Source organism: Micavibrio sp. TMED2, assembly GCA_002168225.1.
Taxonomy (GTDB): Bacteria; Pseudomonadota; Alphaproteobacteria; order TMED2; family TMED2; genus TMED2.
Genome location: NHBH01000001.1, coordinates 1319566 through 1377236, shown reverse-complemented (window position 1 = coordinate 1377236; position 57671 = coordinate 1319566). Strand labels below are relative to the sequence as shown.

The 57671-nt window shown below is 58.7% G+C and carries 60 protein-coding genes, 1 tRNA gene and 1 pseudogene (2 of these 62 only partly in view); 16 read left to right on the top strand and 46 right to left on the bottom strand.

What is annotated here, in order from left to right:
- Window positions 1–587: the 5' portion of a hypothetical protein gene (locus CBB62_06650; GenBank protein ID OUT41981.1), read on the bottom strand. The gene continues 1240 nt to the left of window position 1, outside the view; the window shows 587 of its 1827 coding nt (coding positions 1–587); it begins with the start codon at window positions 585–587; its stop codon lies beyond the left edge, outside the window.
- A 257-nt stretch (window positions 588–844) separates the two neighbouring features.
- On the opposite strand from CBB62_06650, the gene CBB62_06645 reads away from it, so the two are divergent.
- Entirely contained in the window at window positions 845–1621 is a 777-nt protein-coding gene (locus CBB62_06645) for a hypothetical protein (GenBank protein OUT42679.1), read from the top strand.
- 289 nt (window positions 1622–1910) lie between these two features.
- Here the strand turns inward: CBB62_06645 and CBB62_06640 are convergent, their stop codons facing one another.
- Window positions 1911–2330, bottom strand: coding sequence for a hypothetical protein (locus CBB62_06640; GenBank protein ID OUT41980.1), 420 nt, complete (start codon window positions 2328–2330; stop codon window positions 1911–1913).
- Window positions 2331–2470: 140 nt separating this feature from the next.
- Here CBB62_06640 and CBB62_06635 point away from each other — a divergent pair, with 140 nt between their 5' ends.
- Both CBB62_06635 and CBB62_06630 read left to right on the top strand, forming a co-directional pair.
- Window positions 2471–2740, top strand: a complete 270-nt coding sequence (locus tag CBB62_06635) for a hypothetical protein (protein ID OUT42678.1) — start codon at window positions 2471–2473, stop codon at window positions 2738–2740.
- 4 nt (window positions 2741–2744) lie between these two features.
- On the top strand, window positions 2745–3035 hold the full coding sequence (locus tag CBB62_06630) for a hypothetical protein (protein OUT41979.1): 291 nt from the start codon (window positions 2745–2747) through the stop codon (window positions 3033–3035).
- Window positions 3036–3039: 4 nt separating this feature from the next.
- Here CBB62_06630 and CBB62_06625 read toward each other — a convergent pair whose 3' ends face one another.
- The 33 genes from CBB62_06625 to CBB62_06465 all read right to left on the bottom strand — a co-directional run bounded on the left by CBB62_06625 (window position 3040) and on the right by CBB62_06465 (window position 35567).
- On the bottom strand, window positions 3040–3291 hold the full coding sequence (locus CBB62_06625; protein ID OUT41978.1) for a hypothetical protein: 252 nt from the start codon (window positions 3289–3291) through the stop codon (window positions 3040–3042).
- Between the two features lie 345 nt (window positions 3292–3636).
- Window positions 3637–4215 carry a hypothetical protein gene (locus CBB62_06620; GenBank protein ID OUT41977.1) on the bottom strand — a complete coding sequence of 193 codons (579 nt, stop codon included), beginning with the start codon at window positions 4213–4215 and terminating at the stop codon, window positions 3637–3639.
- Window positions 4212–4460, bottom strand: a complete 249-nt coding sequence (locus CBB62_06615; protein OUT41976.1) for a hypothetical protein — start codon at window positions 4458–4460, stop codon at window positions 4212–4214. Before CBB62_06615 ends, CBB62_06620 begins: the two co-directional genes overlap by 4 nt.
- A 3-nt stretch (window positions 4461–4463) precedes the next feature.
- Window positions 4464–5108, bottom strand: a complete 645-nt coding sequence (locus CBB62_06610) for a hypothetical protein (protein OUT41975.1) — start codon at window positions 5106–5108, stop codon at window positions 4464–4466.
- A gap of 7 nt (window positions 5109–5115) precedes the next feature.
- Window positions 5116–5928, bottom strand: a complete 813-nt coding sequence (locus CBB62_06605; protein OUT41974.1) for a hypothetical protein — start codon at window positions 5926–5928, stop codon at window positions 5116–5118.
- Window positions 5928–6698, bottom strand: a complete 771-nt coding sequence (locus CBB62_06600) for a hypothetical protein (protein ID OUT41973.1) — start codon at window positions 6696–6698, stop codon at window positions 5928–5930. The genes CBB62_06605 and CBB62_06600 overlap by 1 nt, the downstream gene beginning before the upstream one ends.
- Window positions 6695–7465 carry a hypothetical protein gene (locus CBB62_06595; protein OUT41972.1) on the bottom strand — a complete coding sequence of 257 codons (771 nt, stop codon included), beginning with the start codon at window positions 7463–7465 and terminating at the stop codon, window positions 6695–6697. Before CBB62_06595 ends, CBB62_06600 begins: the two co-directional genes overlap by 4 nt.
- Window positions 7466–7567: 102 nt before the next feature.
- Window positions 7568–9778 (bottom strand): hypothetical protein, encoded by a 2211-nt coding sequence (locus tag CBB62_06590; GenBank protein OUT41971.1) that lies wholly within the window; start codon window positions 9776–9778, stop codon window positions 7568–7570.
- Window positions 9778–13659, bottom strand: a complete 3882-nt coding sequence (locus CBB62_06585; protein ID OUT41970.1) for a hypothetical protein — start codon at window positions 13657–13659, stop codon at window positions 9778–9780. The genes CBB62_06590 and CBB62_06585 overlap by 1 nt, the downstream gene beginning before the upstream one ends.
- 68 nt (window positions 13660–13727) lie before the next feature.
- A complete protein-coding gene (locus CBB62_06580; protein OUT41969.1) occupies window positions 13728–14576 on the bottom strand; it encodes a hypothetical protein in 849 nt (282 codons plus the stop codon).
- Between the two features lie 278 nt (window positions 14577–14854).
- A complete protein-coding gene (locus tag CBB62_06575; protein OUT41968.1) occupies window positions 14855–15727 on the bottom strand; it encodes a hypothetical protein in 873 nt (290 codons plus the stop codon).
- A 35-nt stretch (window positions 15728–15762) separates the two neighbouring features.
- Window positions 15763–16419, bottom strand: coding sequence for a hypothetical protein (locus CBB62_06570; protein OUT41967.1), 657 nt, complete (start codon window positions 16417–16419; stop codon window positions 15763–15765).
- A gap of 190 nt (window positions 16420–16609) precedes the next feature.
- Window positions 16610–17311 carry a hypothetical protein gene (locus CBB62_06565; protein OUT41966.1) on the bottom strand — a complete coding sequence of 234 codons (702 nt, stop codon included), beginning with the start codon at window positions 17309–17311 and terminating at the stop codon, window positions 16610–16612.
- 152 nt (window positions 17312–17463) lie between these two features.
- Entirely contained in the window at window positions 17464–18624 is a 1161-nt protein-coding gene (locus CBB62_06560; GenBank protein ID OUT41965.1) for a hypothetical protein, read from the bottom strand.
- Between the two features lie 49 nt (window positions 18625–18673).
- Window positions 18674–18856, bottom strand: coding sequence for a hypothetical protein (locus CBB62_06555; GenBank protein ID OUT41964.1), 183 nt, complete (start codon window positions 18854–18856; stop codon window positions 18674–18676).
- Between the two features lie 46 nt (window positions 18857–18902).
- A complete protein-coding gene (locus CBB62_06550; protein OUT41963.1) occupies window positions 18903–19373 on the bottom strand; it encodes a hypothetical protein in 471 nt (156 codons plus the stop codon).
- Window positions 19370–19669 (bottom strand): hypothetical protein, encoded by a 300-nt coding sequence (locus CBB62_06545; GenBank protein ID OUT41962.1) that lies wholly within the window; start codon window positions 19667–19669, stop codon window positions 19370–19372. Before CBB62_06545 ends, CBB62_06550 begins: the two co-directional genes overlap by 4 nt.
- A gap of 2 nt (window positions 19670–19671) precedes the next feature.
- The gene (locus tag CBB62_06540; protein ID OUT41961.1) at window positions 19672–20142 is read right to left on the bottom strand and encodes a hypothetical protein; all 471 of its coding nucleotides are present in this window, start codon (window positions 20140–20142) and stop codon (window positions 19672–19674) included.
- Between the two features lie 13 nt (window positions 20143–20155).
- Window positions 20156–21157: a hypothetical protein gene (locus CBB62_06535; protein OUT41960.1), complete on the bottom strand. Its 1002-nt coding sequence runs from the start codon at window positions 21155–21157 to the stop codon at window positions 20156–20158.
- Between the two features lie 56 nt (window positions 21158–21213).
- Complete coding sequence (locus CBB62_06530) at window positions 21214–21801, bottom strand: hypothetical protein (GenBank protein ID OUT41959.1); 588 nt, start codon at window positions 21799–21801, stop codon at window positions 21214–21216.
- Window positions 21802–21873: 72 nt separating this feature from the next.
- Entirely contained in the window at window positions 21874–23385 is a 1512-nt protein-coding gene (locus tag CBB62_06525; GenBank protein ID OUT41958.1) for a hypothetical protein, read from the bottom strand.
- A gap of 8 nt (window positions 23386–23393) precedes the next feature.
- Window positions 23394–25007: a phage portal protein gene (locus CBB62_06520; GenBank protein ID OUT41957.1), complete on the bottom strand. Its 1614-nt coding sequence runs from the start codon at window positions 25005–25007 to the stop codon at window positions 23394–23396.
- Between the two features lie 3 nt (window positions 25008–25010).
- The gene (locus CBB62_06515; GenBank protein ID OUT41956.1) at window positions 25011–25226 is read right to left on the bottom strand and encodes a hypothetical protein; all 216 of its coding nucleotides are present in this window, start codon (window positions 25224–25226) and stop codon (window positions 25011–25013) included.
- A 25-nt stretch (window positions 25227–25251) separates the two neighbouring features.
- Window positions 25252–27222, bottom strand: coding sequence for a hypothetical protein (locus CBB62_06510; GenBank protein ID OUT41955.1), 1971 nt, complete (start codon window positions 27220–27222; stop codon window positions 25252–25254).
- Window positions 27158–27964, bottom strand: coding sequence for a hypothetical protein (locus CBB62_06505; GenBank protein OUT41954.1), 807 nt, complete (start codon window positions 27962–27964; stop codon window positions 27158–27160). Before CBB62_06505 ends, CBB62_06510 begins: the two co-directional genes overlap by 65 nt.
- A 303-nt stretch (window positions 27965–28267) precedes the next feature.
- Window positions 28268–28891: a hypothetical protein gene (locus CBB62_06500; GenBank protein ID OUT41953.1), complete on the bottom strand. Its 624-nt coding sequence runs from the start codon at window positions 28889–28891 to the stop codon at window positions 28268–28270.
- 260 nt (window positions 28892–29151) lie between these two features.
- Window positions 29152–30780, bottom strand: coding sequence for a hypothetical protein (locus CBB62_06495; GenBank protein OUT41952.1), 1629 nt, complete (start codon window positions 30778–30780; stop codon window positions 29152–29154).
- 268 nt (window positions 30781–31048) lie between these two features.
- Window positions 31049–31879: a hypothetical protein gene (locus CBB62_06490; GenBank protein OUT41951.1), complete on the bottom strand. Its 831-nt coding sequence runs from the start codon at window positions 31877–31879 to the stop codon at window positions 31049–31051.
- A complete protein-coding gene (locus CBB62_06485; GenBank protein OUT41950.1) occupies window positions 31876–33069 on the bottom strand; it encodes a hypothetical protein in 1194 nt (397 codons plus the stop codon). The genes CBB62_06490 and CBB62_06485 overlap by 4 nt, the downstream gene beginning before the upstream one ends.
- Window positions 33066–34436, bottom strand: a complete 1371-nt coding sequence (locus CBB62_06480; protein OUT41949.1) for a hypothetical protein — start codon at window positions 34434–34436, stop codon at window positions 33066–33068. The genes CBB62_06485 and CBB62_06480 overlap by 4 nt, the downstream gene beginning before the upstream one ends.
- Window positions 34433–34768 carry a hypothetical protein gene (locus CBB62_06475; protein ID OUT41948.1) on the bottom strand — a complete coding sequence of 112 codons (336 nt, stop codon included), beginning with the start codon at window positions 34766–34768 and terminating at the stop codon, window positions 34433–34435. Before CBB62_06475 ends, CBB62_06480 begins: the two co-directional genes overlap by 4 nt.
- Before the next feature lie 23 nt (window positions 34769–34791).
- Window positions 34792–35133: a hypothetical protein gene (locus tag CBB62_06470; GenBank protein ID OUT41947.1), complete on the bottom strand. Its 342-nt coding sequence runs from the start codon at window positions 35131–35133 to the stop codon at window positions 34792–34794.
- Entirely contained in the window at window positions 35130–35567 is a 438-nt protein-coding gene (locus CBB62_06465; GenBank protein ID OUT41946.1) for a hypothetical protein, read from the bottom strand. Before CBB62_06465 ends, CBB62_06470 begins: the two co-directional genes overlap by 4 nt.
- A gap of 441 nt (window positions 35568–36008) precedes the next feature.
- Here CBB62_06465 and CBB62_06460 point away from each other — a divergent pair, with 441 nt between their 5' ends.
- From CBB62_06460 to CBB62_06415, 10 genes and pseudogenes are all read left to right on the top strand, one after another.
- On the top strand, window positions 36009–36902 hold the full coding sequence (locus CBB62_06460; GenBank protein OUT41945.1) for a hypothetical protein: 894 nt from the start codon (window positions 36009–36011) through the stop codon (window positions 36900–36902).
- A gap of 73 nt (window positions 36903–36975) precedes the next feature.
- Window positions 36976–37245: a hypothetical protein gene (locus CBB62_06455; GenBank protein ID OUT41944.1), complete on the top strand. Its 270-nt coding sequence runs from the start codon at window positions 36976–36978 to the stop codon at window positions 37243–37245.
- A gap of 36 nt (window positions 37246–37281) precedes the next feature.
- Window positions 37282–37704 (top strand): hypothetical protein, encoded by a 423-nt coding sequence (locus CBB62_06450; GenBank protein ID OUT41943.1) that lies wholly within the window; start codon window positions 37282–37284, stop codon window positions 37702–37704.
- Window positions 37701–38402: a hypothetical protein gene (locus tag CBB62_06445; GenBank protein OUT41942.1), complete on the top strand. Its 702-nt coding sequence runs from the start codon at window positions 37701–37703 to the stop codon at window positions 38400–38402. The genes CBB62_06450 and CBB62_06445 overlap by 4 nt, the downstream gene beginning before the upstream one ends.
- The gene (locus tag CBB62_06440) at window positions 38399–38695 is read left to right on the top strand and encodes a hypothetical protein (protein OUT41941.1); all 297 of its coding nucleotides are present in this window, start codon (window positions 38399–38401) and stop codon (window positions 38693–38695) included. Before CBB62_06445 ends, CBB62_06440 begins: the two co-directional genes overlap by 4 nt.
- A gap of 4 nt (window positions 38696–38699) precedes the next feature.
- A complete protein-coding gene (locus CBB62_06435) occupies window positions 38700–39131 on the top strand; it encodes a hypothetical protein (protein OUT41940.1) in 432 nt (143 codons plus the stop codon).
- 26 nt (window positions 39132–39157) lie between these two features.
- Entirely contained in the window at window positions 39158–39472 is a 315-nt protein-coding gene (locus CBB62_06430; GenBank protein OUT41939.1) for a hypothetical protein, read from the top strand.
- Complete coding sequence (locus CBB62_06425; protein ID OUT41938.1) at window positions 39465–39836, top strand: hypothetical protein; 372 nt, start codon at window positions 39465–39467, stop codon at window positions 39834–39836. The genes CBB62_06430 and CBB62_06425 overlap by 8 nt, the downstream gene beginning before the upstream one ends.
- Entirely contained in the window at window positions 39829–40080 is a 252-nt protein-coding gene (locus tag CBB62_06420) for a hypothetical protein (GenBank protein ID OUT41937.1), read from the top strand. Before CBB62_06425 ends, CBB62_06420 begins: the two co-directional genes overlap by 8 nt.
- 144 nt (window positions 40081–40224) lie before the next feature.
- A pseudogene (locus CBB62_06415) lies at window positions 40225–41863 on the top strand (recombinase family protein).
- Here the strand turns inward: CBB62_06415 and CBB62_06410 are convergent.
- The 8 genes from CBB62_06410 to CBB62_06375 all read right to left on the bottom strand — a co-directional run bounded on the left by CBB62_06410 (window position 41820) and on the right by CBB62_06375 (window position 49324).
- Window positions 41820–41896: transfer RNA gene (locus tag CBB62_06410), tRNA-Met, on the bottom strand. The pseudogene CBB62_06415 and the gene CBB62_06410 sit on opposite strands and share 44 nt — an antisense overlap.
- Window positions 41897–42022: 126 nt before the next feature.
- A complete protein-coding gene (locus CBB62_06405; GenBank protein OUT41936.1) occupies window positions 42023–43318 on the bottom strand; it encodes a hypothetical protein in 1296 nt (431 codons plus the stop codon).
- A gap of 220 nt (window positions 43319–43538) precedes the next feature.
- The gene (locus CBB62_06400) at window positions 43539–44201 is read right to left on the bottom strand and encodes a hypothetical protein (protein ID OUT41935.1); all 663 of its coding nucleotides are present in this window, start codon (window positions 44199–44201) and stop codon (window positions 43539–43541) included.
- A 302-nt stretch (window positions 44202–44503) separates the two neighbouring features.
- On the bottom strand, window positions 44504–45640 hold the full coding sequence (locus tag CBB62_06395) for a tRNA 2-thiouridine(34) synthase MnmA (GenBank protein OUT41934.1): 1137 nt from the start codon (window positions 45638–45640) through the stop codon (window positions 44504–44506).
- A 129-nt stretch (window positions 45641–45769) separates the two neighbouring features.
- Window positions 45770–46342, bottom strand: coding sequence for a hypothetical protein (locus CBB62_06390; GenBank protein ID OUT41933.1), 573 nt, complete (start codon window positions 46340–46342; stop codon window positions 45770–45772).
- A gap of 303 nt (window positions 46343–46645) precedes the next feature.
- Window positions 46646–46957 (bottom strand): 2Fe-2S ferredoxin, encoded by a 312-nt coding sequence (locus CBB62_06385; GenBank protein ID OUT41932.1) that lies wholly within the window; start codon window positions 46955–46957, stop codon window positions 46646–46648.
- 484 nt (window positions 46958–47441) lie between these two features.
- A complete protein-coding gene (locus CBB62_06380) occupies window positions 47442–48560 on the bottom strand; it encodes a cysteine desulfurase (protein OUT41931.1) in 1119 nt (372 codons plus the stop codon).
- Window positions 48561–48574: 14 nt separating this feature from the next.
- Complete coding sequence (locus CBB62_06375) at window positions 48575–49324, bottom strand: serine O-acetyltransferase (GenBank protein ID OUT41930.1); 750 nt, start codon at window positions 49322–49324, stop codon at window positions 48575–48577.
- Between the two features lie 290 nt (window positions 49325–49614).
- Between CBB62_06375 and CBB62_06370 the strand changes: the two genes are divergently transcribed.
- A complete protein-coding gene (locus CBB62_06370) occupies window positions 49615–50328 on the top strand; it encodes an alpha/beta hydrolase (protein ID OUT41929.1) in 714 nt (237 codons plus the stop codon).
- Window positions 50329–50331: 3 nt separating this feature from the next.
- On the opposite strand, the gene CBB62_06365 is transcribed toward CBB62_06370, so the two are convergent.
- A complete protein-coding gene (locus CBB62_06365) occupies window positions 50332–51438 on the bottom strand; it encodes an anhydro-N-acetylmuramic acid kinase (protein ID OUT41928.1) in 1107 nt (368 codons plus the stop codon).
- 121 nt (window positions 51439–51559) lie between these two features.
- On the opposite strand from CBB62_06365, the gene CBB62_06360 reads away from it, so the two are divergent.
- Together CBB62_06360 and CBB62_06355 are read left to right on the top strand one after the other, a co-directional pair.
- On the top strand, window positions 51560–52813 hold the full coding sequence (locus tag CBB62_06360; GenBank protein OUT41927.1) for a tyrosine--tRNA ligase: 1254 nt from the start codon (window positions 51560–51562) through the stop codon (window positions 52811–52813).
- Between the two features lie 2 nt (window positions 52814–52815).
- Window positions 52816–54633 (top strand): hypothetical protein, encoded by a 1818-nt coding sequence (locus CBB62_06355; GenBank protein OUT41926.1) that lies wholly within the window; start codon window positions 52816–52818, stop codon window positions 54631–54633.
- Window positions 54634–54644: 11 nt separating this feature from the next.
- Here the strand turns inward: CBB62_06355 and CBB62_06350 are convergent, their stop codons facing one another.
- Together CBB62_06350 and CBB62_06345 are read right to left on the bottom strand one after the other, a co-directional pair.
- The gene (locus tag CBB62_06350) at window positions 54645–55271 is read right to left on the bottom strand and encodes a hypothetical protein (GenBank protein OUT41925.1); all 627 of its coding nucleotides are present in this window, start codon (window positions 55269–55271) and stop codon (window positions 54645–54647) included.
- 145 nt (window positions 55272–55416) lie between these two features.
- Window positions 55417–57671, bottom strand: partial view of a hypothetical protein gene (locus CBB62_06345; protein OUT41924.1) — the 3' portion only. 988 nt of this gene lie beyond the right edge of the window; only the last 2255 of its 3243 coding nucleotides appear in the window; its start codon lies off the right edge, out of view; its stop codon occupies window positions 55417–55419.

Sequence of the window (57671 nt, the reverse complement as noted above, 5' to 3'; positions counted from 1 at the left end):
AGGGTATTCACCCGCTCAACCAGTGACGCGGTCTGATCAGCCTGATTCAATTCGGTGAATTTTGCCTGAACCGCGCCCATGTCATCGGTTGAGAGTTGGTACTCGACCACCGCGTTATCAAAGGCACCATTTACGAACCGGCCCTGGGTAATGGATACGGTACCGGCTGTGTTCATATCGATATAGGAGCGACCGGGGCGGCTGATGTCCCGCCGGGCGGTTCGTGAGCGATACCGCGCGACAATCTCATCCCGCCCCTCATGCACAACCTCGCGGATGCCATATTCCGAGCGTGCCCAGTCGAGCAGCAGCCGGGCCGCATCAACGCTCAGCAGGCCGGGTATCTCGATGATGCGATCCTGCAGGCTGAAAATTTCCGCACGCAGATCGACATTCAGTTCCCGATACAGGTCGAGGCGGTCGCTCTCCAGCTGTTTCAGATAGGAAAGGGACAGCGAAAACCAGAACAACAGCGCCGCCATCAGCACAATGACAATGCCACCCATGCTGAGGGCGAGCTTGGCGTTAATGCTGCGAAACAGGGTTCTGGCGGAAAAAGAAACAGGCACAGGACTGCGCTCAGTCATGCTCTGACGTCCAGAGTGTCAGCATAGTTCCTGCGACAACAGATCAAATGAACAACCATGGGAGAGGCGACCGAAGAGGAGAGACAAAAGATCAGCTATCAGGTTGTAACACCATATCTTTTGTTTGGCAGCCTCTCTGTGCCGTATTTAGGCATTAAAACGATATACATCATGACCAACTATACCGTAATTAAAGCTCCCGCCTTTTACTGCCACCGGATCGAGACCTGACCACCATGCCGCATTCGCCGGACACAATGCAGCAGCCACCGGAGCCCCCACTGGAGCCATCGCTGGAACACCCTCTGGAGCCCCCGCTAGAGCATGGTCACAGCCTCGGCGAAATCCGGCAACGTCTGGCACGAGCCAGAAACGGACAGGGCATGCTGCGCGATGCGGTCTATGGCGCGATGGACGGGGCGGTCACCACCTTTGCCATCGTTGCCGGGGTTCAGGGCGCCGGGCTGTCGATCCATGTGGTTCTGGCCCTCGGCTTTGCCAATCTGCTGGCCGATGGCTTCTCCATGGCCGCCGGGAACTACACCGGCACCAAGAGCGAGCGCGACGAGATCGCGCGCCTCAAAGCCATTGAGAACAAGCACATCAAAGTCGCACCCGATGGCGAACGTTCGGAGTTGCGCGAAATCCTCCGCGCCAAGGGGCTGAACGGTACGGTTCTGGATGCCGCCACCGATGCCATCGCCAAACAGCCGGAACACTGGGTCGATATGATGCTGATCGATGAATACGGCGTCTCCCCCAACCCGCCAGACCCTATCCGCGCAGCTGCCTGCACCTATGCCGCATTTCTGGTGGCCGGGCTGCTGCCGTTGCTGCCATTTGCCCTCGGTATGCCCGCCCCATTCCTGTCAGCCAGCATCATGACCCTGTTTGCCTTCTTCATGATCGGCGCGATCAAGAGCCGCTGGTCACTGTCGTCATGGCTCGCATCCGGCATGGAAACCCTGCTGATCGGCAGCGTTGCCGCTGGCATCGCCTATGGCGTCGGCCATTTCTTCAATATCGGCTCGTGAAACAGGACAGAGCACATGGCTCGTAAGCACATAATTTCATTGAAAAAAGATGGTAGCGGAGGGCCGTTTCATCCGTCCCCCCATACATATCACCTGCGGTTGGTTGCCTGACTACTCCGCCGCCGCGCCATAAACCTCGACCTGACCACGCAGCCATTCCAGCTTCGCCGCCCTGTCCAGCGCTTCCTTGCGCACCCCGGCCATGTAGGTCACGACATCGCGACACAGTGCCAGATGCTCGATGCGACAGATATTGACCCCGTCCGGTATCACCACGGGCGGCGGCAGATCATTGACCGTGAACGCCGCCGCTGGCAGTGCCTGCCGCTGATACTCGACCACCACCGGCGGCGGCGTCATGCTCGAGCAACCGGCCAAAATAAGCACCAAAAGGATCATCGGCTTCATTGACTTCCCTCACTATGTCATCAATCGTCTGGTTGATAATCCGCCGCTGTTCGGCCAGCGCCATCAGATCCGTTTCAATCCGTTTCAGCCGGGCAATTTCCGATTGCAGCCCGGCGATTTCACGCGCCTTGGCATCGGCCACAACCGCCGCGCGATAGCCATTGACCGCCGCCGCCTCGACCCGACCGATATAGGACCGGAAGGCCAGCACCCCGGCGACCAGCCCCCCGATACCGGCAGCCAGAACAATCCATTGCCAGCCGCTCGCGACCGCACTGATCGCCGCTTTTATCCATGTCATGACGCACCCCTTTTTTATACGCCAATTGCGTATATTTTCTATTGACGACGCTACGCTATCAGCGTATAAATAAGCCCATGGAAAACAAACCAACCACCACCATCGAAACAGACGGCTTCATCGCCAAGGCTGATGCCCTGATGACCGCCGCCGAGCGCAACGACATTGTCAGCACCATTGCTTATGATCCGATGATGGGCGACGCGATGCGCGGCTGCGGCGGCTTCCGCAAGGCCCGTTTCGCCGGGAAGGGCAAGGGCAAATCAGGCGGCTTCCGGGTCATCTGGTTCCCCGGCACCGACACCAGCCCCAACTACGTCATTGACGTATTTTCTAAAAGTGATAAGGTCAATCTGACCAAGGCACAACAGGCCGCACTGGCCAAAATTGCCAAGCAGTTGAAAGGTTAAAACCATGGATGACAAACGCTTCGATGACCTCATGGCATCCGCGATGGAAGCCGTGGAACATAAACAGGGCACGCGCAAGCTGCGCACCCACACCGGCACTATCAACGAAGTCAAGGCAATCCGGCTTTCGCTGGAACTGTCACAGGAAGAATTTGCCACAACCTATGGCATCCCCCTGCGCAGCCTGCAGAACTGGGAAGCAACCAACGGGCGCACCCCGCCCGCTGCCGTCATGTCCTATTTCAAGGCGATCAAGAACGCACCTGATGCCGTCCGGGAAGCGGTCGCGGCCTGACCGATCAGATACCCCCATCATCATCCGCACGCCGCCCGCTACGCCAATCCTGATACATCCCAATACCGCGATCGATGCCACGCCCGGCTGCCGGGGCAAGCGGCACCCCGATCAGCACCAGCGCCGCCCATCCGATCCAGCCGTTGATATGGTCCAGCACCTGCGCCAGTAGCTGCGGCTGCCCGATGCCAACGGCCCGCGCAAACCAGCCATAGGCCGCGATTGATCCGAACAGCAGGACCAGTGACAGCACCATGGCGATCCTGACCGGCAACAATCCGCCGGGTTTTTTATGATCATCAGGCATCAATCACCTCACCACGTCGCACCCAACCGTGCCAGCCGCAGCCACCGGCTCCGTTACAGTTGATTGATGGCGTTAGGGTTGGAGCATCTACGCACCCGTCAAATTTCCATGTCGCACCATTCGGCAGCCTTTGGCCATTGATCGGAACCTGACATTCCCGGCTTTCGCGCGGGCAGTGAAATCGAAACCATTTTGGCAACCCTTCCGGCCCTTGGCCATCAAAGCAAAATTCTTGCGATTTCAGGTCCGGCCCTCGATCGTCATTGCATTCACCGGCATAACGGTATCGCTGACTTACCATCGTGCCCGCCATATCCAGCCATTCAGAAACGGCTTGTTGCCCGGCTCGACTTCCGCCAGCCAGCGAAAAAACATTTCCGAGGAAGCCCGCAGCGCACACCGCACCGCATAAGCCGCCGCCGGGCTGGACCGGTCCCGAACCGCAAGCAACGTTTGCCTGCCGATCTGCCCATCATCCGCGACATTGGACCGCTGACCATCATCTGTTTCGACTACGGCCAGGGCACGCTGCAACAGCTTGTTTGCTTGCCGTGGACCCATCACCACAGCCAGATCAAACGCCTTGTGCGCGATCTGCGGCGGCATCCGGCCATACTGGTTGGGCAGCCAGAACCGATGATAATAGATGCCGATCGCACCATCACGGTCGAGCGCCCGAATATCATCCGCATCAATATCGCCGTCCCGATCCACATCACCGAGCGCATGGCCAGCATCCCGGAGATAGCGAAGACTGATCCCGAATTTGGTCACCCCACCCGCATCATTCGGGTGATCGCTATAGCCACCTTCATGGATCAGCACCTGCCGGATGCCGCCACCGAAATTCACATCATCCCGCCAATCGGTCATGGCGTTGGCCCCCCTTTGCTGATCCACGCGGTCGCCGCCGCAATCGCTGATGACACCAGCGTCGCGACGCCGGTTGCCACCCGGCCCCGGACCTTCGCGGCCTGCAACGCCCCGGCGCTGTAATTTTCCAGATTGCGCACCCGTTCATCGAAGCTGTCCTGCTTGCGCTCGATCCGCAGCAATGTTTGGTTCTGTGCCTCAACCATCCCGACCAAGCGACCCAGTTCACGTTCGTCATTCGTCATCGATCAGACACCCCAAAAAGAAAGGGCCGCTGCCGCGACCCCGAACCACCAGACACCTATGAAAACCTCACCCCATTCACCGCCGCTGCGCAGGTGCCCAAGGATCGGGCGACCGTCCCACGCCGCCCATGTTTCGTGCCAATCCATGCCCCACACCCGGTTGACTTGCCAGCCGAGCCAATAGACCGGCCCCCATGCCAGACCGGATAGCGCGATAATCACCCCGGCCCATGGCGACCAGAACAGGATCGGCAGCGACACCAGCGATTGCTTGGCCAGCCCGACCGTTGACATGCCGGTAATCTGGTAAAGGGTCTTGCGCGCAACCGACCAATCATCGCGCCAGACGCCGAATACCTTGGGCATCCAGCGTGTCACCAACTCGATATGATCCATAAGCTGGTGATAAACGTCGCGGTGCATTCGTTGATGTGCCCCCCAGCCGAGTATGGCAGCGGCAAAGCTGGTCAGGATCACCGCAACCGCATAGGGCCACGGCAGGCCACAGGCCAAGCCGGTCAGGCCGAACACCACCGCAATCATCACCCGGTTGAACGTGGTGCTGATGCCAAGGTCCATCCCGCGCAAGCGCATAAAAAAACCGCCCAGAATGGCGGCAAGCAAACAGATCAGAATGTCAGTAATCATGATGCGCCTATTCAGAAAATTGGAATTGATAGATTGTATCTGGCGTACTTGTGCTGGTTATGTACATAGTCAAGCCATCGTCAGATACCTCAACATCTGTTATTGATCCCGTAATATCGCCGATATAAATCCCTTTCCATGAGGCTTTAGCGGTTGAATAATCAAACGGTGAAGAAAATTCTTTCACATACACAATTCTGTTTGTGCCATCCGTAACAAACGCCCGCAAACCATCTGGCGAGAAACTAAGGCCATTAAGATTTGTCGATGCGCCGAACAGCGCACCAGTAGCGCCATCTAGAGAAGCCGTATCAAGGTCAAACGGGGTTGATAATGTATGGAATGAAATTGTGTCAGATACACTATCAGCGAGTATTAGCTTTGATCCATCTGGACTTATATCAATCCCATCGGCAGCATCGGCAAGAGACTTACTTGCGTAAGAGCCAGTATCTATCTGCCCCGGTGTCCCGATATTGAATTGATAAATGTTGCCGCCACCCGCCACGTACATGATGCTTTCATCATCCGAAAAACACAGCGCGCCGGGATTAGAGGCCTGAGCATTGACGCTTAAAGACCTTGATATCGTTCCGCTGTCGATTTGCCCGGCTGTAGCCATATCAATCTGGTAGACCGCATCACCACCAGAGCCGGAAAAATAAGCCCTGGTCTGGGCCGGGTTCACCCAAAGCCCGGTCAATGAAGACTCACTACCAGAAACATCTAAGGATCGAGCGGCGTAAGAAAGGTAATCAAGATTGAATTCAACTTGATCACTACTACCGCCCAGTTTGAAAAATTCTGCTTGTGTCGGCATTACCCGCGCCCCCCGATAAATCCTGTGGTTGCACCCTTGTAGATCAGCTTCATGCGCACCTGATCCACGATGTCAGTCAGGTTTTCCTCGACACCGTTCAGGCGGTGCCCATTGCGATTGACCGTTGGCGGATTGCTCGCCCAATCCGCACCATCAGGCGGATCAATGATGATCTCATCACCGGCTGCAGGACTGGCTGGCAGTGACACCGTGGCGCTGTCCGGCAGCTCATAGGCACCGGCACCGGCAATCGTGTCGCCATTGCTCAGCGTCGTGATCGTTGGCTTCTGGCTGCCGTAGGTAATGGCATCAACCGTTGCGCCGCCAGTGACGCTGGCACCACCTGTAATGGTCGCGCCGTTGCCCACGTCGATCCCACCGCTGAAGGTTTGTTCCTGCGTGAACGTCCACGCCGCCAGCACCGTGACCGTCTGTCCGCTATCACTGCGCGGATAATTGGCCGGGTCAAACGCTTCCGCTGCGGCCACCGCATCCAAGGCATCCTGCAGCGCCGCTTCCGCCGCATCCGCACTGTCTTGCGCATCGCTTGCCGCCTCATTGGTGGCGGTCAGGCTGTCCGCCGCCGCCGTTGCCGAGGACAGCGCCGATCCGGCGGATGACAGGGCATTGCCGGCAACAACCAGCACCTGACCTAGCAACTCAATCAGGTTATCAACGTAACCAAACCCGGTTGGACCAGTCAGGCTGTTCGGCCCGTCCGCTTCATCAGAATAGGTTTTGCCGTTGGGCATCGGTCCAACTTGGGTCATAACACTTCCTCGATCGTGAATGGAAAATCATGCTTGTTGAAAAATGACTGGCTGACCCCGGTTACATCCCGGAGCCGGGCCAGCATGGTCAGCCGCTGCCGGTTGACCACATCATCGGGATTGATCTGGACCAGCACCGGATCAACGGTGCCAAGCTGCCGCTGCATGTCGAGCGCCTGACCGAATGCTTCATCACGCGGCAGGTTGCGGATCACACCCTGGAACGTGCGCGGGTTGCGGCGTTTCTCACCATAAATTGCACCGCCCGCGGCTTCGGTTTCCAGCGCACGGTTGCGAAACCCCAGATTGTTGCCATAGTCAAAATTCTTCGATGACCGCCATTGTTGCGCCACCTCGATATGACCGATGCGCACCCGTCCATCAGGGTTGCCCGTATCGCTGATTTCCAGCCGGAATGATCTGGCAAGGGTCAGGCCCGACAGGGTGGCAATCGTGGTTGGCACAAACGCCGCCCGCGTTTCTGGTCCGGGCTTGCCACCCCACCATTCCGGTGTGCCCCATGGGGCAGTGCCATAGGGCTTGACGATGCCCCATGCTTCCGTGTCATCGGTCGCATTTACCGGCACCGTGCCAGCCGCATCGGAATAAAACGTGGCCTTCCAGACCGCATCATTGGTCAGGTTGTGGTTGATCAGGGCGATCACCGAAACCGGCAACGTGGCATCAAACACAAACAACCCCTGCGTTGATGCTTCCGTGGCGTCTTCGGACTGCGCTGGATAACCAAGCCCCACATCCGGCCACATCACCGCCGACGATAAGGGCCAGCCATCAAGCCATGATCCGCCCGAAACCGCCGTGATCTTCGATGTCACGGACGGCGTGGCGAAGGATATATTTGCCATTATTCAACCCCATAACCGCAGTTCAACCACCCGGCCACCGCTTGCCCCACCTTCACCAAGGCGGGTGATGCCGATGACCACCATCGGCTTGCCGGTATCAAAACCGAAATCCGGGTGCGTGACCGTCACCACATCGCCACGGCGCAGGGCATCAACCCCGGCATCCGTGTTCGGCACCTGTGCCGTGGCAAACACCCGTTCGACCTTCAGCCGGGCAAACAACAGATCGCGCAGCGCTTCCGCACCCGCTTCCGTGGTCAGACCGGTTTCAATTTCCAGATCGGTTGCCAGCGGATAATCAGCGGCAACCGTGTCATCATCGACCGGATCAGATGCGGCATAGTCGAGCGCGAGCGCAGCCCGCACTTCCCAGCCACCCACCGGGTCATAATTGAGCGGATCGGTTGACGGTGTTTCCACGTCATCGATCGGCGGCAGTGACGCATCACCGCCCAGATCACCGCCGGTCATGACCCGGTAATTCCGCCGGTACTTGACCGTCAGGGACTTGACCGGATTGGCTGCCGCCTGATCACCCGGCACTTGCAGCCGGAAATCCATCAGATCGATCACCCCGCTTGCTGCCGGGTTGTCAACCGACACCCGCGCCATGGTGGCAACCGCATCATCATTATCCGGCACCGGCAGTTGCACGACCCGGAACGACCCCAACCGCGTTTCCTCAAAATAGGCACCGGCATCGGCAAGGATGCTGGCGAGGATGGCGGCATAGGTCACATCATTGGTCGCCGAATAATACCCGGTGACATGGGCAAAATTCGCGTCAAGCGCCGCAACGCTCTCCGCATCGACCAGTTCACCGGCAGCGGTTATCAGATCCGCTGCAATGGCACCCGGCGTCCGATCGGCATCACTGGCACCAACCGAAATATCAACCGTGATCGTGCCTTCCGGCCTGCCGGAAAGCCGGGCATAGGTTGCATCACCGTCCGACCAGACCCGGTATTCACCGGCTGATGCCGCGTTCGCCGTATTCACGAAATCCGCCTTGCTGGCATAGGCCGTGCCCGCCACGCGCGGGATGCCATTGACCCGCAGCCCATGCACATTGGCCGGACCCTGACAAATCAGCACAACCCCGTGCACCGCATTGACCAGCACCGGTTCGGCATTCCACACCCGCCCGAACAGCACCGGCACCGGCTGACCCTTCAGGCTTTCGTCGCCCTCGAGGCCAATGGTTGAACCGCCATTGGCCAGACCGCCTTCATTGTCACCGAGCAACCGCGCGGCGATGATCGAGCGCCCCAGCTTGGCTTCCCGCGCAAGGATCGGCACATCAATCCGGGTGTCATACCCGCTTGGGCGACCACAGATGCCGGTGACGAAGGGCCGGAACTGCCAATATTCGCCATCAGCCGGACCCCGCAACAGCGCGAAATCACGACCGGCAACCTTGCCCGACATAACCGGATCGGTTGCTGCCGATCGGGGCAGCGACAGCACACCCCGGCTGACCCGCGCGGCACCGCCGATCAGATGCCCGGCACCACCTTCTAGGCTCGACCGGTATGCTGGCAACGATAGCTGTGCGTCATGGTACTGACCCGGACCATAGGGATCGGCCAGCGCGGCACTGCCGAACCGGAACACGGCATCCTTGCCGGTCAGTTCCGCCAGATACGTCCACGCCGCCGGTGGCCGCGCTACGGCCACCACCTGCTGGTTACCATAAAACCGCATTTCAGAGATCGCCGCAGGCCATGCCGTGACCGGTTCATTCAGCACGGTTGCCGAGGACACCACGCCCAGACCGGCAGTATCGCCGCCAGCCCAAGCGCCGGTGTAATTCATCGGAAACCCATCGGTGCTGCCCGACCCGACCAGCCAGTCATCCACATACACCGCCAGCGTGCCATTGGCCGGATGAATGGCGACCACAATCCGGTGCTGGCGACCATCAAACGGCAGGTACGCAACCGGGATGTCCACCACCGCCGTTGCCGGTGTCAGGCTCGACCCGGCCCCGGCACGGAACCGCATGATCGTGCCGCTGTCACGCACACCAAAATAGGTACCGGCACCGGATGCCCCGGCGTCAAACAGGATCGCATCGATCGGGCTGGCAGGCAGCACCACATCAATGGCAATCACCGCCGGTTGTCCGGCATAGGACAGGAAGTTTTCCGGTGACAGGTTCCCGGCTTCATAGGTTCCTGTCACCGTCAAACCGGCTTCGGCTGCAATCCGCATCACGCAATTCCCAGCTTTTGTTCAATACGGGACAGGGTGTTCGCCACCATGGCCAGCAGTTGGTTGGTTTCCGCCGCACCCATCGCCACGACCTGTGGCAGGTTGCTGATGCTGCGCAGCGCATCGGTCTGCTTCGACACCGCTGCGGCGGTCATCCGGGCTTCTGATTGCTGCGCACCGGTTTCCACCGTCACCCGTTCGCCCGGCGAGGCGTTGAATACCGCCACCCGCTGCCGATCTGTGCCGACCACCCCGGACCCGCCAAGGGTGATGGAACCGCCGGTGGCAAACCCGCCGGTGATCCCGATGACCTTGGCCATTTCATCCGGCGTCAACTGGTCCTTGATCGACTGGAACATGCCATCATTGTTGAACCCGTTTGGCATCAGACTGGCCAAGCGTGGAATGGCTGCCAGCAGCGCCGCATTGGTCGCGGCATTGGCATCAAGCCCGAGGTTGAACCCGTCAGGCACAACAAAGCCGTTGCTGTTCGCCGCACCCTGCGCCAGTTGATCCCGGATCAGCTCCAGCGTGACCGTCTGCTTCTGCAGTTCGGAAAGCTGGCTTTCTGCCCGGCTCAATTCGGTTGATGCCAGCGCCTTGGTCTGGTCGAGAATGCCGCTCACCTGATCGAAACCGGACACCCCGGCATCGGACAGGCCGAAGATTTCCAGATTGATCGCGTCAAACGCCGCAACGGCGGCTGACAGTTCCGACGCATCGACCAGTTCACCACCCCGGATGCGCGCCGCGATGCTGTTCAGATTGCCCTGCGCCAGTGAGAATTGTTCACTTGGCGACAGCGGCGATCCGGCACCGAGCAACCGCCCGGTCTGTATCTGATCGACACTGGCAATCAGACCGCGCGCCGTGCTGGCGAGCGTATCAGCAGCGGTGATCTGGTCATTGATCGTGACCAGTTGCGCTTCAAGGCTGATGACCCGCTGCGCTTCCGCATCCGCGATCTGATCCGCCAGAACCCGCTGTTCGGCAAGCTGCTGCAACACATCAAGCCCGACCGTCGATTGCCCGGCGTCAATCAGATCGGCACGCTCCGCATCAAACGCATCACGCAACGCGATCAGTTCGGCCCGGTTCGGGTCCAGCAGTTCAAGAATGCGCTGGTTGTATCCACCCCGTATCTGATCCGTGAATGCCTGATTGGCACGCTCACCCTGCGCCGCCACTTCATCAAGCGACAGGCCAAGCCGTTCTGCCGTATCGCTGGCTGCCTCGATCGATGCTTGCAGCGCATCATAGGCTTGCCGGATCGGCCCGACCGTTTCCGCGTCGAGACCGAACAGATCAGTGAAATTGGCCGCAAAGTTCAGATCGGACAGCGCGGTTTCCGCTGTGAAATCGATATTGTCCAGCGCGGTCTGGACTGCTTCCGGGAACTTGTCCCGAACTTCATCAGCCATCAGCAGCGCCGTGTCATTGATCAGCGCCGCAATCCCGGCTTCCGACCGGTCATAAAATTTTCTGGTATCGTTGCCATAACCAAATTCAGGGTTGGTTTCACCCTGACCGAATTCGGCATAGATGCCATCACGATTGCCGATGCCAACCCGGAGTGACCCGGTCAGATCACCACCGCTGATTGCCTCAAACGCCGCCGCATATTGTGCGAGGCTTTGCGCAATACCTTCGGCGGCATCGCGGTTTTCCTGACTGAATTTCTTACCTTCCTGACCGCCAACCGAAATCCCGAAATCATCCAGTTCAAGGATGGCGTTGCCTTCCTTGTTGCTTGGTTTTTTCTTGAGCAGCCCAGCGATAAGAGGCACCGCCACCGCCGCCAGCACGGGCAGAACAAACGGCGCTGCCGCCGCCAATGGCGCAGCGGACGCGATACCGGCAGCACTGAGACCACCCGGCACCGCAGCCACCCCGACAGATGCCGCCGTTGCAGCGGATGCGGTACCAGCGGCACCGAGGCCAACTGCCGTTGAACCGAACAGCGAAGGCGCAGTGGTTGACAGCAGCGTTGTGGATAGGTCGCCGATGAATGAATTGGCAATGCTGCTGCCGATATTCTGCACCAGCCCGCTTGCCGCATCGATCAGCCCGCCGCTGCCGGACGCAGCACCGCCGCCAGCATTGCCGCCAGTCAGATTGCCCGAACCAATATTGGCAAAGGTGCCGCCGAACAGATTGACCGCCGCCAGTTCACCGGCCATGCGGAAAAAGATGTCCTTCACCGCATCGGCCAGATCGCCAAAGCTGTCAATGCCGTCACGGAAGATGCTGGTGAAGGTATCGGCGAAGGCCGTCTGAATACCCTTGGCGGCATTCAGGAATGGTTCCTGCGCCGCCCGCGCGGCTTCTTCTGCTGCCCGCTGGCTTTCCTTCGCGGCTTCCTCTGCCGCCTTGGCACGTTCCTTTTCCGCCTCAATCAGATCATCAAGCCGCTGCTTTTCCTGATCACGCAGGGCCAGGGTGTCGCGGATATTCTGCTGTTCCGCTTCGGACAGCCCGTTCCACTTTTCCCGGATTTCATTGCTGCGTTCCTGCGATGCCTGTTCGGCCTCATAGGCTTCAACCCCAAGCAGCCGCGCATCATAGAGCGCCTTCAACTGTTCGGTTTCTATCTCGAGCGCCTTGACCCGTTCCGCACCATCCTTGGCCAGCTTCTCCGCAGCCTTGCGCTGCGCTTCCGCTTCCTTCTCTGCTGCCTTCCGGGCCTTTTCCTCAGCCTTCACCCGTTCTTCTGCCGCAATACCAGCCTTGCGATCAGCTTCCGCCTGTGCCGCCGCATCATCCGCTGCATCGGCGGCAAGCCCGGCGGTCACTTCCATGGCCGCATTCTTGCGATCAATCAGCGCCAGTTCGGCCCGCAGGTTTTGCAGGTTTTCCTGAAGCTGCTTTTGCGCCCGGCGACTGCGTGGATCATCCGCCGCCGAAGCGCCATCAAGCCGCTTTTCCAGATCGGAAATTTGCAGGATCAGACCGCCGCGCTGCGCCTCGATAGACTGGAACAGCGCATCGTTGCTATCACCGACAACGGTAGCAAGGCCAGCCATGGCCGCCGTTGCCGCCTGAATAGGCCCGGCATTACCGATATTTTCCAGCAGGAAGCCCCAGCGTTCACCAAGCGTATCAACCGCGCCAGCTAGGCCACCGGCCTGCGCAGTACCAGCGCCGCCAACTTGGGCTTCGATCGTCGCGAGAATTTCAGACTGGGCTTCAAACTGCTTGCCAGACTCCACCAGCCCCTTGATCAATTCCGTTTGCGACGCGCTAAAACTGACACCGACATCCCGCAAGGCGGCCAATCCGCGTTCAGGGTCTTCGAGCGCTTTTGCAAGCTGAAGGCTGGCACTGGAAATCGACCCCATACCGATAGAGGCCAAATCCTGCGCAGCAACCAGCGTGCGGTCGAAGGCATCACCAGCCACATTCTTGAAGGTAAGCAACTGCGCCGCTGCCTTACGAACATCGCCGGTTGAAGCCAGCGTGCTTTCGCCAAGCGACTTGGCCAGAGTTTCAATCTGATCCGCCGTTTTGCCCGAGGCGTTGCCCGTGGTGGCCAAAAGCTGGTTGATCTGGAATGACGATTGCTCAAACTGGCTGGCAGCATCGACAGCTTTTTGCAGAACGACTACCGTGGCACCGATCCCGGCAGCGGCTGCCACCCCGGTAGCGCCCAGCTTTGACATGGCACCGCCAACTGTGCCAAGGCGACCGGCCAGACCGCGCATACTGTTGTCAAGATCGCCAGAGACCTTATTAACAGCCTGCAGCCCACCACTAGCGCCGCCACTGGCCTGCCTGATCTGGTCAAATGAACGCTTGCCAGATTGACCAATCTTATCCAGATCGCGGGATGCTTCCTGACCGCCATTAACCTTGGTCAGGATGTCAAAACGGCGCTGCGTCATGGCGATGCCCCAATAAAAAAGGGCCGCCCGAAAGCGACCCTTGGTTGAAATCTGATTGTCTGGCTGGATCAGGCTTCCAGCCGCTCCACGTAACGATAAGACGCCAGAATGCGCACATTCAGGTAATAGATGGTATTCGACTTAACCACATCAAAACCCAGCTTGCGCATCACCCGACCGAACCGGATATGTGAGACCGGCGCGATATTCTCATCTGCGCACCATTCCTTATAGGCAAGGTACATGTCTGCCGTTGGCACCCGGTTACCCAAATCCTCGGTCAGGGCTTCCGTGCCGAATTGATTGATGTGCCGATCTTCATCCCGGACCATCTGCGCCGCCACGGCCAGCGGACTATCGCCGAGGGATGGCAACCCCATCTGCTGCCAGACCTGCAGCGCGGCTGGCTGACCACGCAGGCGGAACGCCTGATTGACCGTTTCCAGCTTCGCCCGATAGGCCGACAACCCGAGTGGTGAAGGATCGAAAAACTCTGCCACGTCTTCAAACTCCGGTTTTGTTGCCGCTGGCAGATTGGCCGCCGCTGACATCTCACGGAACCGCCGTTCGCATTCGATGAAATACCGCCGAACCAGCCGCCCCTTTTCGGTGCGCTCAACCATGGCCAGTTCCTTGGCCATGTCGAGGGTCAGCGCATACTCTTTACGGTTGTGCCCACCCCTTTCTTTGCTCCCCAAAATGGGGGAGCAAAGAAAGTCAGTACCTTCGACAAATTCATATTGCTCGATGCGACTTTTGATCCAAGTTGTGAAATCACGCCGCACATCCAAAAACCCATGCAGCTCACGTGCATCGACCGTTGGTTGCAATTCGCCGTTGATTTCCTGTTCGGTCACGGTGACCAGATGATCTGTATTCATGCTTCTTGCCTCGTTTTGATTGAGATCGGACACCATCACTGGTGCCCGGGGTTCAAAACAGTCGCAAGAAGTCGACCCCGCCTGTCTTTAGGCTTTCGCCTTGGACATACACAGACGGACCCCGGACATAAAATGTGTGCTGATCCATCCGATTATCGGCCCGGATTGCCGCTTCTTGCATGGGTGTTTTGAAGACCCATGCAAAAGCTATCTATACTATCCGGGCACTGCAAGGCTTAATCGCGGGCGATCCTGCTTTTCTTGAAGACAGGAATATCATGCCCGCGATTACAAATATTCAGGCATTTTGCATATCAGTCATCGAAAGCCATCATAATCTCATCCAGCAATTCTTTCTCTGCTGGATCAATCACACCGTCAGCCTCCATAACCGCCCGCGCGCCATTCACCAACCGCCGCTGCACATCGCGCGGCGCTTCCTCAAACTCAAACAGGTTATCCCACGGATCGGCGTCCGGTGGCGTCTGACGGCAAATGAAACTGCGAATTGCCGCCACATCGTGCTCATTACTGGACAGCCCATTGTGTTGCGCTTCCTCAACAATGTAATCGACGATGGCGTCAACCTCTGCGCTATCCATGTCACCATCAGCCCAGCACATAGCGACAAGAACCCGCCAGCCATGCACGCAACACCGCCGCTGTTCGACGCCAGCGGCCCCATGTGCGCCTTGCGGCGGGGGCTTTGCCTTATCTGCGGCAACCCCCAGTACCACACCGAAATAATCTTTCGGATCATGAACCACACCATCAGGATCGATAACCGACTTGATCCGTTCAACTTTGAAAGTCCGTCGTGCATTCCGCTCAAAACAAAACGCCTGCAGGTTCATCGGCTTGTTCGGATGCCGCTTGATAGCCTCAATGCGAATGCGTCGCTGGGATGCCTGGCCCTTCGCATCCACATACTCGATCATGACGATAATGCCATGCAAATCCTGATCGGTTGTTTCCCAATCAGATGCCGCACTTTCCAGAGGCTTCGCCTTTGGTTTCTCAGGCTCCCGATCCCGAGGCGAATAGAATTTGACCTCAACCAATTTGCCAAAATCTATTGGCGGTGCGTCGTGATCTTCGATATCGGCTTCTGGAATGAATTGCTCGCGCCCTTCTATGACCGGCGGCGGCGGCGGATTTCCGAACAACGATTTTAGTTTCTCAAACATGGGCATTGGCTTCCTTATAGAAAAGAAGCACCGTACTAGACCAATCCCCTTTTAGCAGCCCGTTTGTCCCAAGCCTGACCGATGAATTCCGGTATTTTCTCGATGCCCTTGGCGATTGCCCGTTCCTGATTGATCCGCTTGCTGATCCGCGCACGCGGGAACAGGACGTACAGGATCGGCGGTCGATCTGACTTGTCCCGGCCATCAATCAGGAAGCCACCATCACCCGAAGGAATGAACACCAGCGGGATGCCGCTTTCGCTTGGCGTGGCTGGACGCCGCCCGCTGCTGTCCATCGGTGCATGTTCCGTTGGCTTCGCCAGAAGCTTGCCGCGTGTCGCCTCGATCGTGGCACCTTCTGAAAAGATGGTAATCAGATCGATCGCCTGTGACCGTCGCCCGGATGCAGCCTTGTACCGTGCAACCGAGAACAGCCGCATTTCCGGTGTCAGGCTGCTGCCCTTGCGCGGCGTTGGCTTTACAATAAGCGTATCACCCAACGCTGCACCGGACTTACCGCGACGAAATTTGCCGCGAGTGATCTGCCGCCGCATATCCCGGCGGGTGGCATAGGTGCCCTTTCGCAACCCGCTGGTGATCGACTGCTTCACAACCCGCACTTGCGATCTGACTTCCTTTTCCAGATCGCCACGAATGGCCGCCTCGATCCGCAGTTGATTGAACCGTGCCATGGCCGTCACTCCGCTTTTTTCAGTTGTGCTTCCCAGTCTGCCATGGTGGCAAAGGCATCCAGCATTTTGGCTGACTGGTCATTGATCCCGCCGGGATCGGGCAGGTACCCTGACCCGCCCATGCCCGGCCCGCGATAGGCGTCATAGACAAGATAGAAATCACGCCATCCGGGCCAGACCCGATCCAGCCCTATGCGGGGGTTTTCGCGGTGGATTTCTTCCGTGACCGGGCAGCGCCAGCCTTCGCCGCCGTCTGCCGGGTACCTGCCGCCTTGGAAGTCTTTTGATCGCCAGACGATCCAAGCGGCGGTGCGGAGTTTTTTTCATCTTGCCCCGACAGGCTGGACAGATCATTGATCCGGTTGAAGATCGCAATCAGGTCAGGTTTCGGCAGATAGCCGATCTGGTCCACATCACCGCCGCCATTGACCACGCGCAGCGCCAGCGGCTTGTCATCAGACCCGGTTATCCCGGACCATTTGAGCAGGCCGCGCGCCACGGTCTGAATAACCAGTTCATCAAACCAGTGCTGTTCCGCCGCGAACAAGCGGCGATAACCGGCATCGTCGAGCATGAAGGCATCATGCAGCCGCTCAAAATCCAGCGCCAGATCATCGCCCCAATGCTGCTGCGCCGTGGCGGCGGCATCATCCAGAACCGCCCGCGCTTCATCAATCCCGTTGCCGACAACATTGGCGAGATTGTCCGTCATGTACTCGATCCGCCCGGCAAGCGTTGGCACGCTGCCGACCGCGATCATCACCGCGCGATTGACCGCCGCGCGATCGCGCAGGGACAGCGGCTTGATCTGATAGCTTGGCGGCGCATCCTCACCGGCATAATGATCTGGCGTGAAATCGATACGATCCGCCGTTGAAATTGGCAGCTTCATGGCATGGTTCCTTGGACTGACTGTTGAAATTGTTGTGATGATTGGCATGGTTCGCGTGATTGATAGGACGGGCGGCGGCGGAACCATGCCGTGGTGAAACCGCCGCCCGGCGCTTGGTGGTCCCTCAAGGATGGGGGAAGGCTAAAAACCCCTTAGTAGACCACCAGCGCTATGCCGTTATCCTGACCGATCGCTTCAAAGCTTATCTGGTCTGTACGCCGCCCGCTGCGATCACCCGGCGTGACGTTCTGATAGCGCATTTTCGGCACCATCATCGCCACCCGGTTGCCCGCAACCGCACCGGCGCGCGCAAGGAAAATCCGTTCGGTGCCACCCCGGAAATCGGCGAAGGCATCACGGGTCGCGACCAGTGAGGCATTCGGATCGATCGACCCGGTGATAAGGCGCTGCGTGTGCACATATGGATCAAACCCTTCCAGCTGGTTCGGGTTGGGATCGAAGGCACCCTGAATGCCTGTATCCACCGAGAATTCATTGATCGCGACGGCTGACCGGTCCAGCAGCGCTTCACCGTTTTTCCAGATCGGCGCGCGAACACTGTCAAACACCGCATCCGATGGCACCGCCAGATCACCCTTGTCATGGAACATGCCGTTTAGGGTGAAGGTAGCAACCGCCGTCTGACCTGCCGTCCACGCAAAACTGACATTGCCGCGCACGCCGGTTAAATCCCAATGCACGCCGTCATGATATTGCCGGAGCGATGCCGCCGGGATCGCCGTCGATGACGGCAGATAGGCCACCGCTGGCAAAATCTGGTAATCCACACCGTCATCAAAAACATTCTGAAAACTCTGCGCCAGCGTCGCAACCTTGCCGGACGTGTAATCAATGATGTGACCAATGCCGCTACTATCGCCGCTGAATTCCACCGGCATACCGAGATAGGCATCAGCGGTTGCAGATGCGGATGCGCCGAGGACTGCCGCAATCTGCGATCCACCAGCGGCGGCACAGGCTTCCGGCGATACCGGAACAGCAGCAGCCACCACAACTTCACGATAACCGCAGATGCGCAGCAGCGTGCCCAGTTCCGGGGCAACACCGGCGCTGCCGGACCCCTTCAGCTTGGCAGTGAAGGTGGTCTGCATGGTCATGCCACCAACTTCGGTGCCGAGACCGTCAAGCGATGCCTGCGCCGAATTGTCAGGGATCGTGATGGCGTTGGGGGTTGGCGGATTGAGACCCTCGACCGCAATGGCATCAGCGGTTGCGGCCATGGTTTCAAACGTGCCGGGGGTGCTTTCGATCTTCGTCAAAAGCAGATTGTTGCGGGTACCCAGATTGGACATGGGGTGACACTCCGTTTCGTGATGTATGGGGATCGGTAAGGATGGCGGCTTAATCACCCTTGTCGGGTGACGGGGCTTTGCCAGCGGGCTTGCCACCAGCCTTGGCGGGCTTCTCTGCCTTGATTTCAGCGGCTGACTTGCCCAGCCGTTCAACGGTGCCCTTGGTCAGTTCGATCCGGGCAGCAGGTTTCGCACCGGCGCGCATGGCCCGGTGTGACGGAATTTTTGTCATGATGGTTTTCCTTGATGGTCTGGGAATTAGACGGGTTCTGAATGGATCAGGTGAATGCCGCTTTGCTGACATCACGCGGGTTCTGGTCGATGCGGACAACGAACCGCAGCGAAAATTCAGCGCCGAAGCGGGCACCGGCTTCATCAAACAGGTCAGGGCCATCCATGCCATCTGCCGTGATGTCATCGGCAATCCCGCCAAGGGTATGATCGGCAACCAGCGCATTGGTGACCGCCTGATAATATTGATCGATCGCGACAGTGACCGCCGCATCGCTGTCACCGGTCACGGCCAGTTCAACCGCGAATTCGATGTCAATCAGTTCCTGATAGGTGTCTTCGGCATCACCCACCCGGTCATGGCCACCATCCATCATGATGATGGCCGGGGCTTCCGTTTCATTGAGCGGATGCCGCCGGTTGCGCCATATCTTACCGGTCAGGTTTTCGTCTGTATCGGCCAGCGCCTGCAGCGCCGCAAACGCCGCCGCAAGCGCCGTCTCGCGGCGTGATGTCATGGCTGCAACTCCAACTGCCAGATCAGTTGATCGGCATCAACATGGGTGACGATACCGATGCGATAGGTGGTGCCCTCGATCGTGATACTGTCACCGCCCTTGGCATCCGGCAGGTGCGCCACCGGCATCAACGCAATCCGCTTGGTCAACTGCAGGTTGGCGATGCGCCCAGCCGGTTGATTAAAGATCACCCAGACATCAACCGGATCACCACCGGCAGCCCGCTGATAGCTGGCTTCCTTGCCGAAGTCATCCGGGTGAAACTGGTTGACGATGTCGTCAAGATCATAGGCCATGATCAGGCCGCCGGGACGGTATCGGTGCCGTCGCCAGCAGCAGGATTACCGCCGCCATCAGATCCGTTTGGATCGTCATCACCGACCGGATCAGTGCCCGGATCAGCGGCCTTACCCTTGGGCTTCACCTTGGCCGGTGCCTTGGCTTTCGCCTTGGTCGCGGGTTTTTCTTCCTCGACCACCGCAACCGCTATCCGTGGCAGCATGGTGCAGGTTTCAAATTCCGCGCCTTTGATCAACACAATCTGATCGGTGGTGACGAAGGTGCCCTTGGCCTTACCTTCCTGCACCAAGCGGGAGGCAAAGCGCCGCTGCAGATCGTCGCTAAGGCCACGGATAATGTGACCAGCCGGGATCACAGTGCCCGCGCTTGCCGTCACCCGGTATTTTTTGAATGTTTGTTTCATGCCATCTGTTCCTTTGCGCATACAGAAAAGGCCGCCGGGATAAGACCCGGCGGCCTGTGTCACCATTCAGGCGAGTTGATTAGTTCTGCAGCTTGACGCGGCAAGCGCTGCGCGGCTCGCCATATCCAGTGCCCCGGCGCAGTGAGACCCCGAACCAAGCTTCATAATTTTTCTTCCAATGTTCACTGTCTTCGCCGAGGACAGCGACATCAAATTCATCGGTTTCCTGACCGATCAGGGCCTTGAAGGAACCATCGGTCCGGTAAACATCAATCTGAGTACCGGTGTATTCTGGCAGCCATGCGAAGTTCAGATCGAACTTGTCACCAAAAGCATTGATCGCCACCGGGGTTAGGTTGGTGGCGCCGCTTGGGTGCACCACAACACCGAGCGCCCCCGCAACCGCTTCCATATACTCGAGGCCACAGACCACCTTGAAGCTGCGGGCACCACTGTTGCGGAACTTGTTGCCATCATTGTTTTTGAAGCCCAGGATGGTTTTGATGCCGCGAAGGATCGCCTTGCCCATGATCTGCGATGATGGCGATGCCGCCGTGCCGCGCTGATCGGACGGAACATCACCGGCATCATCGCTGATGTCAAAAGTAACCAAGTTTGACATCTGGCCGGATTGGCCGAACACATGATCCGTGGCGAAGAAGTAATTGCGGTTATACGCGAGCGAACCTTCTGCATTGATGATCTTGTCAATGAACAGTTCACGACGATGACCGTTTGTGCCTTCCTCGATTTCTGAAATTCGCTGGTCAACCTGCGCACGGCCACCCTTTTGACCGGCATAACGCAGCACATCACCGGGCACCACAAGGCTGTCCTCATAAAGCGGGTTTTCAATCACCAGCGTGTCTTCGGAAAGTTCACGCATCTGGCGTGGACCTTTCCATAGTTTCAGACCGCCATTGATGCCGGTGAACACATGTTCTTCCTTCAACTGGTCGCTGGTCATCATGGTTGCGAGATCGTCCAGTTCGGTATCGGGCGCACGCTCGAGGCGATCATACAACTCGCCGCTGATGCCTTCTTCGGTCAGGGCGAACTTGGAATTACCAAAATTTGACATTGTTCTATCTCCGATGTCGGATTGTGTGTGAATGGATCAGGAAACGGCGGCAGCGATCAGGCCAGCCGCGCATTCAGCAGCGCATTGATTGCGGCAATGCTCGCCTGAATTTCCTTGAAGTTTTTGTTGATCACCGCTGACTGGTCAGCGTTGCTGGTATCCCCGGCATCCGCCAGTTCACCATCCGCCGTGCCGGTCAGGGTGCCGGTCAGGTCTGTCAGCGCCGGGGCACCGGCAACCGTCCGGGAAATGTCAAACCAGACCACGGCATAACCCGCAGCTGGCACTTCCTCGATCTGGCCGATATAGCTGTTGCCGGTGGCGGTCAGGGTTGCGGTCTGATCATCCGAGGCATAAACAGCCTTGTGCCGATCGGCGGCGGTCACACCGGCAATCGGCAGGGTAACAAGGCCGTAACGACGCATCTTCACGCGCTTGGCCGCTGCGCTTCCACCGGTGTTGTCGGATGGCGCAGCAGAGATGCCAACAAACCGTTCACCGGCAACCAATGGGTTGGCCAGCTTGTTTGCGGCGGAAGCCGAAACGAACGTGTTGCGGAAAATCTGGACATCGGCTTCAACAGCTTCATCGCTGTATTTATCGACATCTTGGAAATCCAGGTGAAGGTCTTTATCAGCAGGCATTGCTTGATCTCCTAACAATAAAAAAACCGGCACTATGGCCGGGCATGAATGGTTGAACTTGGTTGGCGGTGATTAGTTGCCCGACCGGGCTTTCAGACGGATGAACCCCCAATAAGCCGCAGCGCTGCCAAAACGCTTTCGGATTTCCGCACTGGCAGAAAACTGCTTTTCGGCTTCCTCTTTACTGCTTGGGCCAGTATTGCCGGGATCGCTCGGAACAGCACCGCCCGGCAATGGTGACGGCATCGCCGCCCGGCGCTTCGCCAGCGGGCTGCTGCTGCGTGCCGACCGGGATGCGCTCATAGCCTTCGCCGCCTCGAGTGCACCGGCACCGGACGTGATATGATCCGCAGCAATGTCGAAATCATCCGGGCTTTCGATCAGCCCCATGATGTCACTACACCGGGTCCGCTCTGCGGCGACAGCAGCGGCAATGGCCTCACCGCCGTCAACCGTATCTTCATCATCTTCGGCGGCCATGGTGTCATCACCGGCAATGGTGTCCGCATCATCTTCGGCGGTCATGGTATCGTCACCGGTGATGGTGTCCGCGCCATCTTCGGCGGCCATGGTGTCGTCACCGGCAATGGTGTCCGCACCGTCTTCGGCAGTGATCTGATCACCACCGCTGTTGCTGCTGAATTGCTTGCTCATTGTTGCCGTACTCCGTTCGGTTTTGGCTTGGGTTAATCGCGGCGGCACATGGCCACCACTGGTTGCTTGTTCGCCGATCCATGCCAGCGCATCAGCTTCCGACATGATTGCATCGACAAGGCCAAGTGACTTGGCACGCTCGCCAACGAATACATTGGCTTCCGTATCCATGACGGCCTGTTCACTGATGCCGCGATTGGCCGCCACACGGCCCACGAATACGGCATACAGATCATCAATCTGCTGCATGACCGATGCGGTGCTTTCATCGTCCAGCGACTTGAATTGCGCGAGATCGGACTTGCGCGCACCGCGCTGCAGATAGGTGACCTTCAAGCCGTCATTTTCAGCGGCGGCGGTGAAGTCATAATGGGTGACAATCACCCCGATCGATCCGACCAGACTGTCAACCCCGGCGATGATCTGCCGCGCCGATGCCGCCAGCGCATAGGCGGCGGAACAGGCGAGGTTGGAAACCACGGCATAGACCGGCTTGATCTGGTCAACCTTGGCAATCCGATCAGCAAGGCCAAAGCATGACCCGCATTCACCGCCCGGCGAATTGATCCGCAGGGCAATCGCCTTGACCGCAGGGTCATCAACAGCCTGATCGATCTGGCCTGAAATCCATTGATAGGATGTCATCCCCGACCATGGCGCACAGCCATTGGTTTCGTGCACCAGCGTGCCATCAATATCGATGACGGCAACACCACCCTCGATCACCGGCGCTTGCTGGTATCCACGTTTTTCCGGGCTGGACGCCGTATCAACGAAGGCCGCTTCCGGCAGCGGATCGACATCGATCCCGAAGCGCGGGCCAAGGATGCCCATGATGGTTTCCATTTTTGACTGGTCAATCATCATCGGACGGTTCAGCACCCGCGCTGCCAGCAACGGCAGGCGGGTGTTGTTCATGTCAGTCATCATGCTGTTCCTTATTCCGCGTCAACCTGATTAGGCCGGATGGCGTCATCCTGTGCTGCGTTCGGATCGATCGCGGGTGCGCCCACCAGCCCGGCTTCATCACGCATTTCCTGTTCGCGTGACAACTGCCGGTGGTTGGCATTGAAATCGCCGCCGGTCAGCTTCGCCGTTTCATCCTTGCGGGTGGACAGACCGGCTTCAATCCGCTTGGTTGCGGCGGAAACCGCCTTCTGTTCATCCATCTGCGGCATCGGCGGGCCAACCCATTTGGCTTGGCACCACGCTTCCCGCATCATGGGCACCTGATCGAAACCGGACAGGGTCATCAAATCGCGATCCTGCGCTTCCTGCAGCATCAGTTCATAGGCCCATTGGCAAAATTCTGAATAGAATTCACGCCGCCGAATGAACAGCCGCCAGACCTCGCCAAGCGCGCCGCGCGAAGCCGAGTATGACGACTGAAAATGCCGCGTCAGAACCTCTTTTGACAGATCCGTTCCGGCGGCAATTTCCGCCACGATCGCATCCCAGAACTGGGCAAATGCGGTGTTCGGGCGATTGACCGCAATCGATCCGATTTCTTCACCGGCCTGCATGTCCGAAAACACCATGCCCGGCCCGAAATCAACATCCGTGACCTGAAAGCCGTCGCCATCCTGCCGATCACCGGCAGCATCGGTTGGCAACCCGCCATCACCGTCCAGGGTTTTCTTGAACACGGCCAGACAGGCGGCCAGCACCGATGCGGTCAGTTCTGCTTCTGTCATGTCTGACAACTGCTTCAACTGCGAAATCACCGGTGCCAGCAGCGGCACGCCCCGGTTCTGACCGGCACGGGCCAGCAACGGGTCCATGACGTGATAGACATACCGGCTGCCATCATCGGCAAATGCCGGGATGCGACGCCACGTCAATCCCTTGGTCTGGGTCCGGCCATATCCTTCCGGGTATCCGCTGCAAACATGATAGGCGACGATCCGCCCGAATTCGTCACGCTCAACACCACCGGCAATCAGCGCATCATCCGGCCTGCGGTCAGGGTTGCTGACCCGTTGCGCCTCGATCACCTGCAGCCGCGTGGTAAACGTGGTGCGTTGCAGGTTATCGCCGTCATCGACCGCGACAACCAGACAATCACCCGACACCAGCATGGCCGCGAAAATGATCTGTTGCAGTGCATTGAACGACCACTGCCGGTTGAAGTCTGCCGACTTGCACCAGATGCGCCACAGCATTTCCATCTGCTTTGACATCTGGGCTTCCGTGGCCGGGTCAAGCTGCAGGGACTCGCCATCCGGCTGCGCATCCAGACGCAACCCGCCGCCAACGGTGTGCCCAACATGGGTGGTGATGATCGACTTGGGTAGCGCACCCGTGGTCACATGCTCGAGCGACAGGGCACGGGCATCGGAAATATCCGTCAGCAGGCTTTCATTGGCCGATGCCTTGTTGCCCCGCCGCTTCCGATGCACCCGCTTTGCTTCCGGTGACAGGGTGCCACCGGTAGCGGCCATGACCCGGAAACGGTTTTCAACCCGCTTGGCGACCAGACCCGGTGCCACCGGCAGCAGCATTTTATCCAGCGTAGTCATGGAAAAGCCGGGCTTTGATGTAACTTTTTTCATCGATCAACCCCCGAAATAACTGCCGCGACCACTGGAAAAATGACCGCGACCGCCACGCGCTTCCTTGCGCAGCTTGGCTTCCAGTCTGATTTCCCGCTGTTCCAGATCAGCGAGATTGGCGCGGGTAACGGTTTTGCCATCAATCGAAAACGACTGATTGCGCATCACGGCGGAAATCGCTTTCTGGACTTCCGCCAACTGTTCTGCGGTGGTGGTCATGCTGCATCCCTTCGGTCACGCGCCATCAAACGCGGCGTGACCCGCGCTTGATAACCCGCTTGTTTGTTGTCGTTTCAGTTGCCGGGGCCGCTGCCGGGGCGGCTGATGGGCCGCTGGTATGAAGCGGCGATTGCAGCCGGTCGAGCAGATCAAGCTGCGGTTGATTGGCGCTGCCAAAACGGTCGATCGACATTTTGCGCCAGTCATCCAGCCGCCATGTCCCCATGCCCAGCTTATAGGCGGCGACATGGGCATAGACTGCACAATCCAGCCCCTCACAGGCTTGGTTCGGTTTTGGTTCCCACCGCATCACCGTGCGACCGCCACGCTGCGGCTTATGCACCAGCACTTCGGCGGTCATCTGCTTGCAGGTGTCAATGTCAATGTCGTTCGGCAGGAACACATACCCCGGCGGATATTCACCCGTGTCAGGATCAGGGCCGTCGAGATTGAGCGCCGAATACCATGCACCTTTGCCAATCCATGTGCCGACACTGAACCATGTGATGCGGCGCGTCTTGGCACCGTTCACACCCTTGGAAATTGCCTGCTTCGGCGCGGACAGCAACGGCGCATTATGGCCATCACTGCCGCCCTTGATCGCCATGACATCCGACTTCCCGGCGGCAAAGCGATAAACTTGCTGCGTGCGATACCGGCTATCGACCGCCATCATCTTGATGCGCAGGGTGTGTCCTTGGGCATCGGTAAATTCACGGCGGCGGACTTCCTCCAGCGCGATGAACGGTGCCATTTCATTGGTGTCGCCTAGCAGCACCAGATGCGCAATCAGGTATCTGGTTTCGAGCACGCCCCAGCCATAAATATAAACCTCGATCCGGTCCTTCTGGACATCCGCACCGGCGGTCAGGAACAGCACACCATCGGGGATGGTGCCCTGCGCATAATCACTTTTCAGCGCCCGTTCATGCAGCCGTTCGGCGTCAGGTGCATCCCCTTGGATCGGGAAGGCCAGACCCAGCCACAAATTCCAGAACGTCTTTTTCGCCTCGATCGACCCTTCCGCATCAAGCCATGCTTCAACCAGCTTGTCCCATGTGGTCAGGTTGGACACCAGCGCATCGATATGAAACGACCGGTGATATTCCATCCGTTCGGGATGGGTTGCCACCGGTTCACCATGGGCGACCATGGCACGCTTCTGGTACTCGCGAATTTCTTCATGGCACGACACGCATTCAATGCGTGGATCATATGGCCATTTTTCGTTGTACCGCAGGTTGGCAAATTCCAGCCGCTGCAGCGTGCCGCAATGCGGGCATGGCACATGCCAATACTCCTGACTGCCTGCCAGAAAATCGGCATCCATCAGGCATTCATCTTCGAGCGTCGGGGTTCCCAGACGCAGCGACTTGTAATTGCCCGTCGCGTGATAGGCGATGTGGCGGGCCTCGACCATCTTGATCGGCGAACCCTGACCGGCAAGATCAGCTTCATATTCGCCAACCTCGTCACAGATCGACCGGCGCACCGTGCGCATCCGCAGTTCAGATGGGCTGCCAGCGCCAGCCAGCGCGCACCAGCCGCCGGGGAATTTTTTGCGCTTGACCGTGCTGCCTTCGCGCGACCGGCTTTTGACATCCGCGACCTTGCCCGACAGCGCTGGGCTTAGGCGGATTGCCGGGTCCAGCTTTTCTTCAATGAAGTTTGTCCGGGCCATCGTCGATGGCTGGACAACCAGCATTTGCGTCGGCTCGCAATCAATCGTGAACCCGATCCAGACCAGCGCCAGGGTTGATACACCGGTCTGCGCCGACTTGCGCACAGACACGATATTGCACGGATCACTATCGCGCAGGGCTTCCGCGATCGGGCGCAGATACGGCGTTTCATCAAAGCTGTATAGCTGGCCTTCAAACGGGCCATCGGGAACATAGAAATTGGCTTCCGCCCAATCGACTATGCTGGCATCAACCGGCGGGGCGAACATCGCCGCCAGCACCGTCGCCATCACTGGCAGCGCTTTCGCGTACATCCGCAACCCCTAAATCTCTGGCAAGATCGCCCATGGTTTTGGCAACCTGTTTTCGATAGTCATTGACCGCCGCTTCCCACACCTTCCGGTGCGCGGGCTTGTCACCGGTTTTCAGCGCGGCGGTTTCTTCCGCCTTGCGCGGCATCATCACCAACCCTTGGATCAGTGTTTCCGCCAACCGGGTCATGGCGTCTTCCAGTTCTTCAACCGGGATCAGCTCACGGGCCTGTTGCCTGAATTCTTCTTCTGCCTTCGCCAGCGCCAGCTTTTCCCGGCGCAGTTTCAGTTGCCGGACTTCCGCCACATCCAGTTCGGCTTGGCTTGGCTGGCGCGGCGCGGCTGGTTCGACCGCGTCAAGCGCGGCCAGATCATCACCGGCATCGGCATCACCGTCATCAAACAGATCATCGTCGCCGCGATCGGCGGCGGCAGCCTGCAGCTTGATTGTCTCGCCAACATCCCGGCTGTCATTCCACGCTGCTTTCAGCGCGGGCCACAGATATTCAATCCGGCGTTCACTGATCCGGTTGACTACATGCGGCGGCAGCCGCCCGTTGTTGCGGGCCTTGGACAGCGCACGCGGCGTTACGCCCAGAAGCTTCGCAGCCTTGGTTGCACCAATCCATTGCCCAGCACTGTCTGCACTGGTCATCGGAACACCTATCGGAACATTGATCGGAACTGTATTCGGGTTATCGGTACCCAGTTTCAGGGCTTTGAAACTGACCACATTCCGGGGCATTTTCACCCGTATATGCTGCGGCTCAGAGGGACCCGCGTTTATTGCAGAAGTCAGGCCGGGCGCTACCCCGGCTATGGTTCTGACGTAACCACCGTGTCCGCGCCTATCACATCGCGCGGGTCAGGTTGTGACCCCTGCCGCGCTTCTGCTTTCAGCGCCGCTGACTTCTGCAATGAACGCCGGACACAAAAAAGGCCGCGCAAAGCGCAGCCCCAGATCACCGGCCCAAAAGAAAACGCCCGAGGCACTTAGCTTCGGGCGTTCTTAACCGTTCGGGCAATGTGTCAAAGTTTTTCCGCAGCGTCAACCCCTATTCCACGGCAAGCGGCGATCTTTTTCACGTCGCACATCGAAGCGGGTCAGCAAATGGCTGTTTTCCGCCAGATAATCACTGACCAGCAGCATGGCGGCATGGAACAATTCGTATGATTTCCGCATGACCGGCAGGTCAGCCGGAGCATCAAGCACCATGACGGCGGTATAGACAGGCCGCTTTGACACCGGATCATATTCGGGAATGGCCTCACGCGGGTCTGATCCGGCCTGCCAGCCCCGGCGAGGCACAAACCGGCAGCGCGGCGACAGATGCGCATCAGGGGCACACCCGGTCAGGCCGAACTGGACCAGCATCATCCGCTGCTTGGCCGAGCAAAGCCGCTCAACTACGGCATCGACCGCTTCCGCATCGCGGTGAACGTTGGACACCTTGGCACCGCCGCCGGGGTTGGTATCAACCCGGATGCCAAGCTGGGACATGTCGAGCGCAGCACCGAACCCGGTTGATGGCTGCCAAGCCGGACCCCGATGCGCAAGCTGCAGCGCATAGGTCCAGTGCAGCAGCCGCTCCAAAGTGACGGTTTCCTTGGCCTTGGGATGGTTCAGAGTATGGCCGGGACAGTTATGGGACGGTTGGTGAATTTGTGGCATGATATTTTTATCCAGATATAACGGGTGGTTATGGAAAGTAATGGGACGGTTGGGACGGTTGGGATAGTAATATAGGTAAAAGTAATAACGCACACACAGGCAGGCGCATTATGGGAAACCCAGAAAATACCGTCCCAAGCGCCCCAACCGTCCCAATAGCTGCGCCAAGTGATTGTTTCCTAATCACTTTGATATTTATGGCAGCGGCATCAAACCGTCCCAATACCGTCCCATGACGGCGCGGAACCGTCCCATAATACTTAATAGGCATCGTCATCAGCCCCATCTACACTGTCCCCGGTTGTCGCACTAATGCTGTCTGCTGCCTCACTGGACAGCCCCATGTCATCGGTGATTATCAGCCCCTTCCACATCATCGTGGACGACTTCATGCGGACATATCCCTTGGCCTGCAGCGCCTTGTTGAAGCCACGCTGGCTGACCACCGGTATGGCGTTAGCCCGGCAGTATCGCTCATAGACCTCAAACAACCGCGCCGATGTCACGGTTTCCCCCGGTGCCTTGGCGGTACAGATTTCAAGGAACTGTCCGACCGGGTCACTGTCCTGCCGGTATTCGGACGTTGCCGCCCGCACGGTGTCCGGGATATGCAACCCGCATTCCGCCCACATCCTTGCCCCGTCCAGCAACCAGTTCAGGATGCCACTGGCTTCCGCCTGCAGCTTGGCAGGCAACCCGGCATCCCGCTGTTCCTCCGGGATCGTTGTTTCCCAAGGTATGAGCAGGATGCGCCGCCAGATGCCATCATCCGTGCCGTAGATATTCGGCTTGTGGTTACAGGACAGCACCAGCTTGAACTGCGGACTGAACGTAAACTGTTCCTTGTAGAGCGCCCGCGCACTGACTTCCTCGCCGCCGGTGATAACCTTGACGAGACTTTCCGACAGCCTTGATCCCACTTCCGGTTCTGCGGCCCTGACCAGCCGGACCCCCGGCAGCCGGACCAGATCAGGCGTGGCATCACCACCACCCTTGCGGCCATCGGCCATAAAGGTTTCGATCGGCACCGATGCCGAATAACTGCCCATGATCCGGGCAATGGTTTCAATGAACGTGGACTTGCCGTTCGCGCCGCCGCCGTAGTTGACAACCAGCACCTGTTCGGTGGTCTTGCCGGTCAGGCAATAGCCCATGTAACTCTGCAGAAAGCGCTGAATATCCGGGTCTGGCTGGACGATATTCAGAAACCCGCGCCATTGCGGACATTCTGCATCGGGATCATAGACCACATTGCCAATCCGGCTGATATAGTCACTCCGCTTGAACCGGCGCTTTCTGACCTGATCCTTGCCGCTTGTGTCGGACGGATCAGGCAATGTGATGGTGCCGTTGCCGAGCGAGAGCATAAACGGATGCTTGTCGAGAGCATCCGGCGGGCGCGACAGATCAACTTTGGATATTTCCGTCATTGCCTTGATCTTGGCCAGATCACCCGACCGTTCGCCGAACTTCCTGTGCCGTATGACGGCATCATTAGCGGCTTTCTTGACCTGCTTCGGGTTGCCGTCATCATCACGCCGCCCCATCAGATACTGGTAAAGCGCCGCCGCTTCCGGTCCCTGAATGCTTGTGCTGACATCACGGCACCGGCGCATGACCTCTAGGTCGCCTTCCTCACGGTCCCAGTATTTGCCGTTCCAGCAGTGCCAGCCGATCCGGCTGACATGCACCAGATCATTGCCATATCGATGGTACAGCCGCTTGGCATTGCCGCTGTCATTGCGTTCCATCATGGCATAATCAAGTTCTGCCTGATCGTATTCTTCGACAACACTGTCATCATCATCCGCGTCATCCATGGGATCATACATGGGCGGTGGCGCTTTCATCGTGTCGTCAACCGCTTGTGCGGCCTGTTCGGTCGTCATAAGGGGGCATCCTTACGGTGTTGTTTGTCCAGAGTGTCAGCGGCGGGCCGGGCCGATCAGGGGCTGTCAATCACCCCCGCGCGCGGTTGCCGATATTCAAAACGATACGACCGCAAATAACCGATGCCATCAAAGCAAAGCTCTGTGACGAGCCTGCGCTCAACCCATCTGAGCCATACAACCCGCCCGGCTTTGCCAAGGCCGACTGGTCGCCACGCAAACCAACGCTTCCACGCCAGCCGTCTGCCCTCATATTGACCAAGCTTTCTCATCCTGAGCACTCCCCGCCATCCGCTTGACACAGCACGTCAACATCATCATCAAAAATCCAGTCACCTTGCTTTTCGATATACCGCCGCAGTTCGCGGTGGCTGTAGCGCGCACTGAAAGTGCCAGCATATTCTGCCTCCATGTCATCCGGCCAAGTGTCGTCAGGTATGTCGCGGATGAACGATGCGATCTGCTTTTCACTTTTTTGAAAGCACTTGAGGCAGTTGCCGCCGATGGTCTTTCCGTTGACTATGGGCAGGCCGAGATCGAAAGGTGATGCCTGCCAAAACGCAGCGACATCATACCGTGACACGCCAGCAGCAACCATTGGATGCCATATAGCTTCGCGCGGCTGCGCAGCAGGATTGTGGCGGTCCGGTTCATCGTCTCGGATGCCAACTGCCTTGGTCCATTTTTTCCAGCCTTGCATGACCAGCCAGCGGCGGGCGGTACGGACCTTCAGTTCTTCAGTGCAAAATCGCTCTTGCTGGTTTGGCAGCCTTTTTTTGCGGCGAAGCAGATCATTAAATGGCTTTGGGTCTTTCCGCCGATGGGCAGTTTCAAAGAAAACCTGCTGGGCACGCGGCCCGTTGTCATAGCGATATTCCAACCAGACAATAGGCACGCCCCATTGCCGCTCAACCTCACGCACAAATTCAAGCGTTGGTTCGAGCTCTCTGCCGGTATTCGTGAATATCACCTTGGCGCGATCAGGCAAGCCGCCATTTGCAGCCATGATCTGATGCAGCATATAGGCGCTTGTGCGCCCGCCCGAGAATGCGATGTGCACATTGCCTTCCGGCAGGATGTATGGCGATAAATCCGTCATTCCAGCACCCCCGCCATCAACCGGTCATTGAAGTCACCCGGCACCGGCGGCGGCGTGACCGTCACCACCTTTCGCTTGCCGCCCTGATGGCGCGGACGCCATGCGGCGTTGCGCTGCGCCTGTTCTGTCCGATGCCGGTGATTGCGCCGGGCGGCATCCGACGCGCCTATGGGATCGGTGTAGATACCGACCCGATCCACATCCGGCGGCAGCGCAACCTTGGCCAGCCCGACCTGCGACAGGCACGGCCAGATCGCCCGCATATCCCGCCCGGCCAACAGATCCATTTGCATCAGCGACAGCCCGGTTTCGATGCCTTCACACAGGCCGATTTCACGGCCCTGCGCCGGGGCGAGCCGGATGCACCCGCGATCGATGTCACCCCACATCAGCTTGGCATTATAGGGATCACCCTTGGCATCCCGCCCCAGATCGGCCTTGCGGCTGCCGGTCGGGTCGAGATAGGTCAGATGCGTCCCGGCAAAATGCGGCAGGCCGTCATCGCCATAGCGCTGGACAATGCCGACCATCACCGGCCAGATTTTGCCATACCACGGCGCTGATCTGTCCGGGCGGCGGTTCCATGGCAGATAGGGCAGCCACGCAAATTTCAGCGCCGGTATATCGACCTCACCGATCTGCCCGGCAATCGCGAAGTAATCGATGTCGCGCGACCACAGATATTTGGCGACAAGGCTGCTGTCACCCTCACGGCTGACCGGCACCGCCGCCCGCGCCAGATCGGCAGCGGATTGCAGCTTGCGGGCCTTATCCATCCGGTCCCGCCGCTCACCCTCGATAATGGCCCGGCGGGCCTTGTCGCGATTGGCCGCCCGGATGCGGTCAAGCTGTTCCGGCGTCATACGGCTGTTCGGATCATCGATCAGCCCGACATAAGCCCCGGCCCGGTCGAGCGCCCGGCCATAATCCAGCCCATGCACCTGCATGAACCAGCCAATGGCATCCCCACCGGCCCCGCAGGAATAGCACTTCCAGCGCCACTTCCCGCCCTTGTAATACAACCCGCATGACGGATCGCGGTCGAGATGCGACGGCACCGGACAGCTCAGCATATGCGTACTGCCACGCTTCCTGACCGCGTGCCCTTCATCCTTGGCGAGACTGACCAGATTGACCTGCCGCGCCACATATTCGGCATCCAGCCGCTGGTCTGAATAATCACCGGTCATCGCTGCAACTCCATCGCCCGGATAACCCGATCCTGTATCCAGCCCATGACCGGCTCCGCCATGGAATTGCCGCACATCTTGTATCGCGCGCTGTCACTCATCGGCTTGCCGCGATACGGCACAAGGGTAAAATCGTCCTCGAAGCCCATGAGGCGCTCAAATTCGCGCGGCGTCAGTTTGCGGACGGCGTAGGGCAGGACAATATGGTGGGTGGCAGCAGCGTGAAGCGTGTGACAAGGATCACCGGGTTGCGGGTTGGAGCCGTTTGTTTTGCTGGTAATCTGGGCCGTATCGAAGGCAATAACATGCGACGCCTGATCGGTGTTGCAGGTCAGTGCCCCGACATAATCGCCGGTCTCATAAGCCCCGTCATTGCCGGTTGTTCTGTACGCAGTCGCGACAAACGTCTCGACCTCAAAATCTATCCGGTTGCCATGAGCGGTCAGCGTGGCCGCCACATCAACCGGCCCACTGGTATTGCCGCCGCCGAAAGCTACCAGCGCCTCACTGCCCCCCCCAGCATCGCGTTCGGACGCACGAAGGCTGGGCAAGCCATCACCGAAGGATGAATGACCGGAGCTCGCATATGGAACAATCCCGCCATCAAGGTCAAAGTCAGTGCCTAACCCGCCACCGCCTTGAATGCGTGCGCTAACTGTGGGGGCAATGTCTTTCCCCTTTTCTCGGCGCGGCGGAGCAACCCGGCGCAGGCCGTCGAACTCAGGAAGTATTTCCGCGACACTGACGGTTCCAGCACTTGCCACAACGAACACACGCTCGCGTCGTTGGGCCAAGCCGAAATATTGAGCGTCGAGTACCCTCCAGGAGACTTGTCGGCGGGGTCCAGCAACCACACCCGCGCGCGTCCATTTTCGTGGCGGAACGATGGCGGTATCGCATCCAGCCAGTCCGGCAAGGACATGCCCGAAGGCGTTGTCCCGGGTATTGAGGACGCCGGGCACGTTTTCCCAGATGATGATGAGCGGCTTGAGGCCAAGATTGCGTCGAAGATTGTCGATTGCATCGCATAACCTCAGAAAGTCGAGTGTGAGATTGCCCCGCGATCCGGTCAGGCTCGATCGCGCACCCGCGATAGAAAAATCCTGACACGGCGTGCCGCCGACAATCACGTCCGGCAGCTCGATATTGAGGCGCATCAGGTGACGCACCCGCAGGGCCGTAAAGTCACCCCACAGTGCTGGCTTGCCAGCAGGCCGGGTATGGCGCGCATCGGCAGCGCCAAACCGATGCTCGAGTACCGCACATGGCTTGGGATCGATCTCGGAGAACAGCACAGGCTGCCAGCCTTTCGGCTTCCATGCTTGCGAGGCAGCGCACACCCCGGCGCAGATTGACCAGTATTTCATGCCGGACACTCCGGCGGCGGGCCAATGACTATCGCCTGAATGCCATGCGCATCACAAATCTTGATGCAGCTCTCACAGGCATAATCATGCCCCTCGAGATAAAGAATACCACCCGCCGCCGCCCTGCCGGCAAAGACACAGGCATTGGCCTCCGCATGACCGTATTGCCGACAAACCTGCCGACACAAGTGATAGCCCTCGCCTGTTTTCATATCCTTGCGCGGACATTCGCGCGGCACATGGCGAATAGCATTATAGGCGATATAATGATCGCCATTCGCCGAGACGACGGTCGCCTTGACGTGCTGCTTAAGACATTTGCCAGCACCCATAGGCCAAAGCAAAAAACGCCCCATCACGCCACCGCCCTTTCCACCACTGCCGGGTGACACTCGACAATCCGCTTATAGACGCGCGGCTGGTTGTCCCGGACCCATGCCGCCACATCCGCGCACTTCGCGATCATCACCCGCAGGGCGATCAAATCCGGCGCACCCCATGGCTGATCCGGGAACGCTTTGCGCACCCCATGCCACGCCCAGACACAGCGTTCATGATTGCGGTTGATGTCACAGCTTGATGGCGTCCAGAACATCAGGCGATCACCCGCCCGGTTCATCGCCCCGCAATGCCAGCAGTAATACTGCCCGGCTTCATCAATCGTTTTGACATCCAGTGTCAGCGCTTGCCCGGTCATTTGAACAAATCCCATTGCTCACCGGCACGCACCGGCGCCATGTTCTGGTTCACCGGGCGGTCATCCCGCGCCATGGCATCGATCAGACCGTTGACCGCTTCGGCCAGATGATCCGGCAGATGCGGCAGCGACAGCCGGTTGTTGTTGCGCAGCGGCGCATCCACCTTGCGCCCGGCAAGGGCACAGACTTCGGCGAACACTTCATCACTGTCCGCCATCAGGGCGATCAGGTTGACCGTCTGCGGCATCCGCCCTTCATATATCCAACCCTCGACCGTGCGCTGTGACGCCCCGGTGATCCGGGCCAGCTTCTTAATCCGGTGCTGCTGATCGCCATATTCGCGGATGATGGAACAGGCAATCCGCCCCTCGATTTCCGACCCGGCGGGCGGTGACTGGTGATTGATGACTTGACGATGATCTAACATGGGCATGGTTCCTTCGCGTGTGTGTCACGACATCCCGCAATATGTTGCGGGGTTTTCCCCTCGAATTTCGGGGATAACCGGCGTATGCTCGAAACTGTCCAGAGATGACGGGCGAACAGCCGGGTAATGGTTCAGGGCATTGGACTTCACTGGCTGTTCGCCCCTCAAATCACGGGACAAGCCCGCGCGATCGGGAACACACAGACCCGCCAGCACGGCGGCGAAGCACACATCACCCACAACACAATCTGAAATTCGTCTGACCCCACCCGACACGTCACCGGATCGGGCCTGCCTTCCTCGCGGCCCACGATCCTGCATATCCGGGCTTGCGCCCGTCTCAACACGCAAATCCGATCCGCGCGACCTTCCACAATCGCGGGTCTGATTAACGGTGTATTTGAATATTTCCGGCATGGTCATATGTCCGGGATCGTGCATTTTTAGATGGTTGTCAACCATTTTTGCACGAACCGGCTATTATCAACCCATGTAAAAATGCCGGATATGAACGTTAAGCAGCTAATTTCACACAGAATGTCAGTGCTCGGGATTTCCAAGGCGGAAGCCGCGCGCCGTGCTGGCCAGAACTCGCCCAGCTTCATCAACAACGTGTTGCTGGATCGGGTCGAGAACATTACCCACAAGAACATGCAGCGCATTGCCAAGGCGCTTGATCTGGACCCGATGTATCTGGCCAAGCCGGACCTGTATGCCCAGGATTATGACGTGGATTTCAGCGATCTGGTTGACCCGGTAATTGACCGTAATCAGGAAGCAATCGCAGCAGACAACACCGGCGCACAACAACGGTTTCAAGCCACCGGCACCGGGACAGATATAGAGACCCGACGCCGCATGATGGGTGCGAAACCACAGACAATGTCACCCGCTGCCGTGGCCGCCCGCGTGGCGACCCGCGACGCCGAAGCCCCGGCTTTCCCGGCCAAATCCCTGCCGGTTTTCGCCAGCGCGCAGGGCGGCGATGACGGCAGCGTGATTATCGGCAATGAACCGATAGACTGGATCACCCGACCCGAACCGCTGCTGACCGTTGCCGACGCCTATGCCGTCTATATCACCGGTGACAGCATGGCACCGGCCTTTGACCATGGCGACACAGCACTGGTTCATCCGCACCTGCCGGTTGGCCGCGGTGATGACGTGATTTTCCAGACCGACAACAGGCCGGGCGAGGACCGCAAGGCATTGATAAAGCGACTGGTAACCACCAGCCAGCAAATCTGGACCGTGGAGCAGTTCAACCCGCGCCGCGAATTCACCCTGACCCGGTCAAGCTGGCCCAAGGCACATTTCATTGTGGGTAAATTTGCACGTTGATGTGCAAAAATGGTTGACACGATTAAAAATGCACGGAATGGTTTAGGCATCCAATGCCAAAGGAACCATGCCCATGTACGAAAATCGTCAAGTCAACGTGTCACGTCTGGCACATGACATCCAAATCAATCACATCACCAGCCTGCGTGATCCGGCCCAGCGCAAAAAGCTGACCGCCATCGGCTGGTCTGAAACCGTCATCAATGATTGCGGTCAATCCGCCATGGCCCTGCGCGATGTCCGGGCCAAACAGAAGCTGCGACAGGAACGCGGCCCATCACCGGCCCCTGACCGGCCCCGGATGCTGCGCCCGCGCCATCCGGTAACCAACGCCTTCGCCTGACCTACCCCACATTCTGGACCGAGAGGAAACGCCAACATGCCCGTTGCGAATGATGACTATCGCCCATATTCCCCCGGCTGTTTCAGCCAAGCGGCGGAACAGGCCGAAGCCTACTTCCTGATTTCAACCGCCGCATGGCTATGCGTGGACAAGCGGCACACCGCTACGGCACACGCCACCATGCTGGATGCCATTGACCTTGCCCGCCATGCCGCGACTACGGCGATCCGATGGCAGGCACGCCGTCTGGTCCGGGATTTCTATCGCGCCTATCACGCCGCGTTGCCGGACAGCCAGCGCAATGACTGGGTCCGCTTCTGCAGCGACAATGGCCTGATGGGTGGCTGGATCACCGATTGCCGCCCCAATGCACAGGACGATGTCACGGCCATGTTCCTTGGCCATGTGCCGGTGCTGGCAACCCCTGATGACCTGATCGATGGGGGGCATGTCGCATGAACGCCCAACCCCGCTTTCAACCTGCCAGCCGTGGCAAGCGCTGGCCTGACCTGTGTCTTGCATCCGGGCGGGTGCTGTACCCGCAGCACGACACAGCGCCCCTTGGCAATCGCCTGTTCGGCCCGGCGGATGTCGCGCGGCACCTGTCCGCGTTCCCATGGAACCCGGCCACCGGCCTGACCTTCACCATGGCCGAATTCTCGGTACTGGTTGCCGCCGAACTGCACATGGCCAGCAACAACCCGATGCTGGCGCTGATGGGTCTGCTGTCCGATGCCGGGCGCATATTCACCGGCCCGGTGATCCCCGGCGTGCGTGAATTCATTGATGGCAGCAAGAATGGCGGGTTGCTGACCGATCTGGAACGCCGCCTGCACGCGCTGGCCCATACCGCGTGCAAAATCCCCATGGCCACACCGGATGAAGGCAAGGCGATCAAAACCGCGATCAAGGCGGTTGCGGCCCGCGCCTTTCGCGACCTGATGCCCGCGCCGATCGGTGCCGGTTTCGGCCTGTCCGGCACCAAACACCCGCCGCGCGGACCGATCATCAAACCCCGCAGCGCCGACCGTGCCCATGATCAGTTTCTTGAACGGTGGAACTATTACGCCATCCCGGCGGGTGCCGAACTCTACGGCGACATCGAAGCCCGGCTGGCCACTCCAGACGCCACCCATAACCAATGGTGGACCCAATGAACCCGGTACAGGCCGCGATCGACAGCGCAATGCAAAACATTACCGACGCGATCATGGCGGAACACTATTTTCACGCCGATCCGACACAGGACATCGCCGTACGCATCGCGGCGCAGGGCATCACCCTGTCCGCCGCCATCGCCAGTCTGGCTGGCTACTACGTCCACCTGACCAAGGGCAATCCTCACGAACCGGCAAGCGTCACCTTGCAGCGCATCGCGAAGGCGGCGGAACAGCGGGAACAGGAAATCAAAACCGCCCGGAACAACAACGCCAAGCAAAAGAAAGGCTGACACCATGACAACAAAACCCACCACCCGCGACCCGGTTTACACCCTCGATCGCGCATCACCGCCAGCCAAGTCATGGCAGGCACTGATGGCCGAGCATGTGGGCACGGAAGAAATCGTCACCGTGGAATGCCATGCGGTGGTCGAGACTTTTTGCGCCATCAAACTGCCACCCCGGATCATCGACCCGGACGGTGATGAACGGATGATCAGCGGCAGCAAGCTGAAATGCGAAATGGCCCTGACCGCTTGGGATATGGAACAGAAAATCCTGACCATCCTTGATGACCATTACCCACAGCCCGGCGCTGCAATGGGCTGGCTGAAACAGCCAAGACCACAATTCGATCAGCGCACTGCCGCCGATCTGATCCGCGACGGCCAGACCAAACGGGTGCTGGACACCCTGATCCACCTGTCAAATCAGGCCATCGGCTGACCACCCCAACCAGAAGGAAACAACTAATGATGGAACACTACTCACAGCTTTTGGACATCAGCGCCGAACGAAAACGACAGGTGGCGGAAGAAGGCTTCACCGCCGATCACGACGACCAGAACAATTCTGATGGTGAACTGGCCCTAGCCGCCGTTGCCTACACCTTGGAAGCCGCCCCTATCTCACCCGCCAATATCGGCAAATTGGTTTGGCCATGGCCAGACGACTGGTGGAAACCCGGCGAACCACGCGAAATGCTGGTCAAAGCCGGTGCCCTGATCCTTGCCGAAATTGAACGCCTCGATCGCGAGCAAGCAAAAAAGCAGGTGCCCCATGGCTGACATCGGACACAACAGCGGCACCAGCAATGTTGGCGGCATCGCTGGCGACCGCCTGAAATCCTTCATTGAGCGCATTGAACGCCTTGAGGAAGAAAGGACCGCCATCGCCGGTGACATCCGCGAAGTCTATGCCGAGGCCAAGGCCGTTGGCTTTGACAACAAGGTCATGCGGCAGGTGGTCAAGCTGCGGAAAATGGACCGTCAGGATCGCGAGGAACAGGAACAGTTGCTGGACCTGTACCTTCACGCCATCGGCTTCGACACCACCCCACTGGGCAGCGCCGCCAGCGCCACCATGCAGGATGGCACCACCGTCACCATCGATACCAACCCCGGCCAGACAAAGGAACCAGACGATGAATAACCTGACCGCCCCAAACCCCACCAGCACCGTGCTGGACAGCCCCTACCGCATCCCGGTTGCCGAGGCCGACACCCGCCCCAACGGCAACACCATTTTCGGCTGGCTGATCCTTGAAAACGGGTCTGTCCACACCGGCAATGCCATCCCATCCGGCAGCGGTTTCAAGGACCGCAACGGCAACACCGTCACCCACTGGGCACCACCCCGCGCCCATGATCCCGACTGGCACCCGGAGAGCGAATAAGAGGCAAAGCCATGAACCGCCGGTCATCAGAATTGCAGCGACCGCCGGACCCTGCCATTATCGACTTGGCAAGGGCGCTTGCACGCGCCCATGCCAGACGCGATCACGCGGCATGGCTTGCCGCCGCCAAACAGGATGCCACCGATGGAAACCACCGGCCTTAAAGCCGCGATCTATGCCCGCTTTTCGACCGACATGCAGGCCGACCGTTCCATTGATGACCAGATTTCCCTATGCACCGACTTCGCCCTGAAACAGGGCTTGACGATTGCCGAGACATACAGCGATGCCGCCCAATCCGGCGGCTCTATTTTTGGCCGCGACGGCCTGTTGCGCATGATGGAAGATGCGCGCCAGAACAAATTTCAGGTGATTGTTATTGAGGCGCTGGACCGCCTTAGCCGGGACATGGAAGACTTGGCCGGGCTGCACAAGCGGCTTAGCTTTCAGGGCATCGAAATCCGAGCCGTCCACGAAGGCAAGGTTGACACCATCCTTGTCGGCCTGCGCGGGCTGGTTGGTCAGCTGTACCGGGAAGACAATGTGCACAAGGTCCGCCGGGGCATGGCCGGACGGGTCAAGGACGGCCTGCACGCCGGAGGCCGGGCCTATGGCTATCAGGCGATTGACGGCAAAAAGGGTGAACTTGAAATCATCCCTGCCGAGGCCGACACCGTCCGCCGCATATTCACCGCCTATGCCGCCGGGACCACGCCCCGCGCGATCGCGAAGGAACTGAATGCCGAGGGCATTGCCCCGCCGCGCGGTGCCCGGCAATGGAACGCATCAACCATTGCCGGCAATGCCAAGCGCGGCACCGGCATCCTGAATAACCGGATATATATCGGGGAAATCGTCTGGAACCGGGTGCGCATGGTGCGCGACCCTGACACCGGCAAACGGGTCAGCCGACCGAACCCGCCGGAGCAATGGCAGCGGCAGGCGGCACCGCATCTGGCGATCATCGACCAGACCCTGTTCGATCAGGCCCATGGTCAGAAGGCCAGCCGTGCCCATGGCGATCACGCAAAATACGCCCGCCGCAAGCACCTGCTGTCCGGCCTGCTGCGCTGCGGCGCGTGCGGCGGTGGTATGCAATCATATGGGAAGGGTGCACGGGGAACCCCGCGTATACGCTGCTCGAGCGCGAAGGAAGGTGGCTTCTGCCCGGACAGCAAAAGCTTTTCAAGGACAGCGGTGGAACGGCTTGTCATTGAGGCACTGCGGCAGGAACTGGCCCATCCCGATGTCATCACCGCCTATGTCCAGACCTACCACGCGGAACGGAAGAAGCTGGCAGCAACGGCCAACCAGCGCCGCGATGCGCTGAACAGGAAAATCGCCCGGCTCGATGCCGAATGCGAACGAACCCTGGACTTTATGATCAAGGGCATCGGCCATGAAGAACGTTTGAAACAGCGGATAGCCGAGGCCGAACAGGAGCTGGCAGAAGCCCGCCGTGAACTGGCAGCGCTCGACACCCCGCCGCCGGTCATTGAACTGCACCCGGCCACCATGACCCGATACCGCGAGACACTGGACGCCCTTGCCACCGCGATCGGCAATGACATCGAAGACGACCCGGAAGCCGTGGTCGAGACCCGCCGCGCCATGGATGAACTGGTTGAGAGCGTGACCGTACAGCGCAGCAACGCTGGCGAAACCACAATTCAGATTGCCGGAAGGCTGACACCCCTTCTAGGCCCGAACGCCTTCCCCGAGGGTGTCGGGGGGATCAATGGTAGCGGAGGAGGGACTTGAACCCCCGACACGCGGATTATGATTCCGCTGCTCTAACCTGCTGAGCTACTCCGCCACAGGGAACGCCCGGGACATATCAGACAGATGACATCTGCCACATGGCCGCAACGGGGAGAAAAGCGTTCCGAGACCGTGGGAAATAGGCAGAATGATGCCCGCTGTCAAGCACTGGCTTGCAAGATTATGCCGGTACCGGCGGCGCGATCGGACGATCCCGATTGTCACGATCATTGGCCGTAGCGATAACCGTAGGTGATGCCGTGCTTTCAAGCAGCTTGCGCCGGGATTTTGCCTGCGGACCGGAGGCCAGCACTGTGGCGTTCTTGCGACCAAAGCCGAGGATGGCCAGCAGGCCGGGCGATGGCGGATCAACCGCATCGAGCTTGGCACGCAGATCGGCCTGGCTCGGCTTCTCCGCCGGCTTGTCCATTGGCGCGCGACCGGGGTTCAACCGGTCAGCCAGCGCCTCGACCCGCGACCAGTTATCATGCACAAAGTCATCGGCGGCCATTTCGAGCTTGGCGATATTGCGCGCCGAGGCATCATCGAGCTTACCGCTCGGGCTGAACTTCTTGCCATGGCTATGCTGCAGCGGAATATCCCAGCGATGATACAGCTCTCCCATGCGGTCAGCGAGCAGGCGGTCGGCACTGCTCTCCTTGCCTCTTTCCGCCACTTCCCGGATCGGGCTTTTGCCTTTCAGCACATCGACCGCCCAGCCAAATGAGGTTTTTGCCGCAATCTGGGCCGCTGTCATAGTGAACGGTTTCTGATCGGTACCGATAGACAGCATTTCGATATTGTTCGGCTTGCCAACCTCAGCCGCCATCCGGTCAGCGGTCAGGAATGCCTCCATCGCCGGCATGTTCGCAAAGACACCGCCATCAATCAGATTGCGATAGCGTGGCTCCTGCCCCTCGCCCATATCAACCTTGGCTGGCTTGAACTTGGTTGGTGCGGCAGAAGTCGCCCGCGCCGCCTGCCACATATAGGGATTGGCATCATGCTGCTTGCCGCTGACCGGCCCCAGATTGCGAAGCCAGATGGCATCGCCCCGCTTGCTGTCAAAGGCTGAAACCATCACCGGTATCCGGCTCTCCTGCATACGCAGATTGCCGAATTTCGATTTCAGGAAATCTTCCAGTGGCTTCTCGTCCCAATCGGCACCGCGATCGGCCCGGTTGCGGGTGCCAAAAATCTCCGGTCCCTTTTTCTCATAGAACTCGACCAATTCCTGCGCCGACATCAGTGGGCGATTGGGATCTGTCGGATGCGGCGCGGCCAGTGCCAGCGCAATCAGACCACCGGTCGATGTGCCAACGATAAAATCGAAATGTTCGGAAGCAGGCTTGCCGGTACGCTTTTCAAGCTCGGCCAGTGCCTTGACCTGGGCCATGCCGTTGATGCCACCGCCATCAAGGACCAGCACACGGAAGGGTTTTTCGTCCGGGTTATTGTGACCGCCAGCGGCAGTCACTGTTTGTGTGGATTGTGCAAGAACATCAGCAATCGGATCGGCACCTTTGCCAGTGCCTTCATGACGACCCGTAACACGATCAAGCAAGCTATTCACACCACCTCCCCCAAGGCGACAGAACCAAGCGCATTCAATACTTCATGCGCATTATGCTATTTAACACCAGACGAAAGAAAGTAACAATTATACAAACAGTTACGCAATTAACTGATCAAGCCCCTTAACCGATGCGGCCACCGGGGATAGAGCGCAGCATCGGGCCGTCCGGGCGCAGGCTCGGTGCCTGTGGCTTGGCTTCAACGCTGAAGCTGACGCCATAATCGGCGCGGCGATCCTCGGCGTGGCTGACCGACAACCCCTGAACAAAGGCCATGGCATCCGGGCGACGCTCGCGCCATGCGGATTGCGACAGCTCGGTCAGATGGGCATCGATCGTGCTCTGACGACGCTCGGCCATCTGTTGCGTAACCGGGTGGCTGAAACCGGAGCGGCCATCGACATCACCGGCGCGATTGACCCGCAGCATCCAGCCCTCGCCCTGTTGCTCCAGCATGGATTCAAAATTGGCGGCCCGGCGTGCCGGACGACCAGCCTGAGCGGCAGCCTGGCCACCGGCAGAGGCTGCGGCCTTCAGTGGCTCGGCAGCCATCAGACGCTTGGTGCTGACCCATTGGGCGATATTCGGTTCACCGGCAGCATAGGCTGCATCGATAAGAGATTCTGTGAGGCCCTGAATTGTGTCGCTGTCGACCCGGCTGACTGAGCGCGTAACATCGAACTCATATCTGTCGCCGGCAGAGATTACCTGTTCACCACGCTGATGGTACTTCGTTACGAAAACCGTACGACCGTCTTGTTGCGTTTGCAGGATTGGCTGTTTCACAAATCACCTATCTGTTTCGGACCTTCCTTTATAGTGAAGTTTAGACCGGGATTGTGTAGCAAGCCTTAACAATCAAAAAATCGACTGAGTCATAAAATTTTCTTCAAAAACCGGCACTATATATATGCGATACACTTTACTTTGTGCGGTATATACCTGATAGCCTAGCAACCGATAGCAGTGTAACGATCTTTTTTACACGCTATGGTTGTATAAAATTGCAACAATCATCCGAAACGACACATTGTTTCGAAAGATAATTACAACAATTTTAGATAAATTTAGTTCTTAATCTAGGCAGTTTACGCCGCAAGCCGTTGATTTTCCGCAGCAATTATCCAACCGCCACCGAGACAGCGATCGCCGTCATAAATCACCCCGGCCTGTCCCGGTGCAATGCCCTCATAGGGTTGATCGAGCACCAGCGTTGCCAGCCCGTTCCCCGACAGGGTCACGGTGGCCGGAACCGGCGCCATTGCTGAGCGCAGTTTGACAAGCACCGGCTTCTGACCGGTCAGATGGGCATCATCGCCGAGCCAGTTCATCTCGTTCAGATAGACCACATCACGCGCCAGCGCCTCTTTCGGCCCAACGATCACCTGATTGCGGTTCACATCCAGCTTGACCACATAGAGCGGATCACCGCCACCGATGCCAAGCCCACGGCGCTGACCGATGGTATAGTTGATGATGCCGTTATGGCGTCCGAGCACTTGCCCCGCCATATCGACGATATCACCGGGTTCGATCACGCCAGGGCGCAGTTTCTCGACGATCCGGGCATAGGAGCCGTTGGGCACAAAGCAGATATCCTGACTGTCCGGCTTCTCGGCAACGGTCAGGCCGTTTTCGGCCGCCAGTGCCCGCACCACAGGCTTGGTCAGACCACCGAGCGGAAAGCGCAGGAAGTCCAGTTGTTCCTGTGTCGTGGCGAACAGGAAGTAGCTCTGGTCCTTGCTGTCATCGACCGCGCGGTGCAGCTGACCGCGCCCATCGGCACCGGCAAGGCGCTGGACGTAGTGGCCGGTGATCATAACATCGGCTTCCAGATCCTTGGCCGTATCAAGCAGATCGCGGAATTTCACGCGCTGATTGCAGCGAACACAGGGGATCGGCGTAGCACCGGCAAGATAGGTATCGGCGAAGTCATCCATGACGGCCTCGCGGAACACATCTTCGTAGTTCAGAACGTAATGGCTGATACCGAGCTGATCGGCCACCATGCGGGCATCGTGGATATCCTTACCGGCACAGCAGGCACCCTGCTTGCCGCGAATGGCACCGTCATCATAGAGCTGCAGCGTGATCCCGACCACGTCATAGCCTGCACGCGCGGCCAGTGCTGCGGTTACCGAGCTGTCGACACCACCGGACATTGCCACAACCACACGGGTTTTGGCGGCAGGCTTGCCGAGATTGAAGTCAAGATTTGCTGTCATGGCCGCAATATGTCGTCAAAACGCGAATGTCGCAAGGGGCAAGCAATCCGCTGGCCGCAACCCTGCCCCAACAAAACAGCACCGGGAACCAGTCACAGGCTGACAGTCACGTCCGCCAACCCGGTTAGCTTACTTGGATATACCACTCAGTTGCGGCGCGTCGATGGAGAGGTTCAGTGATGTCACCGCATCCTGATATGTCTCGACATTCTTGGCAAAAATGGCCCGTGGACCGTGCCCGAGCACCAGCACCATAACTTCCTTGGACAGGATGCTCATGAACATGATGGTTTCCGACGGCACATTCTTGCCCGCCAGCTTGTCCGGGGTCATGGCGCTGTATTGCCAGACAATCCACGGACGCCCCTCGATCCGCGCCACCTTGCGCTGGACCCATTTGAATTCGGGCAACGCTGCCTCAAGGGACTTGGCCCATGTGGCGGTATAGGTCAGCAGATCGATATTCGGGTTTGGATTGTTGATGATGCTGATTGCCACCAGACTGGTGCGCAGGCGATCGGAATAAACGTAATCCGGCAGTGGCAGGCTCGGGAAGGTACGCTCCATTTCGGTCAGGCGCAGTTCCTCGAAGCCCTCGGGCAGGTTCACCTCAAGCAGACCGTTATAGAGTTCAAGCTCCTGCACCTCTTCGGCAAGGGCATCAGCCGGGCAAAACGATACCAGCAGGCAAAGCGCCAGCATTCGCGCCACATGGCGCGCAGGATAAATCCCACGTTTGAACAAATGCGCTACTCGCAAACCGGGCATCCACATCCCTTAACGACAAACGTCCGCATCCAACCGCCGCCAATGCCGGGCATCGCGAAACGGGTCAGACACACTCTCCACCAGATGATGGTAACACAGTTTAATGCAAATTTGGCGGATGTAATATCATTCACACCCGAAGATGTGTCGCCAAAAACACGCTGCGGGACAACAGCTTGCCGGAAGCCGCTGCAAACCGCGCCAGTTTCAAGCGAAACCAGCCGGAACAGATATGCATCAGCCCGGCGGCAGGTGGACGGTCAGCCCGTCCAGTTCATCGCTCATGATAATCTGACAACCGAGACGCGAAGTCGGCTTCAGCCCGAAGGCCAGATCCAGCATGTCCTCTTCGTCTTCCTCAATGTCTTTGAGTTGATCAAACCAGCCCGGCTCAACGATAACGTGGCAGGTGGCGCAGGCAAGACTGCCCTCACAGGCCCCTTCAATGTCGATATTGTTCAGATGCGCCACTTCCAGCAGCGACAGGCCGACCGCGGCTTCAATTTCACGGCGCGTACCATCGGTTTCAACAAAAATGACTTTGGGCATCGCTTTGCCAGAATAGTTACGGTTTATAACGATAGGGACTTGCCTGACCGGACGTGACTTGTCTATCACGCATGGCTGGTAGTAGACCCGAGAAGACTTCCGCCATTGCGGCTTTCATCCAGTCGACGCATCTTAGGACTTGGATATTCAAGCGGCCAATAACGGTGTTGGATGTCTTTACCCGGCAGTTAAGGCCGCAGCAAGGATCAAGCACTGATTTTTCAGTGAAGGCAAAAACAACCATCCCTGAGGAGGGTATCATGGATCTTCTTAAATCAATTATCGCACGTGACGTTGATGGCGACCTCGTTGACAAGGATCGCAACAAGGTTCTGAAAACCGATCGCAAAGCTGAGCCAAAAGCAAAAGCGGCTCCACGCCCAACCATGGGTAAATTCTGATACGCAGTTCCCTGCAACAAAAAGCCCGCCATATGGCGGGCTTTTTTGTGTCTGCGGCCAGCACTGGCCCCGGCCAGAACAGATCAGGCCGCTGAGAGCTTCTCAAGCTGGCGTTTAGCCATACGGATATAGGCATCGGTAAAGCCCGCGACCTCACCCGGCGTTGTGCACCAGCCCAGTGATATGCGCAGTGCACAGGCCGAAACAGCCGGATCACCGGTCATCGCCTCGATCACATGGCTAGGATCGACCTTGCCGGATGAACAGGCCGAACCGGAACTGACAGCATAACCGGCCAGATCGAGGGCCATCACCTGCGTCTGGGCCGGCACGCCGGGCAAGACAAGGCTGGCGGTATTGGGCAGGCGATCAACGCCACCGCCCATCACCCGAACCGCAGGCACGTCACGGAGTACGGCCTGCTCCATCCCGTCCCGCAGCGCGGCCAGTTCGGCGAAGGCCGGTAAATCCTGCACCGCCAGTTCCGCCGCAAGACCGAAGCCGACAGCGCCGACAAGGTTTTCAGTGCCGGGCCGCCGCCGCTTTTCCTGCCCGCCACCGAACTGCCATTTGGCCGGCTCAAGCCGTGCCGAAGTAATCAGCGCACCGACACCCGCCGGACCACCGCATTTATGGGCGGACAGGCTCAACAGATCGGCACCGATTGCCCGCACATCGACGGGGATCTTTCCCAGACCCTGTGCGGCATCACAGTGGAACCAGGCATCATATTGCTTTGCCAGTTTGGCAATTTCAGCAACCGGCTGGATCACACCGGTTTCATTATTGGCCAGCATGATCGAGACCAGCGCAGGCGCTTTTGCCGACTGCAAGGCTGCCACAAGTGCGGCCAGATCAAGCACACCATTTTCATCCACCGGCACCCGAACCGCATCGTCGCGAGCCTGCAGGATGGCCGGATGCTCAACCGCTGAAATAATAACCGTCGCGGCCCCGGCATGACGGAGCGCAGCATTATCGGCCTCGGTCGCGCCGCTGGTGAAAATCACGTCTTCCGGCTCGGCATTGATGGCAGCAGCCACCTGATGACGGGCAATCTCCAGATGTTTGCGCGCCTCACGACCGAATGAATGGATCGAGGACGGGTTACCGGTCAGACGAATGGCATTGGCCATGGCGGCGGCAACACCCGGCTTGATCGGTGTGGTCGCATTATGGTCGAGATAGATTGGCTCAGGCATAGGAATGACAACCGTTAGATACGGTTATGCTCATCGCTGGTGACGGGTTCTTCAGACGCCTTCGCCTCGGCTGTCGCAGTAGGCGCACCGGGCAAGGCGTCGTCATCATTCTCAAGTGCTGCAAGCCGGGTTTCCAGCCGGTGGATATGCTCGAGTAGACCATGGATTGTCCGCTCCATCCCGGCGCCGGACAGGTCAAGCGGCGTGCCGTAGGACAGGAATGGTGCTTTCTCCACCTTCTCGCCGCTGCGCTTGCGCACGACCTCGGCGGCCTGACCCACCACGGTCGCCCCTTCCTCAACCTCCTTGATCACAACGGCATTGGCCCCGACACGGGCGCATCGACCAACCGTGAACGGTCCCAGCACCTGCGCCCCGGCCCCGACAATCACATTATCGGCAATGGTGGCGTGGCGTTTGACGCCCTGATCCAGTGACGTACCGCCAAGGGTCACGCCCTGATACAAGGTGACGTCATCGCCGATCTCCGCTGTCTCACCGATCACCACACCCATGCCATGATCGATAAACAGGCGATGGCCGATCTTCGCGCCAGGGTGAATCTCGATCCCGGTCAGAAAGCGACCAAACTGGGAAACCGCCCGACCGATAAAGAACCATTCGCGCTGCCAGAACCAATGGGCGAGGCGATAGATTTGTACGGCGTGAAAGCCGGGATACAGCAGTGCCACGTCCCAGCCGCTGCGGGCCGCCGGGTCACGCTCGCGAATGCTGGCGATGTCATCTTTCATGCGTTCAAACATGATTTGGCCTTCATGTCGTTGATAACTCTGGCTTATGTCATGTGAACGACCCATCGGTAAAGCCAAAGCATGTTTTTACGGTTAGCTAGATAATGTGGCCTAAGCCACTGGATTTCTAGGTCCGTAACGACATATCAAGAAATAACCGCCCGAATGGTGCTGTTTCATATGCATGCAATGCTCGCAATTGCCTGAAAATATGCTATCACCACCGCCCGCAGCCAGTTTCGCTACCGATTCCAGATACTGGCCGAGCATATATATCTGACCATGTATGAGGAAATCACAGGATGCCTGAAGTTCTGATCAACGGACCCGCCGGTCGTATTGAGGGACGTTATCACCATGCCAAATCCGATACGGCACCGATCGGACTGGTTCTGCATCCACATCCCCAGCATGGCGGCACCATGAACAACAAGGTCGTCTATGCCCTGACCCAGATGATGCGTCAGCGCGGTTTTTCGACCATGCGCTTCAACTTCCGCGGCGTTGGTCGCAGCCAGGGTTCATTTGACCGTGGCGAGGGCGAACTGAGCGATGCGGCAGCGGTTCTCGACTGGCTGCAGGTGCAAAATCCGAATGCCAGCGGCGTCTGGATTTGCGGCTTCTCCTTCGGCGCATGGATTTCCATGCAGTTGCTGATGCGCCGCCCGGAAATCGACAGCTTCGTCGTCGTGGCCCCACCGGCAAACATGTACGACTTCAGCTTCCTCGCTCCCTGCCCGTCCTCCGGCCTGATCATTCAGGGCGAGCGCGACACCATGGTGCCAACCTCGGCCACAGAAAAACTGGTGTCCAAACTGCGGGCGCAAAAGGGCATCACCATCGATTATGAAGTTGTCCCGGGTGCCGATCACTTCTTCAGCAAGCATGTGGACCATCTGGTGGCGCTGTCGAGCCTCTATATGGACAACAACATGAAGCAGAAGGAAGTCCCGCCACCACCGGAAGACTTCGAGGAACTGCCCGAAGGCAACGACGATCTGGAAGACGCTGATTGAGGCTCAGGCAGCCCGGCCCGGCGCGTGATGCAGTTCACCGCCGGAGATCGCCTCCGCCACCCCGGTCGTGCCGGGGAAGCTGAGTGGCAGGCCCTTCAGCGCCCGCTTTGCCAGATAGGCAAAGGCCCAAGCCTCCACCATATCTCCGGCCCAGCCAATAAGCTCAACCGGCTCGACCTGTACCGGGGCCAGTCGCGCCCGCAATCCGGCCATGAGTTGCGGGTTATGCCGCCCGCCACCGGTCGCCCACCAGCAGGGCGGTTGTTCCGGCAGTTGCTCAATGCCCGCCGCGATGCTTTCGATAGTGAACCTCGTCAGGGTTGCGGCACCATCAGCCGGTGACAGCCCGGTCAGCACCGCCCGGTTGAAATCATCCCGATCTGCCGATTTCGGATAAGGCTTCGAAAAATACGGGTTATCCATGAGCTGCTTCAGCACAGTCTCATCCGCCTTGCCGGATGCCGCCAGAAACCCGTTGCGATCATAAGCCTGCCCGGTATGGGTCGCGGCCCAGTCATCAATCAGCGCATTACCCGGCCCGGTATCAAAGGCAATCGGCTCGGGCACATCATCACCAGCGGCTGGCGCAAGATAGGTGATATTGGCAACCCCGCCGATATTCAGAAAGCCGCATGGTCGATCACGATATGGACCCGCCATGGCTGCATGGAAAGCCGGTGCCAGCGGTGCCCCCTGCCCGCCTGCTGCCACGTCGGCGAGGCGCATCTGCGCCACGACCGGAATATCGGTGAGGCTCGCCAGCAGGGCACCATCGCCAATCTGCACGGTAATTCCGGCACCCGCATCATGGTGAATGGTCTGGCCGTGAAAACCGATAACCTCAATCATGTCAGCGGTCATGCCCGCCCGGTCGAGGACGGCCTGAACTGCCTGTGCGTGATATTCGGTCAGAGATGAAACGACCTTGGCCGGTGCTTCCCGCTTGCCGAAACAGGCGCGCAGCTGTTCCCGGAATTCAGCACCATATGGCTGGGTCAGGCCCGGCCCGGCCTCAACCACATGAACCCCGTCGGTGCGCAACAGGGCGGCATCAATGCCGTCCAGTGACGTTCCACTCATCAGGCCAATGGCCCAGCCGCTATCGGTCATCCTGACCTGCCCAGATATTCGTTACCGGCAATTACACGCGAGACTATTGTGGTCGCAGACAGAGACGCTTACAAGAGCCATCCATAACCTTTTCAAAATCCAACCTGTGACCCGTACCGGTATGTCTGAATTCAAATCAGCCTTTCTGAGCACCCTGTCCTCCCGTGGCTTCATCCATCAATGCACCGATGAGGCCGCCCTCGATGCCCTGGCAAATGACAGCGTGGTTCCAGCCTATATCGGCTTTGACGCGACGGCGGACAGCCTGCATGTGGGGTCACTGGTCCAGATCATGATGCTGCGTCATCTGCAGAAATCCGGGCACAAGCCGGTCGTCCTCATGGGTGGCGGCACGACCAAGATCGGCGACCCGTCCGGCAAGGACGAGGCACGCCAGCTGCTGACCGATGAGAAAATCAACGAAAACATCGCCGGTATCCGCCGGGTGTTCGAGAAGTTCCTCACCTTCGGCGATGGCCCGACCGATGCGATCATGGTCAACAATGCCGACTGGCTGGACGAGCTCGCCTATATCCCGCTGCTGCGCGATGTGGGACGGCACTTCACCATCAACCGGATGCTGACCTTCGACAGTGTGAAACTGCGTCTGGAGCGTGAACAGCCGCTGACCTTCCTCGAATTCAACTACATGATTCTGCAGGCCTATGATTTCGTGGAGCTGAACAAGCGCCACGGCATCGCGCTGCAGATGGGCGGCTCTGACCAATGGGGCAATATCGTCAATGGCGTCGAGCTTGGCCGCCGGATGGCCGGGCTGTCGCTCTATGGCCTGACCACACCGCTGCTCACCACATCTTCCGGTGCCAAGATGGGCAAAACCGCCGCCGGTGCCGTCTGGCTCAACGAGGACCGTCTGAGTGCCTATGACTACTATCAGTTCTGGCGCAATACCGAGGACGGCGATGTCGGTCGCTTCCTGAAGCTGTTCACCGAACTGCCGATGGACGAGATCGCCAGACTGGCCGCGCTTGAAGGACAGGACATCAATGATGCCAAGAAGGTACTGGCCTTCGAGGCAACCCGCCTGTGCCATGGCGAGGAAGCGGCCAACAATGCCGCGGAAACCGCCCGCCAGACCTTTGAGAAAGGTGCCTTAGATGAAAACGCACCGACTCATTTAGTTGATTTAGCAAGGTTACAAAAAGGCATCCTTGTAGTTGATTTGTATGTCGAAACAGGCTTGGCCCAATCTAAAGGAGAAGCCAGAAGGCTCATTCAACAAGGAGCAGCGAGAGCTAACTCAGAATCTATCTCCACAATAGACCAGCATATAGGGCCTGCAGATGTGAACAGCTCGGGGTACATCCAATTATCCAGAGGCAAGAAGAAACACGTACGGGTTATCGCTGAATAAAAATGGCCGGTATGTTCTTCAACTTCTCCGATCTTGAATGGCGGTTTGCCGAAGCGCTGGGACTGATCGTCCTCGCCTGCCTGTTCGTCCCCCTGACTAAAAAGCTGGGACTTGGCCGTATCGTCGGTTATCTGGCAGCCGGGGTTACCGCTGGTCTTGCCTTCAAGCTCAGCTATGCCGAGCATCCCGAGGAACTGCTGCACTTCGCCGAGTTCGGCGTGGTCCTGTTCCTGTTTGTCATCGGGCTGGAACTGCGCCCGGATCATCTCTGGGCCATGCGCAAAATGATCTTCGGGCGTGGTCTGGTGCAGGTGCTGCTCTGCGGCTTCCTGATGACCATACCGCCGCTGCTGTTCGGCCTGACATGGCAGGTCAGCCTCGTCATCGGCCTCGGCCTTGCCCTGTCCTCGACCGCGCTGGTGATGCAGGGCCTCGATGAGAAGGGCGAACGCGGCAGCCCGACCGGTCGCACCGCCCTGTCGATCCTGCTATTTGAGGATCTGGCCATCGTTCCGCTCCTCCTGCTGGTGCAGATCCTGTCCGCCGGTGGTGAGATGGGGACGTTGGGCGAGAACCTGACCAGTGTTGGTCTCGGCCTGCTGGCGATCGGCACGCTGATCGTGGTCGGCCATTACGGCCTCGACCGTATGTTCCGCCTGCTGGCCTATGCCCGCACCCCGGAGATTACCACCGCCGGGGCACTTGGCGTGGTTATCGCCGCCTCGCTGCTGATGGACATGGCCGGGCTGTCCTATGCCATGGGGGCCTTCATTGCGGGCGTGATGCTCGCTGACAGCTCCTATCGCCATGAACTTGAGGCGGATATCGAGCCGTTCCGGGGCATCTTCCTCGGCCTGTTCTTTGTTGCCATCGGCCTGTCGCTCGATCTTGGCAGCGTTGCCGCCAACTGGCTGGTTATACTACTGGCAACCCCGCTGTTCCTCGGCCTCAAGATCGCCGGTGTCTATGCCGCCGGGCGGTGGTTCAAGGCCGACCATGCCTCATCCCTGAAGGTTGCCGGGGTGCTGTCCCAGCATGGCGAGTTCGGCTTCGTCATCTTTGCTGCCGCCTCATCCAGCCTGCTGCTCGATGGCCAGACCAGCTCCATCCTTGTCGTCATCATCACCCTGTCCATGGCAATCTCGCCCTTTGCCGAGAAACTGCTGATCCGGCTCGCGGCTGAAAAGAATGTCTCTGGCGACCAGCCACCGGTCGAGGTGCATGGCGGCAAGGCGCTGATTATCGGCTTTGGCCGGGTCGGGCAGATCGCATCACAGGCGCTGCTGGCCGAGCATATCCCGGTGACCCTGATCGACAATGATCCGAAACGCATCCAACAGGCGGCGAAATTCGGCTTTCAGGTGCATTTCGGCGAGGGCACTCGCCGTGACGTGCTGCAGGCCGCCGGTGCCGCCGAGGCCAAGCTGATCATTATCTGTGTCGATGATGTAAAACGGATTGATGCCATCTTTGCACTGATCAAACGCAACTTCCCGCAGGCCAAGGTACTGGTGCGCGCCTATGACCGTATCCACGCCATCCGGCTGCATGCGCTGGATGCCGATTTCGTGGTGCGGGAAACGCTGGAGGCCGGTCTTGCCCTTGGTGGTCAGGCGCTCGCCGAACTGGGCTATGCCAGCACCGAGCGGGACGGCATTATCAACAAGCTGCGCCAGCGTGATGCCGAACACCTGCTCAATCAAGTCCATGAAAATCGTGGCAACCCGGATTATCAGGCAACGCTTGAGAAAATCACCCCGCACCCGCTGACCAAGACGAGCGGGTCAGGCGATGAGAAGCATATAACCAAGCTGCTGTAGCGCCAGCAGGATCAGGCGCGCACTACACGGGTACCGCAGATCAGATCATGCAGGGTGATCCGCTGTTCGTTGAACAGAGCTGCGATCAGACCCAAAAAAAGCGGCATTATAGACAGAGCAAAGGCATAGGAACGCAACGCACCACGGATGAAACCAACCTTCTGACCATTGGGCCGAATGAACCTGATCTTGAGCATTTGCATTCCAAACGTCGCCTGTTTACTCGATCCAGATGGAATTCCGTAATACAAGGTCAAGAAAATCAACACGCATAAAAATGAGAGTTTAGTGATTTCAGAATCGGTGTAGTCCGTGTTTCCCAGCAAGAAACCAAGTACTAGTGTCAAAATGTTATTTACGATGCTCGTGAAAATTGTATCAAGAAAACAGGCTCCAATGCGGGACCACACACTGGCAACCTGTCCGGCATATGCGCCGTCGATGCTGTAATTACTGTCAACGCTGCTCATGGCGCGGAGGTAACCGGCGCGGTCGGTTTGCCATGCCTCGGACCAGTCGGACTGCCCGTCGCGACGCACCAGTGTCGTCTCGACAATCTCACCGGCATCAATCAGGCGCACCATCTCCTCGCCTGATACCGGGCCGATAACGCCAGCTTTTGTTCTGTAGTACCACATCGATCATCATCCTGAAGGCATAGTGTCTTGCGTTTGTCGATGATGATACCGGCTTTGCGGATATGGAAAAGCCTGCCAGCCGGTTCATGGCCAGAATAATTGACCTGTTACCGGAATGCCCGCCTTACCGGTCCATTCCTGACAATCAGCCGCCGTGATCGACCATGCCGGGAGGGGGCTCGAGCGGTTTGCGCTCCTCGCCTTCCTTGGCGGGCAGGTTGTCCTGTGCGAACAACAGCTTGCGGATAATGCCGGGAGCAAGGGCCGAGAGCGGATTGATGCTGATATCCGGCTCTGAGAACGGGCCATCCACCGTGTAGTTGGCGGCAAACAGCCCCTCGCCATCGCCGCCGGTCAACAATGTGCCGATCACCGGAATGGCCCCGATCCAGCGGTTGAGCGTATAGACCGGCACCAGCGTACCATTGAGGTCGAGCTGTTCCTTGCTGAGATCGACCACACCGCCGAGGGTGAAACCAAACTGGCCACCGGATGCGCGCCCCTCGCGGACGGTGAGCTGGCCGTTGCCGAGATCGATATCCGCCGTGAATTGCTTGAAACCGAAACCGGCATCTTTATTGATTGTCGCCAGGCCCTCACGTGACAGGGCATCAATAGTGCGGGTCAGCACCGCCGCCTCACCCAGCCGGAAATCCTGCAGATCAACACCACCATGCAGTTCCACATCGCCGCGTGACCATGGCCGTCCGGTGCCGTCAAAGACAAACCGTCCGCCGATCAGCGGAATATCGGCATTATAGGCCGACAGCAGGGCACCCAGATCACCACTCTCGAAACGCACTTTCAGGGGATCGGGCCGGGTGCCGGAAATCTGTACCACCAGCGGCGCATCGCCGAGCTGTCCCTGCACCATCACCGATGGCCAGTTGCTCGGCGTCAGTTCCACCCCACCGCGCACATCGCTGAGCGCGATCCCCTTGCTGGTTATAACCTCCTGCACCGAATAGGTAATCTTGCGGGTTGGACTGTCATCGGAAACAACGGCACTGCTGTCGAGCAGCCAGGCGAAACTCTTGCCATCCGGTTTGTCCGCAGGTTCAGCACTGGCGGTAACTTCGGGTGCTTCTTCTTCCTTGAGCAAGGGACGCAGATCGAGGCGCGGGCCGTCAATCACGGCATCCCAGCCACCATCGGCACCGGCATCAAAGCTGATCGACAGATCGGTGGCACCCCATTGCAGCCTGTCGGCCCGAACGCCATAGCTGCCATCAGGGTTGAAGACACCGGAAGCGTCGAAGGAAATGGTATCGCTGCTGAGCGAGGCAGAGGTGATGGCAACCGTATCGTCGGGCTTGATACTGACCGTCACCAGCAGACTGCCCGGCGCGGGTTCCGGCGCGAAATTCAGTTGCGGGATCGCCAGTTGCGCCTTGTCGAGGGTCGCGGTTGCCTGAATGTCAGTATTGCCGCCATTGTAATCAACGACCCGACCATCAACACCGATAATACCGGTCAGGTAGGGCGCGGTCTTAATCCCCAGCGCGGCCAGATGCTCATCACTCATATTGCCCTGAAAATCGAGCGCGGTGGCAACCTCGGCATCCTTGTCGAAATACTGGTGCCAGTTGATGCTGAGCGGAATACCGCCTGCCTCCAGCGTACCGCGGGCGACAACGCCGTCACCATTGACCACAGCCGACAGGTCGGCATCACGGATCGGCAGTCCGGCAAATAACGGGTTGGTCGCCACATCAGTCAGTTGGCCCCGAATATCCGCTTCCACCTCTTCCGCAGGCAATGACGGTTTCAATGGCAGAGCAAAGCGCATATTGGCATCAACCGAGCCCTTGACCTCATCCAGTTTCAGGCCGAGGTAATCGGCATAGCCGAAGCGCGGGTGGTTCATCGCGGTCATGATTTCCCGGAACGGCCCGACCGCATGACCGGTCACCACCAGCGCCGGAAACTCGGCATCGAAGCTGTCGATCACCACCTGCACATTATCGGCCCGCACCGCATCGATCTTGCCTTCGCTCAGATCTATTATGACCGCTTGCCGATCGAACCGCCCCTTGCCGATCACATCGGTTGCCGGTGGCAAGGCCCATTGGTAGCGCACTGCCATATCCGAGAGGCCGAAATCGCCGAACAGATCGGTTATTTCCCAGTCAGTAACGTCCGCCGCAGATACCTGCCCGGTGGCGTAAATCTTCAGATTCTCGACCGTCCCGTTGAGGATATTCTCCCGCGACCAGTTGAGAGCGCCGACATCGACGCTTTCCGGGATGGTGGCCAGTACGGCAGGCACGTCAATCCGGCTGATCCCGGTGACAAAGGAGCCCTGCCACAAGGCACCGACCCGATAGAGACTGCCATTCATGTCAAACCGGCTGTCGCCAAGCTGACCGGACACATGGCTCAGCGACAGGGTCCGGCGAT

Bases quoted from the DNA above. Each gene is read 5' to 3' on its own strand.
- CBB62_06645 (OUT42679.1), top strand. From the start codon at position 845: ATGCAGCAGCCACCGGAGCCCCCACTGGAGCCATCGCTGGAACACCCT.
- CBB62_06640 (OUT41980.1), bottom strand. From the start codon at position 2,330: ATGACATGGATAAAAGCGGCGATCAGTGCGGTCGCGAGCGGCTGGCAA.
- CBB62_06635 (OUT42678.1), top strand. From the start codon at position 2,471: ATGACCGCCGCCGAGCGCAACGACATTGTCAGCACCATTGCTTATGAT.
- CBB62_06630 (OUT41979.1), top strand. From the start codon at position 2,745: ATGGATGACAAACGCTTCGATGACCTCATGGCATCCGCGATGGAAGCC.
- CBB62_06625 (OUT41978.1), bottom strand. From the start codon at position 3,291: ATGGTGCTGTCACTGGTCCTGCTGTTCGGATCAATCGCGGCCTATGGC.
- CBB62_06620 (OUT41977.1), bottom strand. From the start codon at position 4,215: ATGACCGATTGGCGGGATGATGTGAATTTCGGTGGCGGCATCCGGCAG.
- CBB62_06615 (OUT41976.1), bottom strand. From the start codon at position 4,460: ATGACGAATGACGAACGTGAACTGGGTCGCTTGGTCGGGATGGTTGAG.
- CBB62_06610 (OUT41975.1), bottom strand. From the start codon at position 5,108: ATGATTACTGACATTCTGATCTGTTTGCTTGCCGCCATTCTGGGCGGT.
- CBB62_06605 (OUT41974.1), bottom strand. From the start codon at position 5,928: ATGCCGACACAAGCAGAATTTTTCAAACTGGGCGGTAGTAGTGATCAA.
- CBB62_06600 (OUT41973.1), bottom strand. From the start codon at position 6,698: ATGACCCAAGTTGGACCGATGCCCAACGGCAAAACCTATTCTGATGAA.
- CBB62_06595 (OUT41972.1), bottom strand. From the start codon at position 7,465: ATGTGGCCGGATGTGGGGCTTGGTTATCCAGCGCAGTCCGAAGACGCC.
- CBB62_06590 (OUT41971.1), bottom strand. From the start codon at position 9,778: ATGCGGATTGCAGCCGAAGCCGGTTTGACGGTGACAGGAACCTATGAA.
- CBB62_06585 (OUT41970.1), bottom strand. From the start codon at position 13,659: ATGACGCAGCGCCGTTTTGACATCCTGACCAAGGTTAATGGCGGTCAG.
- CBB62_06580 (OUT41969.1), bottom strand. From the start codon at position 14,576: ATGGTGTCCGATCTCAATCAAAACGAGGCAAGAAGCATGAATACAGAT.
- CBB62_06575 (OUT41968.1), bottom strand. From the start codon at position 15,727: ATGTTTGAGAAACTAAAATCGTTGTTCGGAAATCCGCCGCCGCCGCCG.
- CBB62_06570 (OUT41967.1), bottom strand. From the start codon at position 16,419: ATGGCACGGTTCAATCAACTGCGGATCGAGGCGGCCATTCGTGGCGAT.
- CBB62_06565 (OUT41966.1), bottom strand. From the start codon at position 17,311: ATGAAGCTGCCAATTTCAACGGCGGATCGTATCGATTTCACGCCAGAT.
- CBB62_06560 (OUT41965.1), bottom strand. From the start codon at position 18,624: ATGTCCAATCTGGGTACCCGCAACAATCTGCTTTTGACGAAGATCGAA.
- CBB62_06555 (OUT41964.1), bottom strand. From the start codon at position 18,856: ATGACAAAAATTCCGTCACACCGGGCCATGCGCGCCGGTGCGAAACCT.
- CBB62_06550 (OUT41963.1), bottom strand. From the start codon at position 19,373: ATGACATCACGCCGCGAGACGGCGCTTGCGGCGGCGTTTGCGGCGCTG.
- CBB62_06545 (OUT41962.1), bottom strand. From the start codon at position 19,669: ATGGCCTATGATCTTGACGACATCGTCAACCAGTTTCACCCGGATGAC.
- CBB62_06540 (OUT41961.1), bottom strand. From the start codon at position 20,142: ATGGTGACACAGGCCGCCGGGTCTTATCCCGGCGGCCTTTTCTGTATG.
- CBB62_06535 (OUT41960.1), bottom strand. From the start codon at position 21,157: ATGTCAAATTTTGGTAATTCCAAGTTCGCCCTGACCGAAGAAGGCATC.
- CBB62_06530 (OUT41959.1), bottom strand. From the start codon at position 21,801: ATGCCTGCTGATAAAGACCTTCACCTGGATTTCCAAGATGTCGATAAA.
- CBB62_06525 (OUT41958.1), bottom strand. From the start codon at position 23,385: ATGATGACTGACATGAACAACACCCGCCTGCCGTTGCTGGCAGCGCGG.
- CBB62_06520 (OUT41957.1), bottom strand. From the start codon at position 25,007: ATGAAAAAAGTTACATCAAAGCCCGGCTTTTCCATGACTACGCTGGAT.
- CBB62_06515 (OUT41956.1), bottom strand. From the start codon at position 25,226: ATGACCACCACCGCAGAACAGTTGGCGGAAGTCCAGAAAGCGATTTCC.
- CBB62_06510 (OUT41955.1), bottom strand. From the start codon at position 27,222: ATGTACGCGAAAGCGCTGCCAGTGATGGCGACGGTGCTGGCGGCGATG.
- CBB62_06505 (OUT41954.1), bottom strand. From the start codon at position 27,964: ATGCCCCGGAATGTGGTCAGTTTCAAAGCCCTGAAACTGGGTACCGAT.
- CBB62_06500 (OUT41953.1), bottom strand. From the start codon at position 28,891: ATGCCACAAATTCACCAACCGTCCCATAACTGTCCCGGCCATACTCTG.
- CBB62_06495 (OUT41952.1), bottom strand. From the start codon at position 30,780: ATGACGACCGAACAGGCCGCACAAGCGGTTGACGACACGATGAAAGCG.
- CBB62_06490 (OUT41951.1), bottom strand. From the start codon at position 31,879: ATGACGGATTTATCGCCATACATCCTGCCGGAAGGCAATGTGCACATC.
- CBB62_06485 (OUT41950.1), bottom strand. From the start codon at position 33,069: ATGACCGGTGATTATTCAGACCAGCGGCTGGATGCCGAATATGTGGCG.
- CBB62_06480 (OUT41949.1), bottom strand. From the start codon at position 34,436: ATGAAATACTGGTCAATCTGCGCCGGGGTGTGCGCTGCCTCGCAAGCA.
- CBB62_06475 (OUT41948.1), bottom strand. From the start codon at position 34,768: ATGGGTGCTGGCAAATGTCTTAAGCAGCACGTCAAGGCGACCGTCGTC.
- CBB62_06470 (OUT41947.1), bottom strand. From the start codon at position 35,133: ATGACCGGGCAAGCGCTGACACTGGATGTCAAAACGATTGATGAAGCC.
- CBB62_06465 (OUT41946.1), bottom strand. From the start codon at position 35,567: ATGCCCATGTTAGATCATCGTCAAGTCATCAATCACCAGTCACCGCCC.
- CBB62_06460 (OUT41945.1), top strand. From the start codon at position 36,009: ATGGTTGTCAACCATTTTTGCACGAACCGGCTATTATCAACCCATGTA.
- CBB62_06455 (OUT41944.1), top strand. From the start codon at position 36,976: ATGTACGAAAATCGTCAAGTCAACGTGTCACGTCTGGCACATGACATC.
- CBB62_06450 (OUT41943.1), top strand. From the start codon at position 37,282: ATGCCCGTTGCGAATGATGACTATCGCCCATATTCCCCCGGCTGTTTC.
- CBB62_06445 (OUT41942.1), top strand. From the start codon at position 37,701: ATGAACGCCCAACCCCGCTTTCAACCTGCCAGCCGTGGCAAGCGCTGG.
- CBB62_06440 (OUT41941.1), top strand. From the start codon at position 38,399: ATGAACCCGGTACAGGCCGCGATCGACAGCGCAATGCAAAACATTACC.
- CBB62_06435 (OUT41940.1), top strand. From the start codon at position 38,700: ATGACAACAAAACCCACCACCCGCGACCCGGTTTACACCCTCGATCGC.
- CBB62_06430 (OUT41939.1), top strand. From the start codon at position 39,158: ATGATGGAACACTACTCACAGCTTTTGGACATCAGCGCCGAACGAAAA.
- CBB62_06425 (OUT41938.1), top strand. From the start codon at position 39,465: ATGGCTGACATCGGACACAACAGCGGCACCAGCAATGTTGGCGGCATC.
- CBB62_06420 (OUT41937.1), top strand. From the start codon at position 39,829: ATGAATAACCTGACCGCCCCAAACCCCACCAGCACCGTGCTGGACAGC.
- CBB62_06395 (OUT41934.1), bottom strand. From the start codon at position 45,640: ATGACAGCAAATCTTGACTTCAATCTCGGCAAGCCTGCCGCCAAAACC.
- CBB62_06390 (OUT41933.1), bottom strand. From the start codon at position 46,342: ATGCTGGCGCTTTGCCTGCTGGTATCGTTTTGCCCGGCTGATGCCCTT.
- CBB62_06385 (OUT41932.1), bottom strand. From the start codon at position 46,957: ATGCCCAAAGTCATTTTTGTTGAAACCGATGGTACGCGCCGTGAAATT.
- CBB62_06380 (OUT41931.1), bottom strand. From the start codon at position 48,560: ATGCCTGAGCCAATCTATCTCGACCATAATGCGACCACACCGATCAAG.
- CBB62_06375 (OUT41930.1), bottom strand. From the start codon at position 49,324: ATGTTTGAACGCATGAAAGATGACATCGCCAGCATTCGCGAGCGTGAC.
- CBB62_06370 (OUT41929.1), top strand. From the start codon at position 49,615: ATGCCTGAAGTTCTGATCAACGGACCCGCCGGTCGTATTGAGGGACGT.
- CBB62_06365 (OUT41928.1), bottom strand. From the start codon at position 51,438: ATGACCGATAGCGGCTGGGCCATTGGCCTGATGAGTGGAACGTCACTG.
- CBB62_06360 (OUT41927.1), top strand. From the start codon at position 51,560: ATGTCTGAATTCAAATCAGCCTTTCTGAGCACCCTGTCCTCCCGTGGC.
- CBB62_06355 (OUT41926.1), top strand. From the start codon at position 52,816: ATGGCCGGTATGTTCTTCAACTTCTCCGATCTTGAATGGCGGTTTGCC.
- CBB62_06350 (OUT41925.1), bottom strand. From the start codon at position 55,271: ATGTGGTACTACAGAACAAAAGCTGGCGTTATCGGCCCGGTATCAGGC.